This is a genomic window from Candidatus Pelagibacter sp. (assembly GCF_052049575.1).
Classification (GTDB): domain Bacteria; phylum Pseudomonadota; class Alphaproteobacteria; order Pelagibacterales; family Pelagibacteraceae; genus Pelagibacter.
The window spans coordinates 57,404-113,206 of the sequence record NZ_JBNGZQ010000002.1; the positions used below are offsets into that span (position 1 = coordinate 57,404).

Annotated in this window: 67 protein-coding genes and 5 tRNA genes (2 of these 72 only partly in view); 56 read left to right on the forward strand and 16 right to left on the reverse strand. The window is 30.3% G+C overall.

Features of this window, described 5'->3' with window-relative positions; all coding sequences use genetic code 11:
- The 8 genes in view from glmS to ACTT9C_RS03790 are tightly spaced (at most 51 nt apart) and all read left to right on the forward strand, a layout consistent with a single transcriptional unit that may run on beyond the window.
- A protein-coding gene (glmS, locus tag ACTT9C_RS03755) for a glutamine--fructose-6-phosphate transaminase (isomerizing) (RefSeq protein WP_440923176.1) crosses the window boundary here: on the forward strand, positions 1 to 364 show its 3' end. 1,457 nt of this gene lie to the left of the window's left edge; only the last 364 of its 1,821 coding nucleotides appear in the window; its start codon lies beyond the left edge, outside the window; the stop codon is at positions 362 to 364.
- 35 nt (positions 365 to 399) lie between these two features.
- Positions 400 to 1,779 (forward strand): class II 3-deoxy-7-phosphoheptulonate synthase, encoded by a 1,380-nt coding sequence (locus tag ACTT9C_RS03760; RefSeq protein ID WP_440923177.1) that lies wholly within the window; start codon positions 400 to 402, stop codon positions 1,777 to 1,779.
- Between the two features lie 38 nt (positions 1,780 to 1,817).
- Positions 1,818 to 2,555, forward strand: a complete 738-nt coding sequence (gene nadE / locus ACTT9C_RS03765; protein WP_440923178.1) for an NAD(+) synthase — start codon at positions 1,818 to 1,820, stop codon at positions 2,553 to 2,555.
- Positions 2,556 to 2,606: 51 nt separating this feature from the next.
- Positions 2,607 to 3,950, forward strand: a complete 1,344-nt coding sequence (gene cysS, locus ACTT9C_RS03770; RefSeq protein ID WP_440923179.1) for a cysteine--tRNA ligase — start codon at positions 2,607 to 2,609, stop codon at positions 3,948 to 3,950.
- Positions 3,947 to 5,548 carry a citramalate synthase gene (gene cimA, locus ACTT9C_RS03775; protein WP_440923180.1) on the forward strand — a complete coding sequence of 534 codons (1,602 nt, stop codon included), beginning with the start codon at positions 3,947 to 3,949 and terminating at the stop codon, positions 5,546 to 5,548. The genes cysS and cimA overlap by 4 nt, the downstream gene beginning before the upstream one ends.
- Positions 5,549 to 6,262, forward strand: coding sequence for an RNA methyltransferase (locus ACTT9C_RS03780; protein WP_440923181.1), 714 nt, complete (start codon positions 5,549 to 5,551; stop codon positions 6,260 to 6,262).
- A gap of 40 nt (positions 6,263 to 6,302) precedes the next feature.
- The gene (gene rpsD / locus ACTT9C_RS03785) at positions 6,303 to 6,920 is read left to right on the forward strand and encodes a 30S ribosomal protein S4 (protein ID WP_440923182.1); all 618 of its coding nucleotides are present in this window, start codon (positions 6,303 to 6,305) and stop codon (positions 6,918 to 6,920) included.
- Positions 6,901 to 7,533: a class I SAM-dependent methyltransferase gene (locus tag ACTT9C_RS03790; protein ID WP_440923183.1), complete on the forward strand. Its 633-nt coding sequence runs from the start codon at positions 6,901 to 6,903 to the stop codon at positions 7,531 to 7,533. The genes rpsD and ACTT9C_RS03790 overlap by 20 nt, the downstream gene beginning before the upstream one ends.
- Here ACTT9C_RS03790 and grxD read toward each other — a convergent pair.
- The 9 genes from grxD to sfsA are packed head-to-tail and all read right to left on the reverse strand — an operon-like array spanning position 7,530 to position 14,758.
- Positions 7,530 to 7,865, reverse strand: coding sequence for a Grx4 family monothiol glutaredoxin (grxD, locus tag ACTT9C_RS03795; protein WP_440923184.1), 336 nt, complete (start codon positions 7,863 to 7,865; stop codon positions 7,530 to 7,532). The genes ACTT9C_RS03790 and grxD overlap by 4 nt on opposite strands.
- Complete coding sequence (locus tag ACTT9C_RS03800; protein WP_440923185.1) at positions 7,865 to 8,095, reverse strand: BolA/IbaG family iron-sulfur metabolism protein; 231 nt, start codon at positions 8,093 to 8,095, stop codon at positions 7,865 to 7,867. Before ACTT9C_RS03800 ends, grxD begins: the two co-directional genes overlap by 1 nt.
- A gap of 2 nt (positions 8,096 to 8,097) precedes the next feature.
- Positions 8,098 to 10,287, reverse strand: a complete 2,190-nt coding sequence (purL, locus tag ACTT9C_RS03805) for a phosphoribosylformylglycinamidine synthase subunit PurL (RefSeq protein WP_440923186.1) — start codon at positions 10,285 to 10,287, stop codon at positions 8,098 to 8,100.
- Positions 10,287 to 10,970: a phosphoribosylformylglycinamidine synthase I gene (gene purQ, locus ACTT9C_RS03810; protein ID WP_440923187.1), complete on the reverse strand. Its 684-nt coding sequence runs from the start codon at positions 10,968 to 10,970 to the stop codon at positions 10,287 to 10,289. Before purQ ends, purL begins: the two co-directional genes overlap by 1 nt.
- A 3-nt stretch (positions 10,971 to 10,973) precedes the next feature.
- Positions 10,974 to 11,216, reverse strand: a complete 243-nt coding sequence (gene purS / locus ACTT9C_RS03815) for a phosphoribosylformylglycinamidine synthase subunit PurS (RefSeq protein WP_440923188.1) — start codon at positions 11,214 to 11,216, stop codon at positions 10,974 to 10,976.
- The gene (gene purC, locus ACTT9C_RS03820) at positions 11,213 to 11,998 is read right to left on the reverse strand and encodes a phosphoribosylaminoimidazolesuccinocarboxamide synthase (RefSeq protein ID WP_085148298.1); all 786 of its coding nucleotides are present in this window, start codon (positions 11,996 to 11,998) and stop codon (positions 11,213 to 11,215) included. Before purC ends, purS begins: the two co-directional genes overlap by 4 nt.
- The gene (purB, locus tag ACTT9C_RS03825; protein WP_440923189.1) at positions 11,998 to 13,290 is read right to left on the reverse strand and encodes an adenylosuccinate lyase; all 1,293 of its coding nucleotides are present in this window, start codon (positions 13,288 to 13,290) and stop codon (positions 11,998 to 12,000) included. The genes purC and purB overlap by 1 nt, the downstream gene beginning before the upstream one ends.
- 3 nt (positions 13,291 to 13,293) lie before the next feature.
- Positions 13,294 to 14,067 (reverse strand): type I methionyl aminopeptidase, encoded by a 774-nt coding sequence (map, locus tag ACTT9C_RS03830; protein ID WP_440923190.1) that lies wholly within the window; start codon positions 14,065 to 14,067, stop codon positions 13,294 to 13,296.
- Positions 14,060 to 14,758 (reverse strand): DNA/RNA nuclease SfsA, encoded by a 699-nt coding sequence (gene sfsA, locus ACTT9C_RS03835; RefSeq protein WP_440923191.1) that lies wholly within the window; start codon positions 14,756 to 14,758, stop codon positions 14,060 to 14,062. Before sfsA ends, map begins: the two co-directional genes overlap by 8 nt.
- A 20-nt stretch (positions 14,759 to 14,778) precedes the next feature.
- On the opposite strand from sfsA, the gene ACTT9C_RS03840 reads away from it, so the two are divergent.
- Entirely contained in the window at positions 14,779 to 15,528 is a 750-nt protein-coding gene (locus tag ACTT9C_RS03840; RefSeq protein ID WP_440923192.1) for a competence/damage-inducible protein A, read from the forward strand.
- A complete protein-coding gene (locus ACTT9C_RS03845) occupies positions 15,529 to 15,933 on the forward strand; it encodes a gamma-glutamylcyclotransferase family protein (protein ID WP_440923193.1) in 405 nt (134 codons plus the stop codon). It begins immediately after the preceding gene.
- Between the two features lie 5 nt (positions 15,934 to 15,938).
- Here the strand turns inward: ACTT9C_RS03845 and ACTT9C_RS03850 are convergent, their stop codons facing one another.
- Genes ACTT9C_RS03850 through ACTT9C_RS03860 form a run of 3 tightly spaced genes read right to left on the reverse strand, consistent with a single transcriptional unit; the run spans position 15,939 to position 19,695 of the window.
- A complete protein-coding gene (locus tag ACTT9C_RS03850) occupies positions 15,939 to 17,660 on the reverse strand; it encodes an alpha-amylase family glycosyl hydrolase (RefSeq protein ID WP_440923194.1) in 1,722 nt (573 codons plus the stop codon).
- The gene (locus ACTT9C_RS03855; RefSeq protein WP_440923195.1) at positions 17,660 to 18,880 is read right to left on the reverse strand and encodes a glycosyl transferase; all 1,221 of its coding nucleotides are present in this window, start codon (positions 18,878 to 18,880) and stop codon (positions 17,660 to 17,662) included. The genes ACTT9C_RS03850 and ACTT9C_RS03855 overlap by 1 nt, the downstream gene beginning before the upstream one ends.
- A 14-nt stretch (positions 18,881 to 18,894) precedes the next feature.
- Positions 18,895 to 19,695 (reverse strand): HAD-IIB family hydrolase, encoded by an 801-nt coding sequence (locus tag ACTT9C_RS03860; RefSeq protein WP_440923196.1) that lies wholly within the window; start codon positions 19,693 to 19,695, stop codon positions 18,895 to 18,897.
- Between the two features lie 99 nt (positions 19,696 to 19,794).
- Here ACTT9C_RS03860 and ACTT9C_RS03865 point away from each other — a divergent pair.
- From ACTT9C_RS03865 to ACTT9C_RS03875, 3 genes are all read left to right on the forward strand, one after another.
- Positions 19,795 to 19,880: transfer RNA gene (locus ACTT9C_RS03865), tRNA-Leu, on the forward strand.
- A 5-nt stretch (positions 19,881 to 19,885) separates the two neighbouring features.
- Complete coding sequence (locus tag ACTT9C_RS03870; RefSeq protein ID WP_440923197.1) at positions 19,886 to 20,656, forward strand: NAD kinase; 771 nt, start codon at positions 19,886 to 19,888, stop codon at positions 20,654 to 20,656.
- A gap of 18 nt (positions 20,657 to 20,674) precedes the next feature.
- Positions 20,675 to 22,819, forward strand: coding sequence for an autotransporter domain-containing protein (locus tag ACTT9C_RS03875; protein WP_440923198.1), 2,145 nt, complete (start codon positions 20,675 to 20,677; stop codon positions 22,817 to 22,819).
- 38 nt (positions 22,820 to 22,857) lie between these two features.
- On the opposite strand, the gene ACTT9C_RS03880 is transcribed toward ACTT9C_RS03875, so the two are convergent.
- Together ACTT9C_RS03880 and rlmB are read right to left on the reverse strand one after the other, a co-directional pair.
- Positions 22,858 to 22,933 (reverse strand) — tRNA-Thr (locus tag ACTT9C_RS03880).
- Positions 22,934 to 22,966: 33 nt separating this feature from the next.
- A complete protein-coding gene (gene rlmB, locus ACTT9C_RS03885) occupies positions 22,967 to 23,710 on the reverse strand; it encodes a 23S rRNA (guanosine(2251)-2'-O)-methyltransferase RlmB (RefSeq protein ID WP_440923199.1) in 744 nt (247 codons plus the stop codon).
- 130 nt (positions 23,711 to 23,840) lie between these two features.
- Here rlmB and ACTT9C_RS03890 point away from each other — a divergent pair.
- From ACTT9C_RS03890 to ACTT9C_RS04095, 42 genes are all read left to right on the forward strand, one after another.
- Positions 23,841 to 23,926 (forward strand) — tRNA-Tyr (locus ACTT9C_RS03890).
- A 45-nt stretch (positions 23,927 to 23,971) separates the two neighbouring features.
- A tRNA-Gly gene (locus ACTT9C_RS03895) sits at positions 23,972 to 24,045 on the forward strand.
- A 40-nt stretch (positions 24,046 to 24,085) separates the two neighbouring features.
- A complete protein-coding gene (gene tuf / locus ACTT9C_RS03900) occupies positions 24,086 to 25,276 on the forward strand; it encodes an elongation factor Tu (protein ID WP_085148250.1) in 1,191 nt (396 codons plus the stop codon).
- 9 nt (positions 25,277 to 25,285) lie between these two features.
- Positions 25,286 to 25,361, forward strand: a tRNA-Trp gene (locus ACTT9C_RS03905).
- Positions 25,362 to 25,383: 22 nt separating this feature from the next.
- Positions 25,384 to 25,575, forward strand: coding sequence for a preprotein translocase subunit SecE (secE, locus tag ACTT9C_RS03910; protein WP_440923200.1), 192 nt, complete (start codon positions 25,384 to 25,386; stop codon positions 25,573 to 25,575).
- Positions 25,575 to 26,105 (forward strand): transcription termination/antitermination protein NusG, encoded by a 531-nt coding sequence (gene nusG, locus ACTT9C_RS03915; protein ID WP_440923201.1) that lies wholly within the window; start codon positions 25,575 to 25,577, stop codon positions 26,103 to 26,105. The genes secE and nusG overlap by 1 nt, the downstream gene beginning before the upstream one ends.
- Entirely contained in the window at positions 26,105 to 26,536 is a 432-nt protein-coding gene (gene rplK / locus ACTT9C_RS03920) for a 50S ribosomal protein L11 (protein WP_440923202.1), read from the forward strand. The genes nusG and rplK overlap by 1 nt, the downstream gene beginning before the upstream one ends.
- Positions 26,536 to 27,225 (forward strand): 50S ribosomal protein L1, encoded by a 690-nt coding sequence (gene rplA / locus ACTT9C_RS03925; RefSeq protein ID WP_440923203.1) that lies wholly within the window; start codon positions 26,536 to 26,538, stop codon positions 27,223 to 27,225. The genes rplK and rplA overlap by 1 nt, the downstream gene beginning before the upstream one ends.
- Positions 27,226 to 27,233: 8 nt before the next feature.
- Positions 27,234 to 27,752, forward strand: coding sequence for a 50S ribosomal protein L10 (rplJ, locus tag ACTT9C_RS03930; protein ID WP_440923204.1), 519 nt, complete (start codon positions 27,234 to 27,236; stop codon positions 27,750 to 27,752).
- Between the two features lie 3 nt (positions 27,753 to 27,755).
- A complete protein-coding gene (gene rplL, locus ACTT9C_RS03935) occupies positions 27,756 to 28,121 on the forward strand; it encodes a 50S ribosomal protein L7/L12 (RefSeq protein ID WP_440923205.1) in 366 nt (121 codons plus the stop codon).
- A 54-nt stretch (positions 28,122 to 28,175) separates the two neighbouring features.
- Positions 28,176 to 32,264: a DNA-directed RNA polymerase subunit beta gene (gene rpoB / locus ACTT9C_RS03940; RefSeq protein WP_440923206.1), complete on the forward strand. Its 4,089-nt coding sequence runs from the start codon at positions 28,176 to 28,178 to the stop codon at positions 32,262 to 32,264.
- A gap of 2 nt (positions 32,265 to 32,266) precedes the next feature.
- Entirely contained in the window at positions 32,267 to 36,430 is a 4,164-nt protein-coding gene (gene rpoC / locus ACTT9C_RS03945; RefSeq protein ID WP_440923207.1) for a DNA-directed RNA polymerase subunit beta', read from the forward strand.
- 159 nt (positions 36,431 to 36,589) lie between these two features.
- Complete coding sequence (gene rpsL, locus ACTT9C_RS03950; RefSeq protein WP_440923208.1) at positions 36,590 to 36,961, forward strand: 30S ribosomal protein S12; 372 nt, start codon at positions 36,590 to 36,592, stop codon at positions 36,959 to 36,961.
- Positions 36,962 to 36,963: 2 nt separating this feature from the next.
- On the forward strand, positions 36,964 to 37,434 hold the full coding sequence (gene rpsG / locus ACTT9C_RS03955) for a 30S ribosomal protein S7 (RefSeq protein ID WP_440923209.1): 471 nt from the start codon (positions 36,964 to 36,966) through the stop codon (positions 37,432 to 37,434).
- A gap of 6 nt (positions 37,435 to 37,440) precedes the next feature.
- Positions 37,441 to 39,519, forward strand: coding sequence for an elongation factor G (fusA, locus tag ACTT9C_RS03960; protein WP_440923210.1), 2,079 nt, complete (start codon positions 37,441 to 37,443; stop codon positions 39,517 to 39,519).
- A gap of 1 nt (position 39,520) precedes the next feature.
- Positions 39,521 to 39,829 carry a 30S ribosomal protein S10 gene (gene rpsJ / locus ACTT9C_RS03965; RefSeq protein WP_085148191.1) on the forward strand — a complete coding sequence of 103 codons (309 nt, stop codon included), beginning with the start codon at positions 39,521 to 39,523 and terminating at the stop codon, positions 39,827 to 39,829.
- 2 nt (positions 39,830 to 39,831) lie between these two features.
- Entirely contained in the window at positions 39,832 to 40,542 is a 711-nt protein-coding gene (gene rplC / locus ACTT9C_RS03970; RefSeq protein WP_440923211.1) for a 50S ribosomal protein L3, read from the forward strand.
- Positions 40,542 to 41,165 carry a 50S ribosomal protein L4 gene (rplD, locus tag ACTT9C_RS03975; protein ID WP_440923212.1) on the forward strand — a complete coding sequence of 208 codons (624 nt, stop codon included), beginning with the start codon at positions 40,542 to 40,544 and terminating at the stop codon, positions 41,163 to 41,165. Before rplC ends, rplD begins: the two co-directional genes overlap by 1 nt.
- A gap of 1 nt (position 41,166) precedes the next feature.
- Positions 41,167 to 41,460, forward strand: coding sequence for a 50S ribosomal protein L23 (gene rplW / locus ACTT9C_RS03980; RefSeq protein WP_440923213.1), 294 nt, complete (start codon positions 41,167 to 41,169; stop codon positions 41,458 to 41,460).
- 1 nt (position 41,461) lies between these two features.
- Positions 41,462 to 42,301, forward strand: a complete 840-nt coding sequence (gene rplB, locus ACTT9C_RS03985; RefSeq protein ID WP_440923214.1) for a 50S ribosomal protein L2 — start codon at positions 41,462 to 41,464, stop codon at positions 42,299 to 42,301.
- The gene (gene rpsS, locus ACTT9C_RS03990; RefSeq protein ID WP_440923215.1) at positions 42,301 to 42,600 is read left to right on the forward strand and encodes a 30S ribosomal protein S19; all 300 of its coding nucleotides are present in this window, start codon (positions 42,301 to 42,303) and stop codon (positions 42,598 to 42,600) included. The genes rplB and rpsS overlap by 1 nt, the downstream gene beginning before the upstream one ends.
- A 2-nt stretch (positions 42,601 to 42,602) precedes the next feature.
- Positions 42,603 to 43,001 carry a 50S ribosomal protein L22 gene (gene rplV / locus ACTT9C_RS03995; protein WP_440923216.1) on the forward strand — a complete coding sequence of 133 codons (399 nt, stop codon included), beginning with the start codon at positions 42,603 to 42,605 and terminating at the stop codon, positions 42,999 to 43,001.
- Positions 42,985 to 43,665 carry a 30S ribosomal protein S3 gene (rpsC, locus tag ACTT9C_RS04000; RefSeq protein ID WP_440923217.1) on the forward strand — a complete coding sequence of 227 codons (681 nt, stop codon included), beginning with the start codon at positions 42,985 to 42,987 and terminating at the stop codon, positions 43,663 to 43,665. The genes rplV and rpsC overlap by 17 nt, the downstream gene beginning before the upstream one ends.
- Entirely contained in the window at positions 43,665 to 44,075 is a 411-nt protein-coding gene (gene rplP / locus ACTT9C_RS04005) for a 50S ribosomal protein L16 (RefSeq protein WP_440923218.1), read from the forward strand. The genes rpsC and rplP overlap by 1 nt, the downstream gene beginning before the upstream one ends.
- A 1-nt stretch (position 44,076) precedes the next feature.
- Positions 44,077 to 44,268 carry a 50S ribosomal protein L29 gene (gene rpmC / locus ACTT9C_RS04010; RefSeq protein WP_440923219.1) on the forward strand — a complete coding sequence of 64 codons (192 nt, stop codon included), beginning with the start codon at positions 44,077 to 44,079 and terminating at the stop codon, positions 44,266 to 44,268.
- Complete coding sequence (rpsQ, locus tag ACTT9C_RS04015; RefSeq protein ID WP_440923220.1) at positions 44,261 to 44,497, forward strand: 30S ribosomal protein S17; 237 nt, start codon at positions 44,261 to 44,263, stop codon at positions 44,495 to 44,497. The genes rpmC and rpsQ overlap by 8 nt, the downstream gene beginning before the upstream one ends.
- Positions 44,497 to 44,865 carry a 50S ribosomal protein L14 gene (gene rplN, locus ACTT9C_RS04020; protein ID WP_440923221.1) on the forward strand — a complete coding sequence of 123 codons (369 nt, stop codon included), beginning with the start codon at positions 44,497 to 44,499 and terminating at the stop codon, positions 44,863 to 44,865. Before rpsQ ends, rplN begins: the two co-directional genes overlap by 1 nt.
- Positions 44,865 to 45,113 carry a 50S ribosomal protein L24 gene (gene rplX / locus ACTT9C_RS04025; RefSeq protein ID WP_440923222.1) on the forward strand — a complete coding sequence of 83 codons (249 nt, stop codon included), beginning with the start codon at positions 44,865 to 44,867 and terminating at the stop codon, positions 45,111 to 45,113. The genes rplN and rplX overlap by 1 nt, the downstream gene beginning before the upstream one ends.
- Complete coding sequence (rplE, locus tag ACTT9C_RS04030) at positions 45,113 to 45,667, forward strand: 50S ribosomal protein L5 (RefSeq protein WP_440923223.1); 555 nt, start codon at positions 45,113 to 45,115, stop codon at positions 45,665 to 45,667. Before rplX ends, rplE begins: the two co-directional genes overlap by 1 nt.
- A gap of 1 nt (position 45,668) precedes the next feature.
- Entirely contained in the window at positions 45,669 to 45,974 is a 306-nt protein-coding gene (gene rpsN, locus ACTT9C_RS04035) for a 30S ribosomal protein S14 (RefSeq protein WP_440923224.1), read from the forward strand.
- A 12-nt stretch (positions 45,975 to 45,986) separates the two neighbouring features.
- On the forward strand, positions 45,987 to 46,382 hold the full coding sequence (gene rpsH, locus ACTT9C_RS04040) for a 30S ribosomal protein S8 (RefSeq protein ID WP_440923225.1): 396 nt from the start codon (positions 45,987 to 45,989) through the stop codon (positions 46,380 to 46,382).
- Between the two features lies 1 nt (position 46,383).
- Positions 46,384 to 46,923: a 50S ribosomal protein L6 gene (gene rplF, locus ACTT9C_RS04045; protein WP_440923226.1), complete on the forward strand. Its 540-nt coding sequence runs from the start codon at positions 46,384 to 46,386 to the stop codon at positions 46,921 to 46,923.
- Complete coding sequence (gene rplR / locus ACTT9C_RS04050; protein ID WP_440923227.1) at positions 46,923 to 47,279, forward strand: 50S ribosomal protein L18; 357 nt, start codon at positions 46,923 to 46,925, stop codon at positions 47,277 to 47,279. Before rplF ends, rplR begins: the two co-directional genes overlap by 1 nt.
- 2 nt (positions 47,280 to 47,281) lie before the next feature.
- A complete protein-coding gene (rpsE, locus tag ACTT9C_RS04055) occupies positions 47,282 to 47,797 on the forward strand; it encodes a 30S ribosomal protein S5 (protein WP_440923228.1) in 516 nt (171 codons plus the stop codon).
- Positions 47,797 to 48,249, forward strand: a complete 453-nt coding sequence (gene rplO, locus ACTT9C_RS04060; RefSeq protein WP_440923229.1) for a 50S ribosomal protein L15 — start codon at positions 47,797 to 47,799, stop codon at positions 48,247 to 48,249. The genes rpsE and rplO overlap by 1 nt, the downstream gene beginning before the upstream one ends.
- Positions 48,250 to 48,260: 11 nt before the next feature.
- Positions 48,261 to 49,541, forward strand: a complete 1,281-nt coding sequence (gene secY / locus ACTT9C_RS04065) for a preprotein translocase subunit SecY (protein WP_440923230.1) — start codon at positions 48,261 to 48,263, stop codon at positions 49,539 to 49,541.
- Positions 49,542 to 49,549: 8 nt separating this feature from the next.
- Positions 49,550 to 50,113 carry an adenylate kinase gene (locus tag ACTT9C_RS04070; RefSeq protein ID WP_440923231.1) on the forward strand — a complete coding sequence of 188 codons (564 nt, stop codon included), beginning with the start codon at positions 49,550 to 49,552 and terminating at the stop codon, positions 50,111 to 50,113.
- Between the two features lie 56 nt (positions 50,114 to 50,169).
- Positions 50,170 to 50,553, forward strand: coding sequence for a 30S ribosomal protein S13 (rpsM, locus tag ACTT9C_RS04075; RefSeq protein ID WP_440923232.1), 384 nt, complete (start codon positions 50,170 to 50,172; stop codon positions 50,551 to 50,553).
- A gap of 2 nt (positions 50,554 to 50,555) precedes the next feature.
- Positions 50,556 to 51,005, forward strand: a complete 450-nt coding sequence (gene rpsK, locus ACTT9C_RS04080) for a 30S ribosomal protein S11 (RefSeq protein ID WP_440923233.1) — start codon at positions 50,556 to 50,558, stop codon at positions 51,003 to 51,005.
- On the forward strand, positions 51,005 to 52,033 hold the full coding sequence (locus ACTT9C_RS04085) for a DNA-directed RNA polymerase subunit alpha (RefSeq protein WP_440923234.1): 1,029 nt from the start codon (positions 51,005 to 51,007) through the stop codon (positions 52,031 to 52,033). The genes rpsK and ACTT9C_RS04085 overlap by 1 nt, the downstream gene beginning before the upstream one ends.
- On the forward strand, positions 52,034 to 52,483 hold the full coding sequence (gene rplQ / locus ACTT9C_RS04090; RefSeq protein ID WP_440923235.1) for a 50S ribosomal protein L17: 450 nt from the start codon (positions 52,034 to 52,036) through the stop codon (positions 52,481 to 52,483). It begins immediately after the preceding gene.
- Positions 52,484 to 52,491: 8 nt separating this feature from the next.
- Entirely contained in the window at positions 52,492 to 53,409 is a 918-nt protein-coding gene (locus ACTT9C_RS04095; protein ID WP_440923236.1) for an RluA family pseudouridine synthase, read from the forward strand.
- Here ACTT9C_RS04095 and lipB read toward each other — a convergent pair.
- Entirely contained in the window at positions 53,387 to 54,007 is a 621-nt protein-coding gene (gene lipB / locus ACTT9C_RS04100) for a lipoyl(octanoyl) transferase LipB (protein ID WP_440923237.1), read from the reverse strand. The two genes, ACTT9C_RS04095 and lipB, sit on opposite strands and share 23 nt — an antisense overlap.
- A 61-nt stretch (positions 54,008 to 54,068) precedes the next feature.
- Between lipB and mgtE the strand changes: the two genes are divergently transcribed.
- Positions 54,069 to 55,442: a magnesium transporter gene (gene mgtE, locus ACTT9C_RS04105; protein ID WP_440923238.1), complete on the forward strand. Its 1,374-nt coding sequence runs from the start codon at positions 54,069 to 54,071 to the stop codon at positions 55,440 to 55,442.
- Positions 55,443 to 55,445: 3 nt separating this feature from the next.
- Here the strand turns inward: mgtE and panC are convergent, their stop codons facing one another.
- Positions 55,446 to 55,803: the 3' end of a pantoate--beta-alanine ligase gene (gene panC, locus ACTT9C_RS04110; protein ID WP_440923239.1), read on the reverse strand. The gene runs 485 nt beyond the window's last position; only the last 358 of its 843 coding nucleotides appear in the window; the start codon falls outside the window, past its right edge; the stop codon is at positions 55,446 to 55,448.

Sequence of the window (55,803 nt, forward strand, 5' to 3'; positions counted from 1 at the left end):
ATCTTATATTCATGCTGAAGGCTATCCAGCTGGTGAAATGAAACATGGGCCACTAGCACTTATTGAGGAAGGGATGCCTGTTGTTGTGTTAGCACCAAGAGACAATTATTATAAAAAAACTATTTCTAATATGCAGGAAGTTATTGCAAGAGGGGCAAAAGTTTTATTAGTAACAAATAAAAGTAGTGATGAGGTAGTTTCAGAAAATATTTGGGAAAAAATAGAAGTTGAAAGTGCTAATGATGACCTTTTACCCTTTCTTTTAACAATACCTTTACAAAAATTAGCTTATTATTCAGCTCTCAAAAAAGGATTTGATATAGATAAGCCTAGAAATTTAGCTAAATCAGTAACCGTTGAATAATAGAAAAACTCTGATACAACAATCTTGAGTTGAATATGAAAAATTGGAAAGTAAATAGCTGGAGAAAGTATCCTGTCAAACACATACCAACGTATGGTGATGAGAAGGAGCTTAATAATGTTTTAAACAAATTAAAAACATTTCCGCCACTTGTATTTGCAGGTGAGACAAGACATTTAAAAGATCAATTATCTAAAGTAGTTGATGGTAAAGCTTTTTTATTGCAAGGCGGTGACTGTGCCGAAAGTTTTGCAGAATTTCATCCTGACAATATAAGAGATACTTTTAAAGTAATTCTTCAAATGGCTTTGGTGATGACATACTCTGCGTCATTACCTATTGTAAAACTTGGAAGGATTGCTGGACAGTTTTCTAAACCAAGAAGTGCTCCAACAGAAAAACAAGGTGATGTAGAATTACCAAGTTATTTAGGTGATAATATTAATGCAATTGACTTTAACGAAAAGGCTAGAAGACCTGATCCGAAAAGAATGTACAAAGCGTATTCTCAATCAGCTTCAACGCTTAATTTACTTAGAGCATTTTCAAAAGGTGGTTTTGCAGATTTGAACAAAGTTCATTTATGGAATTTAGATTACATTAAAAAAAGTCCTCAAGCGAAAAAATTTAAAGACCTAGAGGACAAAATTGCTGATGCACTGGCTTTTATGGAAGCATGTGGAATAACTTCAGACTTTAATAATAGATTATACACTGTAAATTTCTGGACATCACATGAAGCGTTGCACTTACCCTTTGAGGAAAGTATGACTAGAGTAGACTCTACTACCGGTGAGTATCATGATACATCTGCTCATTTTGTCTGGATTGGTGATAGAACAAGACAGTTAGATGGTGGACATGTTGAATTTTGTAGAGGAATAGAAAATCCTATTGGAATAAAGTGTGGTCCTACATCTAAACCTGAGGAGATTGCAAAAATTTGTGAAGTATTAAATCCAAAAAATGAAAAAGGTAAAATAACTTTAATCTCAAGATTTGGTCATCAAAATGTAGAAAAGTTTTTACCAAAGTTAATAAGACGAATTAAAAAAGAAGGTCTAAATGTTATTTGGTCATGTGATCCAATGCATGGGAATACAATTGTATCAACTACTGGTTTTAAAACTAGACCATTTAACAATGTAGTTAATGAGGTCAAAAATGTTTTTGGTGTCCATCAGTCTGAGGGATCATACGCAGGTGGTTTACATGTTGAAATGACTGGCCAAGATGTGACAGAGTGTACAGGTGGAGCTAGAAAAATATCTGATGCTGATTTATCGAGTAGATATCACACTCATTGTGACCCAAGATTGAATTCAGATCAGGCTTTAGAATTAGCCTTTTTAATTTCTGATGAGATTAAAAAGAATAGCAGCTATTCTAAAAATGCTATTCAAGCGGCATCTTAAGCTATTGCATAAAATTTTAAGATAGTTAGAAATTCGTTATGTCACCATCAGAAAAAGTAAAATTTATCTCGAATTGGATCAAAACATACGTTGATCTAATGCCAAACAAGGCACAATCATTAGTTATTGGAATATCTGGTGGTATAGACTCATCTGTTTCAAGCACTCTGAGTGCGATGACAGGGATTAAAACTATTGTTTTAACAATGCCGATTAAACAAAAAGAAAATCAACATGATCTTAGTTTGAAGCACCAACAATGGCTGGTAAAAAATTTTAAAAATGTTGAAGCGCATACTTTAAGTTTAGATAAACTTTTTGAAACGTTTTCAACAACTCTAAATAAATTTGATAATGAGCATGGTTTTGCTAACTCTAGAGCTAGACTAAGAATGACTACTCTTTACCAAGTTGCAGCAGCAAATAAAGGTATTGTAGTTGGAACAGGAAATAAAGTAGAGGATTTTGGAGTAGGTTTTTATACAAAATATGGAGATGGTGGTGTTGATATATCTCCTATAGCAGATTGTAATAAAACCGAAGTATGGGAACTTGGTAAAGAATTAGGTATATTAAAAGAAATTATTGACGCTCAACCAACTGACGGATTATGGGATGATGGAAGAACAGATGAAGGTCAGTTAGGATTTAATTATTCAGAACTTGAAGACGCAATGGGCAACCCAAATTCGCCTCACAGAGAACAATACGAAAAAATTCGAAATCAAAACTTGCATAAAATGGAGCCAATTCCAGTTTGCAAGATTCCTAGTTAATCAATTAGATTAACAAATCATTAAATAAGGTATATTTCTTAATCAGCTAATATGGATATTTTTTTAACAAATAATTTGAGTAATAAAAAAGAATACTTTGTTCCAAAAGAAAAAAAAAATGTTGGAATGTACGTTTGCGGACCTACAGTTTATGATGATCCTCATATAGGAAATGCAAGACCCTTAGTAATTTTTGATATTTTATTTAAATTATTAAAAAACGAATTTCCCTCAGTAACATATGTGAGAAATATAACTGACATTGATGATAAAATAATTAAATCCTCACAAGAGCAAAAAATTTCTACTAAAGAACTCACAGAAAAAGTAACTTCAAGTTTTTTTAAAGATTGTGAGTTTTTAAATTGTGAAAATCCTACTCATCAGCCAAAAGCGACAGAACATATTGAGCTAATGATTGAAATGATAAATGATTTAATCAAAAAAGGATTTGCGTATGAAAATAAAAAGCATGTTTATTTTGAGGTCAAAAAATTTCCTGATTACGGAAAATTATCAAATAAAAATTTAGAGGATTTAATTGCTGGATCTAGAGTAGAAATCAGTGAAAATAAAAAAAATTCTGAAGATTTTGTTCTGTGGAAACCATCAAATAATGATGAACCTGCTTGGGATTCACCCTGGGGCAAAGGTAGACCAGGATGGCATTTAGAGTGTTCAGCTATGTCAAAAAAATTCTTAGGTAATGAATTTGATATTCATGGTGGAGGTATAGATCTTATTTTTCCTCATCATGAAAATGAAATAGCCCAATCCAGATGTGCTAATGATACAAAAGTTTTTGCAAATTACTGGGTGCATAATGCTTTTATCACTATGTCTAATGAAAAAATGGCTAAGTCACAAGGCAACATTCTAAAAATAAAAGATTTTAGAAATAAGATTAGTGGCCAAGTAATCAGATTGGCTTTAATGAGTGCACACTATAAGCAACCATTAGATTGGAACGACAAATTATTAAGTAATTGTGAAAGTACTTTAGATAAGTGGTATAAAGTATATTCATCCGATCTTAAATCTGTCAAAGTTTCAGATGAAATTCTAAAACCACTTTATGACGATTTGAACACACCTGGATACATAGCCAACCTTCACAAGTTATTCGAAAAAGCTAGCAAAGGTGAAAATACAGATTTATTTGTTTCGGCATGCAAATTTATTGGTTTGATGAATGAAACTGGCGAGCAATGGAATGAATTTAAAAAGAAAAGAGTATCTATAACCGAGTCTGAAATTGAAAATATGCTTAGTTTAAGAGACAAAGCTAGAGAAAATAAAAACTATAAAGAAGCTGATAGAATTAGAGATGAGCTCTTGGACAAAGGTGTTTTAATAGAAGATAAAGATGGTAAAACACTCTGGAAATTTAAATGAGCAAAGAAAGATTATTCATATTTGATACAACTTTAAGAGATGGAGCTCAAACGCAAGGAGTCGATTTTTCTTTGGAAGACAAAGAAAAAATTGCTTTAGCTTTGGACAATTTGGGTGTGGATTACATTGAAGCAGGTTGGCCTGGAGCTAACCCAACCGATACAGAATTTTTTCAAAAGAAACACGATTTTAAAAATTCAAAACTAACATCATTTGGAATGACAAAAAGGTCTGGACGAAGCGCAGAAAATGACACTGGTTTATCTGCACTTATGAACTCTAATACCTCTGCAGTATGTTTAGTTGGTAAGTCTTGGGATTTTCATGTCGATGTTGCCTTAGGAATAACAAATGAAGAAAATTTAGATAATATTTCTGAGAGCGCAAAACATTTTGTTAAAGCAAAAAAAGAATTCATGTTCGATGCAGAACATTTTTTTGATGGTTATAAAGCAAATCCAAAATATGCACTCTCATGTATTAAAGCCGCTTATGACCAAGGTGCAAGGTGGGTGATATTATGTGATACGAATGGAGGTACACTTCCACATGAAGTTACACAGATAGTTCGTGAGGTTACAAAAGTGGTACCAGGAAAAAACTTGGGAATTCACGCACATAATGATACCGGTAATGCGGTTGCTAATTCATTAGCAGCAGTATTGTCTGGTGTTCGACAAATTCAAGGTACAATAAATGGATTAGGTGAAAGATGTGGAAATGCAAATTTAATGTCATTAATACCAACATTTTTTTTAAAGAAAGATTTTTCATCTCAATTTGAAATTGGAATCAAATCAAAAAATATTAAAAATCTAACCGATTGTTCAAGACTTTTAGATGAAATTTTAAATAGAAAACCTAACCAACATTTACCATATGTGGGCGCAGCAGCTTTTTCACATAAAGGAGGATTGCATGTATCTGCTGTACAAAAAGATCCAAAAACTTATGAACATATCAATCCTGAAGAAGTTGGTAACACTAGAAATATTGTTGTCTCTGATCAATCAGGAAAATCAAATATTATCTCTAGATTAAAGAGTATCAAAATTGATATTCAAGAAAATGATCCAAAAATTAAAAAATTATTAGATGAAGTAAAAGACAGAGAATTCATTGGTTATAGTTATGATGGTGCCGATGCATCATTTGAATTATTAGCTAGAAGAATAATTGGAGAAATACCAAGATATATTTCTATTAATGAATATGACGTTTCAGTGAAAAAAAATAATTCTGGCGAAATAGTTTCTTCTGCAAAAGCTCAATTAGAAGTTGATGGAGAAAAGATTATGTGTGAAGGAGAAGGGAATGGTCCAGTAAATGCTTTAGATAATGCCATCAGACAAAACGTTGATAAACTATCAAAATACTCAAAATATTTAAAAGATTTAAAATTAGTAGACTATAAAGTAAGAATTTTAAATACAGGAACTGAAGCTGTTACAAGAGTTTCAATTGAAAGCACAGACTCCCAAGGAAAAAATTGGTTTACTATTGGTGTCTCAACAAACATTATCGAAGCTTCGTTCAAAGCATTAATTGATAGTTTGGATTATAAATTATTTAAAGATAATGCGCCTGCAAGTAAATAAATGATTAAAAATAACATCTCATTTATTCTTCATAAACCTCAATTATCAGAAAATATTGGTGCTTGCGCCAGAGCAATAAAAAACTTTGATTTTAATAAATTGATTTTGGTAAACCCAAAACCTACTTTTCCAAATGATAAAGTTCTTGCTACATCGGTTGGAGCTAAAGATATTGTCAAACAAAGTAAAAATTATGATAATTTAGAAGATGCAATAAGCAAAATTGATGTTGTTATTGCCACTTCTGCGAGATTTAGAAATAAAAATGTCAAACATATAAACTTAGATGATTTAAAAAAGATAAATTTTAAAAAGAAAATTGGTTTTTTGTTTGGTTCGGAGGCGTCAGGTTTATCAAATGATGAAATCAGTTATGCTAATTATACTTTACAAATACCTACTAACCCTGATTTTAAATCTTTGAATTTATCTCATAGTCTGATTATTATTGCTCAATACGTATCTAGCCTAATCAAACTAAAAAATACTCCATTTAAAAGATCAAAAAAAATCAAATCAGCTGATAAAAAAGAAATTCAATCAATGTTAAGTCTTTGCATCAAAAATTTAGATGAAATAAATTTTTTTAGACCCAAGGAAAAGAGACCCAAAATGCTTGAGAACCTCAGAAATATTTTTTATAAAATGGATTTATCAGATAAAGAAACACGTATATTATCAGGTGTATTTGCTAGTTTAGGTAAAAAACGTTGATTGACAAAAAATAGAGTAAGTTTATAAGACCCAATACCAAATGACAAAAAGAATTAACTCTAAACATAAAGTTGATAGAAGACTAAAGGTTAACCTGTGGGGTAGACCTAAAAGCCCATTCAACAAAAGAGCGTACGGACCAGGTCAGCATGGTCAAACTAAACAAGGTAAACCTTCAGACTATGGTATTCAATTACAAGCAAAACAAAAACTTAAAGCTTATTATGGAAACATTAATGAAAGACAGTTTAGAAATATTTATAAAAAGGCCTCTATGCTTAAAGGAGATACTAGTGAAAATTTGATAGGTCTTTTAGAAAGAAGACTAGATGCGGTAATTTATAGAGCAAAGTTTGCAACAACTATATTTTCTGCAAGACAACTTATTAATCATGGACACGTTAAAGTAAATGGTAAAAAAGTGAATATTTCTAGCTATTTAGTTAGAGAAGAAGATACTATAGAAATAAGAGATAAGTCTAAACAACTTGCAATCATTGATATCGCTTTAGCTAGTAAAGAAAGAGAAACGCCAGAATATATTCAATTAGATCAAAAAAATAAAAAATTTAAGTTTATTAGAGTTCCAAAATTTGAGGAAGTTCCATATCCAATAGTAATGGAACCCAATTTAGTAATTGAATATTACTCTAGATAACAAATTGATTAAAAGAACATCCAAAAGTCATATCCAATCAATTCTTTCAGAAAAAACAAATTGGAAGATTTTAGATATTGGTTGTGGATATTCTGCTAATCAGTTTGCTACAACAATTTGTGATGTTCAAGATTTATCAGAATTCTATAAAGAAAAAAATTTTATAAAACTTGAGAATAAAAGTTTACCATTTCAAGATAACGAATTTGATTTTGTAATTGCAAGTCATGTATTAGAACATGTAGAAGATTTTAAATTTTTCATAAAAGAATTAGAAAGAGTTTCTAATAAAGGTTACATAGAATTACCTACTAAGTTAGAAGATAATTTAGTATTTGAAAACAAAAAAGACCATTTATGGCACATGGATTTTAATGATGTTGATTCTAAATTGATTATTTCTGATAAATTACAGTTCGTAGAGCCTATATTAACTGTATCTGCAGCTCATAAATTTAGAAAAAATTTTAAAAGTAGCTTCATCATAGAACTTTATTGGGAAAATAAGATTGATTATGACTATAAAAATGATGAAGAAAGTTACGAAAAATTTAGCTTATTAACTTTATTAAGAAAATTTTTCTCAAAAAAAATAAGATCTATTTTTAGTTAATCTTTTTTTGAGCTAATACCTTTATCCTGGAGTATCTTTTTTAATTCTCCATTTTCGTACATTTCTTTAACAATATCACAGCCTCCAACAAATTCTTTTTTTATGTAAAGCTGAGGTATTGTTGGCCAATCACTAAAAACTTTTATTCCTTCCCTAATTGATTGATCTTCAAGAACATTCACACCTTTATAGTTTACCTCTAAAATTTTTAGGATATTAGATACTGCCATTGAAAATCCACACTGAGGGGCATCTGGAGTTCCTTTCATAAACAAACAAACATCATTATTTTCAATATGTTTTTCAATTACATTTTTTATTTTTTCTTCCATTATTGTTCCTTCGTTTTAATAGCTAGGGCATGTAACTCATTACCCATTCTGCCTTTTAATGAATTATAGACCATTTTGTGTTGTTCAATTTTACTTTTTCCAACAAATTGAGATGATGTAACAGTAGCAGAATAATGATTACCATCACCAGCTAAATCCTGTATTTCAATTGAAGCATCTGGCATCGCTTCTTTAATAAACTTTTCAATCTCTTTTAAATCCATTGCCATAATTATTCCATATAACTCTCAAGCCAATTAGTATTATATGATTTTAATTCGTCAATTGTTAGTTTCGTCTTTTGATCAATTATCATATCTTTGTCAATGATTTTACCTATTTCATCATAATGCACAGAATTTTTGTCTAAAATTTTGGAAACTTCGTTGAAATCTTTTGGATTAATTTCAATTAAATATCTTCCTTGATCTTCAGCAAAAAAGTATTCAATTTCATTAATCAAAAATTTTGGTTTTTTGATTTGTATACCTTTTTTACCTTTTAAACACATTTTGCTTATCGCTGTGATTATTCCACCAAGAGACACATCATGGGCACTTTTAATGAAATTTTTCTCAATTAAATTTAGTAAAGTCAGACCATTATTTTTTTCATTAAATAAATTTACTTCTGGTGGGGGTCCATTATTTTCATTTAAAATTATTCTTGATAATAAACTTTGATCTATATGACCCTCTGTTTTACCAATCACTAATACGATATTGTCGATTTCCTTAAAATCCATTGTGATCATTTTTTTGTAATCTTTAATTAAACCCACGCCTCCTATCGTAGGAGTTGGTTTAATTCCGATGTCTTTAGTTTCGTTGTAAAAAGATACATTTCCTGAGACAACGGGATAATCTAAATACTTACATGATTCACTGATACCTTGAACACATTCGACAAACTCACCCATATTTTCTTCTTTTTCTGGGCTTCCAAAATTTAAACAATTCGTAACTGCTATAGGTTTAGCACCTACTGAGATTAAATTTCTCCAAGTTTCACAAACGACTTGCTTCCCCCCTGTGAGTGGATGTGCCCAACAATAAGTTGCAGATGAGTCAACTGTAGCAGCTATAGCTTTATCTGATTTATGAACTCTTACTACACCAGAGTCTCCACCAGGTTTTTGTATAGTATCACCCATTACGGTGTGATCATATTGTTGCCAAATCCATTCTTTGCTACAAACATTTGGGCTGGATAAGATTTTTTTTAACGTATCTTTGATTTTTAGATTTTTAAATATTGTTTTATTTATTTTATTTTTTTTTGGTAATTTTGATTTTTTCCATTTTCGATCATACATCGGTGAGTTTTCAACCAATGTATTTATTGGAATATTAGCTACTTGTTTGTTATCAAAAAATAATTCGATATTCTTTGTGTTGGTTGTTTTTCCAATTACCGCGAAATCTAAATTCCATTTATCAAATATTTTTTTTGCTATTTCCTCTTTACCACTTTCAAGAACTATAAGCATTCGTTCTTGGCTTTCTGATAACATAATTTCGTAAGGGGTCATTTTGGTTTCTCTACATGGAACTTTGTTTAAGTTAATTTCAATACCTAAATTTCCCTTTGATGCCATTTCAATACTTGAAGAGGTTAGTCCTGCAGCTCCCATATCTTGAATCGCAATAATTGAGTCTCCTGACATTAATTCTAAACATGCCTCTAATAAAAGTTTTTCAGTAAAAGGATCTCCAACTTGTACAGTTGGTTTTTTTTCTTCGATTTTTTCATCAAAACTTGCAGAGGCCATACTTGCACCGTGAATTCCATCTCTACCGGTTTTTGATCCAACATATATAACTGGTTTATTCAAACCAGCTGCCTTTGAGTAAAATATCTTATCTTTTTTAACTAATCCTAAAGTCATCGCGTTTACTAAAATATTTCCATTGTATGATCTATCAAATGATGTTTGTCCTGCTATTGTAGGTACTCCCATGCAGTTTCCATAACCACCAATTCCATGAACAACTCCTCTTAATAAATTTTTTGTTTTTTTGTGTTGAGTTGAACCAAAATGTATTGAATTTAAGTTAGCAATGGGTCTTGCACCCATTGTAAAAACATCTCGCATAATTCCACCAACTCCTGTAGCGGCTCCCTGATAAGGCTCAATAAATGATGGATGATTGTGACTTTCAATTTTAAAAACTATTGCATCTCCATCTTCAATATCAATAACTCCAGCATTTTCCCCTGGTCCTTGAATTACTTTTTTTCCTTTAGTATGTAATTTTTTTAAATGAATTCGCGAAGATTTATAGGAGCAATGTTCATTCCACATTGCAGAAAATATACCTAACTCAGTAATATTAGGTGTTCTTTTTAATAATTTACAAATCTTTTTATATTCATCTGATTTTAAACCATGTTCAATTGCAATTTTCTCGTTAACAAGCATTATTTAATATTATTTAAAAGATTTTTAAAAAAGATTGATCCATCTTCCCCAGATAAACTTTCATCTATCATTCTCTCAGGATGAGGCATCATACCTAAAACGTTTTTTTCTTTATTAAAAATACCTGCAATATTTTTTATTGAACCATTAGGATTTATTTGATCATTTGTATTGCCATTTTGATCACAATAATAAATGGCTACTTGATTGTTATCTTCAATCTCTTTTAGTTGATCGTTGGTACAAAAATAATTTCCCTCATTATGGGCTATGTGAAACTCCAAAACCTTTTTATCAAGATTTTTGAAAAAGGTGTTTTCTTTATTATCTACTTTTACGTGAACATTTTTACAAATAAACTGAAGGTACTTATTTCTCAATAAAACTCCTGGCACCAATCCAGCCTCAACCAAAATTTGAAAACCATTACAAATTCCCATTACCAGTCCACCAGATTTTGCAAAATTAATTACTGAATTCATTATTTTTGACTTTGAGGCCATGCTGCCACAACGTAAATAGTCACCATAAGAGAAACCACCAGGCAAAACAATTAAATCACTTTTGGGCAATTCTTGATCATTATGCCAAACCATTTTGTTTTTAAATCCAAATTTTGTAAGAGCCACATCCATGTCTCGATCACAATTTGAACCAGGGAAGGTTATAACCGATGATTTCATTAATTATTGTGTCTCAATAATTTTGTAGTTTTCAATAACAAGATTAGCTAAAAGTTTTTTACACATATCTTCCACAAGGTCTTTAGCTTTTTTGGGATCATTTTCTTTAACATCAATTTCAAAATATTTTCCTTGTCTAACTTCATTGACAGAATTAAAACCCATACCATCTAATGTTTCATGGATTACTTTTCCTTGTGGATCTAAAACATCCTTTTTTAAAGTTATTACTGCAGAAACTTTCATTTTCGCTTCTTTTTAATTGAGGATAGTTTAGTTACATTCACTGCAGAAACATTCGATTGCTCATGTAGAATTCCAAGTCTTTTGGCAACTTCGGTATACGCAGGTAATAAATCTCCTAAATCTTTTCTAAATCTATCTTTATCAAGTTTTTTGTCAGTTGCAGAGTCCCACAATCTACAAGTATCAGGGCTTATTTCATCAGCTAAAATTATTTCTTTTCTTCCATCAATTTTAGTTCTTCCAAATTCTAATTTAAAATCAATTAATTTTATTCCTACACCTCTAAACATTCCAATCATAAAATCATTTATTCTAAAAATTGTTTTTTTTATCTTTTCAATTTCTTTTTTATTTGCCCAATCAAATGCGTAAATATGATCCTCTGAAATTAAAGGATCACCAAGTTTGTCATCTTTTAAACAGTATTCAATTAAAGGTTCTTTCAGTACAGTTCCATCTTCTATTCCAAGTCTTTTAGTTAAAGATCCTGTTGCCACATTACGAATAACAAATTCAATTGGAATTATTTCTACAAATTTAATTAATTGTTCTCTCATATTTAGTCGTTTGACTAAATGATTTTCAATACCAATTTGAGATAAATTTGTAAGTATATGTTCAGAAATTCTATTATTTAAAACTCCTTTACCCTCAATAGTAGTTCTTTTTTCATTATTAAATGCTGTAGCGTCATCTTTAAAGTATTGGATTACTAAATTTTTATCTGAGGTTGAATAAATTATCTTGGCTTTTCCCTCGTAAAGTTTTTTACCTTTTTTCATTATTTGAAAACTCGCCTAAAAATTAAGTTTACATTTTTAAAGTGTTTTGAATAACTAAAGATAGACTTTAATTTTTTGATTGAAATTTTACTCATTATTAACCTGTCAGACTGAATAACATTAAACAAATCTAAATTTTCAGCAAAACATTTTTTTGCATATCCTTGAACTAACTTATAGGATTTTTCTCTTGAGATACCAGTTTTTGTTAGTTCTAGCATCACTTCTTGTGAAAAAATTAGCCCTTTAGTAAGATTTAGATTTTCTAACATTTTTTTTGGATAAACAATCATATTATCTAAAACACCCGCTAATCTTGCAAGCGCAAAATCTAAAGTGATATTTGCATCAGGACCAATATTTCTCTCTACACTCGAATGTGAAATATCTCTCTCATGCCAAAGTGCAATATTTTCAAGCGCAGGTACAACAGAACTTCTTATCATTCTTGCTAGTCCTGTTAAATTTTCACTCAAAATTGGATTTTTTTTATGGGGCATTGCAGATGAACCCTTTTGACTTTTAGAAAAGTATTCTTGCAATTCATAAACTTCTGATTTTTGTAAATGTCTTATTTCTATAGCAACTCTCTCTATACTTCCTGCAATGATGCCTAGAACTGAAAAATAAAATGCATGTCGATCTCTTGGGATTATTTGAGTAGAGATTGGTTCAACTTTTAATCCAAGTTTTTTTGCAACATGTTTTTCAACATTAGGGTTGACATTTGCAAATGTTCCAACTGCTCCAGAAATTGCACAAGTTGATATTTGATCTATAGCATAAACTAATCTTTCTCTATTTCTTTTAAACTCCTCATAAAAAGAAGCTAATTTTAATCCAAATGTAATTGGCTCAGCATGAATTCCATGACTTCGACCTATACAAGGAGTAAATTTATATTTTCTAGCTTGTTTTTTTAATACTTTTAAAATTTGATCTATGTCTTTTAAGATAATTTTACCTGACTGAACTAATTGGATATTAAAACTTGTATCTACTACATCAGATGAAGTCATGCCAAGATGGAGGTATCTAGCTTTAATTCCTGCCTTTTCAGTTACGGAGGTTAAAAAAGCAATTACATCATGTTTAACTTTACTTTCAATTTGATGAATTCTTTTTACGTTTATTCTAGCTTTTTTCCTAACTATTGACGAGACACCTTTTGGAATTTGACCAAGTTTTTCCATTGCTTGAGCTGCAGCAATTTCAACATCCAACCATATTTTGTATTTATTTTCCTCAGACCAAATATCTGTTAATTCTTTTCGAGAGTATCTTTTAATCATTAATTATAAGTATGGGGGCTTTGAATAACCTTTAGCAGATTCTGTAAATATTTCATAACCATTTTCAGTAATTCCAACAGTATGCTCAAATTGTGCAGATAAAGATTTGTCTTTTGTAACTGCAGTCCATCCATCATTAAGCATTTTTACATTAAATTTTCCTGCATTTATCATGGGCTCAATTGTGAATGTCATCCCTGGTTTTATTACGCTGCCAGTGTTTTTTTCACCGTAATGTAAAATGTTTGGTGGTTCGTGAAATAATGTACCAACGCCATGGCCACAAAAATCTTTTACAACTGAAAAACCTTTGCTCTCAATATATGATTGAATTTCATACCCTATATCTCCTAGTTTTATGCCTGGTTTTAAAATCTTAATTGCTTTCATCATAGATTCATATGTTGCATCAATTAAATTATTAAGTTTGACTGGTGTTTTTCCTATACAAAACATACGACTAGTATCTCCATGATGATTATCTACAATTGCGGTTACGTCAACATTGAGCGCATCACCTTCAACTAAAATTCTATCTTCTGATGGAACACCATGACACACAACATGATTTAAAGATGTACATAAAGACTTTGTGAAACCCCGATAATATAATGGAGCAGAATGACCACCATTATCTTTTATAAACTCATAGCCAAGCTTATCAATATAAGCTGTTGAAACACCTTCTTTAATATTTTCAGTCAGCATATCTAAAGTTTGTGCAGCTAATTTTCCTGCAATCCTCATTTTTTCAAATTTTTCAGTGTAATTAATCATCAATAATTTTTATTTTTTTTTCGATATAAATTTTTTTTGAACTAATTTTACATCTATAAGCCAAAAAGTTTACTCCTGCTTTTTTAGCTATTAAATAATTTTCATAGTACTTACTATCAATATCTTTTGCTATTTTAAAGTACTCCATATTTTGTATTTGTACTAAAAATATTAAGTAAGATTTATAGCCTTTCTTTATGGCATCAATAAGGGTAAGTAAATGTTTTGATCCCCTAGTAGTAATCGCATCAGGAAACTCAGCAATTTTTTTGTCCCTAAATAGAGTTACATTTTTTACTTCTAGGAAACTTTTTTGACCTTTTTTTTCAATTAAAAAGTCAAATCTAGTTTCTTTGTCAAAAAAGACCTCTGAATTTATTTTGTCATTATTTTTTAGCTCTTTAATGAGATTATTATTTAATCCGTGGTAAACAATTTTATTTGCTCTATGAGTATTTACCCCAACTAAATTTTTTTTTACCTTGATAATTTCTAGACCATATTTTAATTTTCTTTTAGGATCATCATGTTTGAATAAATGCACTTCATTTCCCTCGTCTAGCAAACCTTTCATAGATCCAGTATTTGGACAATGTGCAGTTACAATTTCTTTATTTAGATTTACATCAACAAAAAAACGCTTATATCTTTTGATTAATTTGCCTTTTAATAAAGACTTGGTAAATTCCATATTCAAATTATACATATAAAATGAGCAAAAACATAAAAGTAAATGCTGCAATATTAATTATCGGTAACGAAATTCTTTCTGGAAGAACTCAGGACACTAATACAAGTACGTTAGCAACTTGGTTAAACTCTATTGGTGTAAAAGTAAATGAGGTAAGAATAATTCCAGATCAAGAAGATATAATCGTAGAGACACTAAATGTTTTAAGAAAATCTAATAATTATGTTTTTACAACTGGTGGTATTGGCCCAACTCACGACGACATAACTGCTCAATCAGTAGCAAAAGCTTTTGGTCTTAAATATGAGCTTCATAAAGAAGGATATAAGATATTAGAAGCTTATTACCAGCCAGGTGAGTTTAATGAAGGAAGACAAAAAATGATTTGGATGCCAGAAAATGCAAATTTAATTCTTAATCCAACAAGCGGAGCTCCTGGTTTTAGTGTGGAAAATGTTTTTTGTTTACCAGGGGTACCATCAATTATGAAATCAATGTTGGGTGGATTAAAAAACAAGATTGTTGGGGGTGACCCTATTTTAAGTCACACTATAAGTTTAAAAACAGTAGAAAGTGAAATTGCAAACTCATTAACAAAAGTTCAAGATCAAAATAAAGATGTTGAAATTGGTAGTTATCCTTTTTTTCATGCTGGTAAACTTGGTGTCTCAATAGTTATGCGATGTGAAGATCAGTCAAAAATAGATCTATGTAATTCACAAATTCTTGATTTTGTAAAAGAAAAAAAAATTGAAATCGTAGAACGATAAATGCTTTATTTTGCTTACGGAAGTAATCTTCATCATTTTCAAATGAAGAGAAGATGTAAAGATAGTACTTTTATTAAAAAGATTAATCTTAAGGATTTTAGATTAACTTTTAGAAGCAAGTATAGAGCTGCTGATATTGAACCAAAAAAAAATTCCATAGTACCGGGTGGCTTATTTAAAATTTCTAAGAGTGATGAAAAAAAACTTGATGTTTATGAAGATTATCCAATTTTATATAAAAAGTATTATTTCTCATATTACGGAAAGAGAGTTATGACTTATACTATGCTTCAAAAAACCAGTTTTAGATTTCCAACTGAAAGATATTTAAACATTGTAAAACGTGGTTACAAAGATTGCAAACTTGATCAAAAATATTTGGAACAAGCATTATCAAATAAATAAATTTTTTACATATTTGATAACCACATGGTCTCAAAAGGTTTAAGTTTAAGAGACTCATTTAAAGAGTTTATTTTAGGATTAATTATATTTTTCCATTTACTATACTTTTTATTTAATTTTGGATATTGATCTACTGATGAACAATTTGTAATTGATATAATTGTTTGTTTTTTATCTAGACTGATCCTTTTAAAACAAAATAATTTTGATCCTAGATTTATGTTTAATCTTTTAGCATTTGGGTGAAATGCTTTTTGTTTTCTCTTAATTTCTAACAATTTACCAAGATTTTGATAAAAAATACTTTGTTTAGACGTTTTATCACTTAATTTTTTTGTAATATTTTTGTGACTCCATTTATATCTATTAACATCTCTATTATTACCAGTTATCACATACTTGGCTTCATCGTTAGCCTTTCCAAATAAAGAATTGAAATAAACAGCTGGAATACCCTCAAAAGAAATCATTATTGCATGAGCTGCAATATATCGTTCTAAAAAAAATTTCCCATTAGGGTCAGTATCTGATTTTTTTAATGCATCATAAACTGTGATATTTGCTTCATAAACTTTTTTAGATTTATTTTGAACTTTTCTATAAGAAAATTTTGATCCATTTTTTTTTAGTCTTTTAAGAAAATCATTTAATGATTCTTTATTTAATATTCCTTCAGTAGGCCTCATGCCAATACCATCATGTGATGCAATGAAATTTAAATAACTATTCTGGAATTTAGCATTAGGAAGTTTTTTACTCCATTTATTGAGATAAGAACTATTTTCAAATAAAAAAGCATGGATTAATAAGGGTGGAAGAGAAAAATTATAAATCCAGTTAGCTTCATCATTTTTACCAAAATAACTTAAATTTTCTTTTTCTGGCAAATTTGTTTCTGTAATGATTATAGTTTCTACATTTAAGAGATTACTGATAAGTCTCAATAGTTTTACTATTTCATGAGTTTGTTTTAAATTTATACAGTTGGTGCCATTTTTTTTCCAAAGATAAGCAATCGCATCTAATCTAAAAATTGTGACTCCTTTGCTCATGAGGTGAACCATGATTTTAATAAATCTAAGAAGTACTGATGGGTTTTTAAAATCTAAGTCTATTTGATCAGCACTAAAAGTTCGCCATAAATAATCAGATTTATTGAAGATATCTATTTTTTTTAGTAGTTTATGATCTCTTGGTCTTACCACTTTAGATGTATTAAATTTAGAATTAACAGTTAAAAAATAATCCTTACCAGGTCTTTTTTTTTTTAGAAAATTTTTAAACCACAAACCTCTAGCTGATGAGTGATTAATTACAATATCGGCCATCACATGACTAGATTTTGAAATCTTTTTTATATCAGACCAATTACCTATTTTTTTTTCAATTTTGTAATGATCTTTTACAGCAAAACCACTATCACTGCTGGAAGGATAGAAAGGTAAAAAATGAATAGCATTAAAGTATTTATTTAAATTTTTCTTAAAAAAATTTTGAAAAACTTGAATAGAACTTTTTTGATTTGAATTAATGTTATCTCCATAACATATTACTAGTGAAGTTTTTTCTGAAATAGTAAGTTTTTTTTTTAAATTATTTTGATTAAATTTTTTGATTATTTGTAATATTTGATTTTTTAAATAATCAATATCTCTTTCATTCAAAGAGGGTTTGTAAATAGTACTTAGTATAGAACTAATTTTTTTTTGGTTTTTTTGAAATAGCATTAAGAATGTTTTTTATTATCATCATTAACTACTTTTTCAAGCCTTCCAAGAAAATCTGGTATAGCACTTTTTACTCTGCTCCATGTAGGTATAAAAGGAGTATCCATTGGATTTTGGATAAATGCTTCTCCAGCTTTCATTATGTTTATTGCAAATAACTCAACAGCTTTTTCTTCTGTATGCGAGTCTAACTCTAGACCATTCATTGCTGCATCACTTCTATAAATATCAATCAGATCTAAAGCAGATCTATAATATGTTGCTTTCAATGATCTAAATTTTTCTCTACTAAAGGTATTACCTTGAGTAGCTAATTTCTTAATGAATGTTTTAATTATATCTATAGACATTCTGGATAGTCCTTTAGTTTCGTCATCTAAAGATAAAACTTGATGTTTATGATCGTAGGTATCAGCTAAATCAACCTGGCAAATATTTTGTGGCGAGAAACTTCTTTGCATTTCCGATAAAATTCCTACTTCAATTCCCCAATCTGATGAAATTCTTAATTCTGGTAAAACATTTCTTCTAAATGAAAACTCTCCAGCCAAAGGGTATTTAAATGATTTCATAAAGTTTAAGTAATCACTTTTACCAATCGTTTTCTCTAAAGCTGTTAATAACGGAAAAACAAGTAATCTTGCAACTCTACCATTCATTTTGTTATTGGCCACCCTTGGGTAGTACCCCTTACAAAACTCAAAGTTAAAAAGAGGATTTACAACTGGGTAAAAAAGTTTTGCAAGCATTCTCCTATCATAAGTCTTGATATCACAATCATGCAACGCAACCGAACGAGCACTATCCCTTGCAATACACATACCAATGCAATACCAAACATTCCGTCCTTTTCCTAGCTCACTAGGAGCAAGATTATTTTTCTTTAATTCTTGATCAAGTTTTTTTAATCCTGGACCATCATTCCAAAGGATAGAAAAGGGGGTTTTTAATTTTTTAAAAAATTTCCAAGCTTTTTTTGCTTGAGCTTCACTTGCTTTATCTAATCCAATAATTATGTGATCTAAATATTTAGTTTTACTTATTTCATCAATAATTTTTGGTAAAGCTTCTCCCTCCAATTCAGAATAAAGACATGGTAAAATTAATTCCATTTTTCTTTGTTCAGAAAATTTTGATAATTCACTTTCTATGACTGATGTAGACTTAGTCCCAAAGTCATGTAAAGTTGAAATTATTCCATTTTGCGAAAAGTCACCCATGGCGGTTTTTTATCCTAATAGTTCAATTTAAGTAGTGCCGTTTTGATCACATCAGCCCAGCCTTCAGGTGATGGCTTGTTTGAAAATATAAGATTATCAATGTTTATTTGATCTTGAATAAATTGATCATTGAATACTAAACAAGGGATGTCACAACTTTTTAACATATCTAGATCATTATAATTGTCGCCAACTGCAATTGTCTTAATTTTATCCTCAGTTTTTTTTAAAATTTTTATAACTCTATTCATAGATTTAACCTTATTAATATTATCACAAAGGTTTAAAACTCGCCCACCTTCTTGAAGAGTTAATGAATTAGAATTTAAAACTTTTAATAATTCATTTTTTTCATTTTTGTCTCCTTTAAATAAAAAGGGTAAAGTATATTTTCTATTTAAAGCATCTTTGAGTTTTACATCTTTTTGCCCTAATATATTTTCTTGTTCTTTTTTACTCATTTTTGAAATTTGAAAACATTTTTCTTTTAATTTTTCAGGAACTTTATTTTCAAAAATCTTAATTAGTTCTTCTTTCTCTCTGCTAAGAACAAGTTTATCTGGAAAATTAGAGGTAATTAAATTTAATCCATGAATAGATGATCCATTTTCTGATATAAAAGGAAGATTTACTCCAAGCTCTTCATTGAATTTTTCAATTTCTTTTTCTGTTTTGCTAGAATTTGGAATAATAATCACACCTTTATTTACAAGACTTTTTATATAATCTTTAATGCTGTCGAATTGGAAAGTATCTCTATGCAAAAGAGATCCATCTAAATCAGTAAAAATTACAACTGTAAATTTTTTTTTCATTTATTCTATTACTATATATATAGTAGAAAATTTAAAAATTTACTTATTAGACTTGTTCAATTATAAATATTAGCATAAACACTCATGAAATTCATTAATGCCCTCGTGGTGAAATTGGTAGACACAAAGGACTTAAAATCCTTGCCGCTTGCGGAGTGCCAGTTCGAGTCTGGCCGAGGGCACCACTAAAATGAGTAAGATACAAATTATCTCAGATAAGAATAGTAAATCATTAAATATCAAGAAATCATTTATTAAAACGTTAAAAAAAAGTAAATTAAAAAAACCAAATCTTATAATTGTTATTGGTGGCGATGGTTTTATGCTTCAAACTTTAAAAAAGAATAGAAATTCAAAAAAATTTTTTTATGGAATAAATTCTGGAAATTACGGTTTTTTAATGAATAAATATTCATCAAAAAATTTAATCAAAAATTTGTCAAAAGCTAAAATGATTTCAATTTCACCATTAGAAATGACAGTTAGCAATAGAAATAATCAAATTAAAAAACACATAGCAATTAATGAGGTATCAATTTTACGACAAAGCCGTCAAGCAGCATCATTATCAATAAATTATGGATCTAAAAAACTAATTAAAAATTTAGTTTCAGATGGTGTTTTAGTTTCCACGCCTGCTGGAAGCACAGCTTATAATTTATCTGTTCACGGACCTATTTTGGGTCTAAATTCAAAAAAGTTGTCGATCTCACCTATAAGTGCTTTTAGGCCAAGAAGATGGAAAGGCAAAATAGTGAGTGATAGGTTAAAAATTACGATTAAAAATTTTAATCCTAAAAAAAGACCTGTTAGTGCAGTAGCTGATAATATTGAAGTAAGAAATGCTAAAAAAATAATTATTAGAACAAATAAGAATATTAAATTCAATCTTTTGTATGATAAAAATAGAAGTTTACAAAAGAAAATAAAAATAGAACAAATAAGACGAGAGACGTCTTGATTTATAGTAAATTTCAAAATGAAAAAGACTTTTTTATTTATTTTATTTTTCTTAATCTTATTTACCTCAAAATCATTTCCTGATTTACAATTTAAACAATCACTAGATATTTCTGATGATACTGATCATTTAAGAGGAATTTTTATAAAACCAGATGGTACAAAATTATATGTAACTTCTGACACAGCTAGTGATCAATCAGTTTTTGAATATTCTTTAACAACACCTTTTGATATTAGCACTGCAGTAGGTCCTATTGAAACGCAGCTTACAATTCAAGAAGGTGGTAGTTCAGAGATTATGGACAATCCTCATGCTATTGAATTTAAGCCTGATGGAACTAAAATGTTTGTTATTCGAAGTGATGGCACAGAAGATAATACAGTTGCCATAGAACAATTTAATTTAAGTACGCCTTGGGATTCTACTACTATAACATGGAGTGGTAGAACTGACTTGCAGACTGGATGTACTACAAGTATTCAAGCAAGAGGTTTAGACTTTAAACCTGATGGTACCAGAGTATTTATTGGAAATGAAGGTAACGACATAATTGCTCAATACGATTTAACTACACCATGGGATGTAACAAGTATGACCAATCAATTTTGTTCACCCAGTATATCAGGTGATGAGACTAAAATGAGAAATATACAACTTAGTTCAGATGGAAATTTTTTATATGTGGGTGGTAATACGGGAGATGATATAAATAAGTATTCTTTAACAACACCTTATAATATCACCTCCATAAGTCTAGAAACATCTTATTCAATATCTGCTCAAACAGGAGAAATGAGAGGATTTATTTTTTCATCAAATTTTACGAAACTATATGTTACAGGAGATGACGGAAGCAGTTCTGGTGATAATGTAATTTATGAATATGATATTAATTGTGTTGGAACTATAGCTTGTCTTGATGCATCAACAAATACTGATGTAAAGGCTATCATTGAAGCTAATGTAGAGTCTGCTAAACGTATAATTAGAAACAATACACTTCCAATATTTCACAGAACTGAATGGCTTAGAAGACATAAAAATAAAGATAATCTCTCAAACTTTAATACAGAGATAAATTTTACAAATGAAAAAATTGCAAGATTAGTTAGTGCTTTAAAAACGTTTAAAAAAGAAAAAGATAGAACTTATAGTAGTGATGATTGGTTTCAATGGAGTGAAGGCAGAGTGAGCATAGGTGAGAGAAACGCGATAGACTCCTCATCAAGAGATATTCATACTTATGGTATTTCAATTGGTGCTGATAGAATTAAGAATAAAGATAGAGATACAATGTATGGTTATGTTTTCCAATACGGGAATGATAATATTGATATTGGTGGGCAAGGCACAAAATTAGATACTGACTCTTACAGTTTAGCTCTTTATGGAACAAAAATTGGAGAAGATGATTTTTTTACAGATGCGATTATAGGTTTAAGTTTGTTAGATACTGCCCATACAAGAATTACTCATGGAAATATTCTTGAGGGAGACAGGGAAGGACAACAAATATTTGGCTCAATTAACTTTGGTAAAAGATTACATAATGAAAAACTGAATATCAGCCCAGGTATTAAATTAGATTTAGGTTACACAAAATTAAGAGAATTTAGAGAAAAAACCACACTGGGTAATAGTTTGGCTGACGCATTAATTTACAAAGATCAAAATATCAAAACAGCTTTAGCTACAATTGGTTTACTTTTTGATACAGAAAATCAACAAGATGAAAAAACAACCAATCATCATGGAAGACTTGAATATGTTGGAGATTTTAGTCCATCCTCAGATGCAGAATTTTATTATTTGAATAATCAAAGCACGGTCTATAATCATAAAGCAAATAAAAAATCTAAGCATAATTACAGAGTGGGTTATGGTATTGATATAACATCAATAACAGGATGGTCAGTTGTAACTAGTTTTGAGAGATTTGGAGCAAGAGGAAAAGGCTTTTATAATGAGCTTTATCTAATGATAGGATATGTTCCAATTGATGATATGAAATTAACATTTGAGATTGACAATTTAAATGCAACAAGCCTAGGATTTGCTAACAAAATAAATAAATATAATTTTGAAATCAATTCGAATTTTGATCTTTTAAGTGATGAAAAAAATCATCATACCAAGATATTAGTAAGTAATAACTTTTAGTTATTAATTAATATTTTAATGTGAGTATTGTAGAGTGATGGTGCCCCCGCACGGATTCGAACCGCGGACCTATTGATTACAAATCAATTGCTCTACCAGCTGAGCTACAAGGGCATGCGCAATAATTATTAACTATTTATAAATTAATCAACTCTTTTTTTTTAAATAACTTAAGTGATGAAACACAATGGCAGCGCTATTTGAGATATTCAAGCTTTCAACTTTAATATCAATGTCTATCTTTACTAAAAAATCAGCATATTTTGATGTGTGTTGGTGCATACCAGATCCCTCAGAACCAAATAATAGAATATTGTTTCCTTTCCATTCTATTTTTGTGAAATCTTTATCACCATTACCATCAAAACCATAAACCCAAAAATTTTCATCTTTGAGGTTTTTTAAAGTCGAATTAATGTTGGATACCTCAAAAATATTTACATACTCAATTGCTCCACTTGAAGCTTTATACATAAGTTTACTTTCATTTGGATAGTGTCTCTTCTTAATAATAATTCCATCAATATTAAATGATGCTGCACTTCTTATTAAAGCACCAATATTTCTAGGATCAGTTACCCCGTCTAAACAAACTAAAGTGATATTATTTTTATTTTTTATAAATTCTTTAAGAATTGGTTTTTCTAAGTGTTCTATTTCTGCAACATATCCTTGATGTAACAAATTCTCTTTGGTGCTATATTTGTCTAGTTCTTTTTTAGTTTTAAAATAAACCTTTACTTCATTTAAAAGGTCTTTATTCGGGCTTTTTCTGTGTATAATTTTTTTACTTTCCTCTGTTAAAAAAACTCTCAGCACCTTTCTTTTTGGATTTTTGAGAGCCTCGATTACAGCGTGTTGGCCAACTATGAAAAATGATGATTTATTCATAAATAATCCTATGTTTTACACGTTTTTTTGAATATTTTCCCATTAAATCACGTGTTGCATTTGGGTAAATAAAATATATAAAACGCATGTTGTTTGAAGCTTTATTGAACAAGGGGACACTTCCCCTAAGGGAGGGGTTCCAGAGCGGTCAAATGGGGCGGGCTGTAAACCCGTTGACTTCGGTCTTCGAAAGTTCGAATCTTTCCCCCTCCACCATTCAATATATTTTGAACAATACTGGAGTGTTACTCTTGGGGTTGTGCGGGTGTAGTTCAATGGTAGAACGCTAGCCTTCCAAGCTGGATGTAAGGGTTCGATTCCCTTTACCCGCTCCAAGAAAATAAATTTAAATTTGAAAAGTGAGGAAAAAAAGTAATGTCGAAAGAAAAATTTGTAAGAAATAAACCACATTGTAACATCGGTACAATTGGTCATGTCGATCATGGAAAAACAACTTTAACCGCAGCTATTACTAAAGTTTTATCTGAAACTGGTGGTGCGCAAGCTATTGCATATGATCAAATTGATAAAGCTCCAGAGGAAAAGGAGAGGGGTATTACTATATCTACTGCTCACGTAGAATATGAAACTGAAAAAAGACATTATGCTCACGTAGATTGCCCAGGTCACGCTGACTATGTAAAAAATATGATTACAGGTGCAGCACAAATGGATGGTGCAATCCTAGTAGTAAATGCTGCAGATGGACCAATGCCTCAAACAAGAGAACACATTCTTTTAGCAAGACAAGTTGGTGTTCCCGCGATTTGTGTTTACTTAAATAAAGTAGATCAAGTTGATGATAAAGAAATGATAGATCTTGTTGAAGAGGAAATAAGAGAATTATTAACTTCATATAAGTTTCCAGGTGATAAAACTCCTATAGCAAAAGGTTCTGCACTTGCTGCTGTTGAAGGAAGAGATGAAGAAATTGGTAAAAAATCAATTTTAGAATTAATGAAAAATGTTGATGAATTTATTCCTCAACCAGACAGACCAAAAGATAAGGATTTCTTAATGCCGGTAGAAGATGTATTTTCTATCTCTGGAAGAGGTACAGTTGCAACAGGGAGAGTTGAGTCTGGTGTGTTAAAGACTGGTGACGAACTTGAAATAGTTGGTATCAGGGAGACAAAAAAATCAGTTTGCACAGGTGTAGAAATGTTTAGAAAACTTCTAGACTCAGGTGAAGCAGGTGATAACGTTGGTGTGCTTTTAAGAGGAGTAGAAAGAACTGATATTGAGAGAGGACAAGTTCTTTGTAAACCAGGTTCAGTTACGCCACACACAAAGTTTGAAGCTCAGGCTTACGTATTAAAAAAAGAAGAGGGCGGCAGACATACTCCGTTCTTTACTAAGTACAGACCACAATTTTATTTTAGAACTACAGATGTAACAGGTGAAGTTGAATTACCAGCAGGAACAGAAATGGTTATGCCAGGTGATGACGCTAAATTTACAGTTAAATTAATAACTCCTATTGCAATGTCAGAAAAACTTAATTTTGCAATTAGAGAGGGTGGAAGAACTGTAGGTGCTGGAGTTGTAACTAAAATTATAGAGTAAACTCTATATAGGAGTGTAGCTCAATTGGTAGAGCGCCGGTCTCCAAAACCGGAGGCTGAGGGTTCGAGTCCCTCCGCTCCTGCCAATTGATTAAACTGAATTATATTATGAAAAACCCAATTAAATTTATTCAAGAGGTAAAACAAGAAGCTTTCAAAGTTACTTGGCCGACTGGTAAGGAAACAATTCAAGGTGCCTTAATGGTATTTGCTATGGCAGTAGTAATGTCATTATTTTTTCTTTTATTAGATCAAGTTTTAAAGTTTTTCTTAGAGCTTCTACTTAAAGTGAGTTTATAATGAAAAATTGGTACATAGTTCAATCACATTCAAGCTTTGAAAATAAAGTGGCTGGTTTAATTAAGGAAGAAGCAGAAAAAGCCAAAATTTCAGATAAATTTGATGAAATAATTGTTCCAACTCATGATGTAACTGAAGTTAAAAGAGGCAAAAGAGTACAAAGAAAAAAGAAATATTTTCCAGGATATGTGTTAATTAAAAGTGAAATGGATAATAGTATTTATCATATGATTAAAAATATAAAGAGAGTTAGTGGTTTTTTAGGCACTAAAGGAATTCCTGTTCCTGTTTCAGATAAGGAAATAGAGAAGATTTTAGGACAAATAAAAGATGGTGTGGCTCAGCCAAAATCTGGTATAGAGTACAGCGTTGGAGAAAAAGTTCAAGTAGTAGACGGACCATTTGCATCATTCAATGGAATGGTTGAGGATATAGATGAAGAAAAATCTAGACTTAAAGTTTCCGTATCTATTTTTGGACGTCCAACACCAGTTGAATTAGAATATAATCAAGTGGAGAAAATTAGTTAATGGCTGCAAAAAAAGAAATTAGTGGGTTTATAAAATTACAAATCAAAGGTGGTCAAGCAAATCCAGCTCCACCAGTTGGACCTGCATTAGGTCAACGTGGTGTAAATATAATGGAATTTTGTAAAGCTTTTAATGATAAAACTAAATCACTTGCTGGCAAACCTGTTCCAGTTGAAATTACAGTTTATAAGGATAAAAAATTTGACTTTAAAATAAAATCACCACCAGCTTCTTTTTTTATTAGAGAGGCAGCAAAATTAAAAAGTGGTTCAAGCGAACCTGGCAGAAATATTGTTGCATCTATAACAAAAAAACAAGCAGAGGAAATTGCAAAACAAAAAATGAATGACTTAAATGCTATTGATCTGGAACAAGCTACAAAAATAATTGCAGGTTCAGCTAGATCTATGGGAATAGAGGTAAAAGAATAATGTCTTCAAAAAGATTTAAAAAATTACCTGAAAAAACATCTGAATTACAAGCTAATGTGATTGAAAAATTAATCTCAGAAATTAAAAAAAACTGCACTACAAAATTTGATGAGTCAGTTGATTTAAGTTTTCAAATAAACAACAAACAAAAAAAAAATGAGATCAATATTAGGACAGTTGTCAATTTACCAGGCGGCACAGGTAAAAAAGTTAAAGTCGCGGTAGTATGTGAAGATTCGAAAGTCGCAGAAGCAAAAAATGCTGGTGCAGATATAGTTGGTGGTGATGATTTTATTGAAAAAATAAAAGGTGGTGAACTTAATTTTGAAAAATTAATTTGTACACCTTCAATGATGATTAAACTCTCGAAATTAGGTAAAGTATTGGGTCCTAAAGGATTGATGCCAAATCCAAAATTAGGATCTGTAACTGAAAATTTAAAATCAGCAATTTCAGATGCAAAATCTGGTCAAGCAGAAATTAGAAATGACAAAGATGGAAACATTGGTGTAAGTATAGGAAAAAAATCATTTAACGATGATCAATTGATTAAAAATTATAATGCAATAATAGATACTTTAGAAAAAGAGAAAAATAACAATACAGTGAAAGGAGACTTAATAAAATCTGCTTTTATAACTTCAACAATGGGTGTTTCATACAAATTGAAACTAGGAAAAAATATATAATTGTTATGATGAATAAAGAACAAAAAAAGAATTATATTTCTGAAATGGCGAATAAATTTGAAAATAGTAAAGCTGTTATGGTAACTCATTATCAGGGTCTTACTATGACTCAATTAGATGAGTTAAGATCAAAAATGAGAGAACATGGAATTATCTTTAAAATTACGAAAAATAGAATTACAAAATTAGCTTTAGAAAAAACTAAATGTAAAGATTTATCAAATTTATTTACTGGTCCTACAGCAGTAGCATTTAGTGAAGATGCTATTATGTCAGCAAGAATATTATCTAAATTTGCTAAAGATAACGAGAATCTAAAATTAATTGGTGGATTGATGGATAATGAGATTCTAGACCAAGCAGGTGTGTTAAATGTAGCAAATTTACCAACATTAGACGAGGCAAGAGCAAATATTGTTGGTATTTTGAATGCTTCTGCCTCAAAATTAGTAAGTATTTTGCTTGCACGATCAGAAAAAATGAGTAGTTTACCCCCAGAAAATTCTGAAACACAACCTAAAGAGTAGATTATGCCCGACCTAAATAAAATTATTGAAGATTTATCAAGTTTAACTGTTGCGGAAGCAGCAGACCTCTCTAAACAATTGGAGGAAAAATGGGGAGTAACCCCTATGGCAGCAGCAGCTCCAGCAGCAGCAGGTGCAGCAGCAGCAGCTGAGGACAAAGATGATTTTACAATCATGCTTGTTTCTGCAGGCGATAAAAAAATTAATGTTATCAAAGAAGTAAGAGCCGCAACATCTCTAGGTCTTAAAGAAGCTAAAGACTTAGTAGAGGGTGCACCAAAAGAAGTTAAAGCAGGTGTTCCCAAAAAAGAGGCTGAGGAAATTAAAACTAAGTTAGAAGCTGCAGGCGCTAAAGTAGAACTTAAATAAATTAATAAGGATTTTTAGATGCTGGTTGATTTTATTAATCAGCATTATTTATAAATGCAAATATCTTTTACTGAAAAGAAAAATATTAGAAAAAGTTTCGGTAAGCTCAAAGAGAGTTTATCTATACCTAATCTAATTGAAGTTCAAAAAAATTCATATAAAGAATTAACTGATTTTGAAACTGTTGAAAAAGAGTTAACTAAAGGATTTGATAGAGTTTTCAAAAGTATTTTCCCAATTGAGGATTTGAATGATAAAGCAACATTAGAATATGTTTCTTATAGATTAGAAAAACCAAAATTTGATGTTGAAGAATGTATTGCTAGAGGATTAACTTATTCTTCTGCATTAAAATGCACATTGAGATTAGTTGTTTACGAAATTGATCAGGAAAACAACACCAAAGATATTCTTTCAGCAAAAGAGCAAGAAGTTTACATGGGAGAAGTTCCAATGATGACTAATAGTGGAACATTTATAACTAATGGAGTTCAGAGAGTTGTAGTTAATCAAATGCATCGGAGTCCAGGGGTATTTTTTGATCATGATAAAGGTAAGACTCATGCAAGTGGTAAGCTATTATTTAATTGCAGGGTGATACCTAACAGGGGGTCATGGTTAGATTTTGAATATGATGTAAAAGATTTTTTATACTTTAAAATAGATAGAAAAAAGAAAATCTTGGCATCAACTCTATTGCTTGCATTGGGTTATTCAAAATCTGACATAGTAAATGAGTTTTATGAGAAAGAAAAATTCACCTTTGATAATGAAAAGCAAAAATGGAAGACTAGATTTAATCCTGAAAATTATAAAGCAAAAAATTTTTCTGAGGAAGTTGTAGATGCAAATACTGGAAAAGTTGTAATTAAATTGGGTGATAAAATAAATTATCTTAATGCTAAAAAATTAGCAAACGACGGATTAAAAAATATTTTAGTTTCTAAAGAGTCTTTATTTGGTAAATTTTTACATAGTGATGTAAAAATTAGCGATGAGGAAAATGGAACTTTTAAAATAGGTACAGAGTTAAATAATACAATTATTAATCAAATTTTAGAAGCCAAGATTTATTCTTTAGAAATTTCAGTTACAAATTCTATCAATAAAGGTGGATATCTCTTAACTACAATTTTTAATGATAAAAATAATACAAAAGATGAAGCAATTACTGAAATTTATAAAATGTTGCGGCCAGGAGAACCACCAACGATTGAAATTGCTACACAAATTTTTAATAATTTGTTTTTTAGTTCAGATAGATATGACCTATCTGATGTAGGAAGAGTTAAAATGAACTCAAGATTAAATCTTGAGTGTTCTGATAAGATCACAATTTTAAGAAATGACGATATTTTGTCCATAATCCATAAAATGTTAGATCTCAGAGATGGTAAAGATGATGTTGACGATATTGATCATTTAGGAAATAGAAGAGTCCGATCTGTTGGAGAATTGGTTGAAAATCAAGCACGAATTGGTGTGTATAGAATGGAAAGAGCTATCAAAGAAAAAATGACAACTCTAGATATAGAGTCTGCAATGCCTCAAGATTTAATTAATGCAAAACCATTAACAGTTTCTTTAAAAGATTTTTTTGCAAGCTCTCAATTATCTCAATTTATGGATCAGACAAATCCACTATCAGAAATTACTCACAAGAGAAGAGTTTCAGCTCTTGGACCAGGTGGCTTGACTAGAGAAAGAGCTGGATTTGAAGTTAGAGACGTCCACCCAACGCATTATGGTAGGATCTGTCCAATTGAAACACCCGAAGGTCCGAACATAGGTCTAATAAATAGTCTATCAACTTATGCAAAAATTAATAAGTATGGATTTATAGAAAGCCCTTACAAAAGAGTTAAAGACGGAGTTGTCCAAGAAAAAGTAGAATATTTATCTGCAATGGAAGAAACAAAGTACACTATAGCACAAGCAAATACTAAGTTAGATAAAAATAATAAGATTGTTGAAGAGTTGGTTTCATGTCGACAAAATTTAAACTTTTTATTGTCAAAACCTGAAACGATAGATTTTATTGATGTTTCACCTAAACAATTAGTTTCTGTAGCAGCATCGTTAATACCTTTTTTAGAAAATGATGACGCTAACAGAGCTTTAATGGGTTCAAACATGATGAGACAAGCAGTTCCGTTATTGAAGCCTGAAGCACCTTTAGTTGGAACAGGAATTGAGAGCGATGTAGCATTAGACTCAGGCGTAACTATTGTAGCAAAGAGAGATGGTATTGTTGATAAGATTGATGGTAAAAGGATTGTTGTTAAAGTCACGGAGGAAACTGATTTTACAAAATCAAGTGTAGATATTTATAATCTACAAAAATTTAAAAGATCAAACCAAAATACTTGTATAAATCAAAGACCATTAGTTCGAGTAGGTGATAAAGTTAAAATTGGAGATATTATTGCAGATGGCCCATCTACAAGATTAGGTGAGCTTGCGTTAGGTAAAAATGTTACTGTCGCTTTTATGCCTTGGCAAGGATACAATTTTGAAGACTCAATTTTAATCTCAGAAAGATGTGTTACCGATGATGTTTTTACCTCTGTTCATATAGTTGAGTATGAAATAATGGCAAGAGACACAAAATTAGGAGAGGAAGAGATAACCAGAGATATACCTAATGTAAATGAAGAGGCTTTAAAAAATTTAGATGAGTCTGGAATTGTTTATATCGGTGCAGAGGTGAATGCTGGTGATATTTTAGTCGGAAAAGTTACACCTAAAGGTGACTCAGCATCTGGACCTGAGGAAAAATTATTACGATCTATATTTGGTGAAAAAGCTATCGATGTTACAGATACATCATTAAGAATGTCCAGGGGTAGCAGTGGTACTGTTGTAGATGTTAAAGTGTTCAATAGACATGGTATAGAAAAAGATGAAAGATCAATCACAATTGAGCGTGCTGAAATTGATCAAGTTCAACAAGACAAGATAGTTGAAGAAGAAATTTTAGAGAGAAGTATAAAACAAAGAGCATCACAAATATTAACTGGTTCTTCTTTGACTAAAAAAATTAAAAATTTAGATGTTGGAACAAAACTTGATTTTCAAATAATTAATAATTTATCAATTAATGAAGTTTTTAAAATTACAGATGGGAACTCAAAAAACGATTTATTAATTGATCAACTTAAAGACCAATATAATAAAGCAAAACAAGATATAACTGAAAGATTTGAGGATAAAGTTTTAAAAATTAGAAGTGGAGATGATCTTTTACCGAGCGTGATGAAAATGGTCAAAGTTTTTGTTGCAATTAAAAGAAGACTAAGACCAGGTGATAAAATGTCTGGGAGACATGGAAACAAAGGCGTTGTGAGTAAGATTGTACCTGTTGAGGATATGCCTTATCGAGAAGATGGAAGACCGGTTGATATAGTATTGAATCCACTTGGAGTTCCGAGTCGTATGAACGTTGGTCAAATTTTGGAGACCCATTTAGGCTGGGCTTGCAAAGAATTTGGAGAACAAGTTAAAAATTTAATTAACGAAAATAATAAGAAAATTGAGAAAACAGAAAAAATTTCTAAGTTTTTAAGGTCAGTTTATGGTGAGGATATTTTTAATCAAAAAGTTGAAAAATTAAATAAGACTGAATTCGAAGATTTATGTGAAAATCTTCAAAATGGAATAGCTATTTCAACACCAGTATTTGACGGTGCAAAAGAAAAAGATGTAACTGAAATGCTGGAGTTAGCAAAATTACCAGGGTCTGGGCAAACCTTTTTATGGGATGGTAGAACAGGAGAAAAATTTGATAGACCAGTGACAGTTGGTATCATTTATATGTTAAAACTACATCACTTAGTTGAAGATAAAATTCATGCAAGATCTACTGGTCCTTATTCTCTAGTAACCCAACAACCTTTAGGCGGAAAAGCTCAACTAGGTGGACAAAGATTTGGAGAAATGGAAGTTTGGGCATTAGAAGCTTATGGTGCATCCTACACGCTTCAGGAAATTTTAACGGTAAAATCTGATGATGTTGCCGGACGGGTTAAAGTCTATGAAACAATAGTTAAAGGTGAAGAAAACTTCGAATCAGGTATACCAGAGTCTTTCAATGTATTAGTAAAAGAAATCAAATCTTTAGCATTAAATGTAGAGCTTAATTAATTATGAAAAAAGAACTAACAGATTTATTCAAAAACTCAGAAATTTCAGAAGCTCAAAATTTTAATAGCATAAAGATTTCGTTAGCAAGTCCAGAAAAAATAAAATCATGGACTTATGGTGAAATTAAAAAACCAGAAACAATAAATTATAGAACATTCAGACCAGAAAAAGACGGTTTGTTTTGTGCAAGAATATTTGGCCCTATAAAAGATTATGAATGTTTGTGTGGAAAATATAAAAGAATGAAATTTAGAGGAATAATTTGTGAGAAATGTGGCGTTGAGGTGACAAAATCAAATGTTCGTAGAGAAAGAATGGGTCATATTAATTTAGCAACACCAGTGGCACATATATGGTTCTTAAAATCCTTACCAAGTAGAATTGCTTTAGCAGTTGATATGAAATTAAAAGAAATAGAAAGAGTTTTATATTTTGAAAATTTCATTGTAATCGAGCCTGGTCTGACAGGTCTTCAAAAAAACCAGATTTTAAATGAGGAAGAATTGGCAAAATATCAAGATGAATTTGGGGAAGAGGCATTTTCTGCAGGGATAGGAGCTGAAGCTGTTCTTGAAATGTTAAAAAATCTAGACCTTGAGTTAGAGAGGAAAAATTTAATAAGTTATATTAAAGAGACTAAATCGAAAGTAAATGAAGAAAGAGCCATCAAAAGACTGAAACTAATTGAGTCATTCATAGAAACAGGACAAAAACCTGAATGGATGATAATGACAGTTGTTCCTGTAATTCCACCTGAACTTAGACCTCTAGTTCCACTTGATGGAGGAAGATTTGCGACCTCAGATTTAAATGATTTATATAGAAGAGTTATTAATCGAAATAACCGTCTAAAAAGATTAATGGATCTAAAAGCTCCAGATATTATTGTTAGAAATGAAAAAAGAATGCTTCAAGAGTCAGTTGATGCTTTATTTGATAATGGAAGACGAGGTCGAGTAATTACAGGAACTGGTAAGAGACCATTAAAATCTTTAGCAGAAATGTTGAAAGGAAAACAAGGAAGATTTAGACAAAATCTACTTGGAAAACGTGTGGATTATTCAGGAAGATCTGTAATTGTGGTCGGACCAGATCTTAAGTTACATGAATGCGGATTACCAAAAAAGATGGCTTTAGAGTTATTTAAACCATTTTTATATGCACGATTAAATAAACTTGGCTTAGCATCAACAATTAAGCAAGCAAAAAAACTAGTCGAAAAAGAAACAAATGCAGTATGGGACGCTTTAGAACTTATAGTAAGAGAGCATCCTGTCTTATTAAACAGAGCACCAACTTTACATAGATTAGGTGTACAAGCTTTTGAACCGAAATTAATAGAGGGGGATGCGATTGAACTTCATCCGTTAACTTGTGCAGCTTTCAACGCTGATTTTGATGGAGATCAAATGGCTGTACACGTCCCGTTGAGTTTAGAGGCTCAATTAGAAGCAAGAATATTAATGCTATCAACTAACAATATATTATCACCGTCAAATGGAAAACCCATAATTGTTCCAAGTCAGGATATGATATTAGGAATTTATTATTTATCACAAGAGCCTTTGACCGATAAACCGATGGGATATTTTTTAAATGCAGATCAGATAGAGTATGCTTTATCCTTAGGTCAATTGAAGGTTCATAGCACAATTATTTCAAGATTTGAAACTGTTGACGAAAAAGGTAATAAAAAATACGAAAAATATACATCTACAGCTGGGCGTTTCTTATTAGCAAACTTATTGCCAAAAAATAAAGATGTAAAATTTTCTTTAGTAGATAGATTATTACCAAAAAAAGTTGTCTCAGAAATTATTGACATTGTATTCAGATTTTGTGGGCAAAAATCAACTGTAATATTCTGTGATAAACTTAAAGACTTGGGTTTCAAACATGCATTTAAAGCCGGAATTTCTTTCGGAAAGGATGATCTAGTAATTCCAGAAAATAAAACTCAATTAATAGAGGATACTAAAAAACTTATTTCGGATTATGAGACTCAGTATGCCGAAGGTTTAATCACTAGAGGTGAAAAGTATAATAAAGTTGTAGATGCTTGGTCAAAATGTACAGATAGAGTAGCTGGTGAAATGATGAAAGGTATTTCTGCTACGGAAAAAACATCCGAAGGTTTAAAGATTAACTCTGTATTCATGATGGCAGATAGTGGTGCAAGAGGTTCGGCAGCGCAAATGAAACAATTAGCAGGAATGAGAGGTTTAATTGCAAAACCATCTGGAGAAATTATTGAAAGTCCAATTACATCTAATTTTAAAGAGGGTTTAACAGCGCTTGAATATTTCAACTCCACCCATGGAGCAAGAAAAGGATTAGCTGATACAGCTTTAAAAACTGCTAGCTCTGGATATTTAACTAGAAGACTTTGTGACGTAGCTCAAGATTTAACTATTACAAAATTAAATTGTGATAATCCAGGATTTATAGAACTATCTGAAATATTAGAGGGAGGAAATGTTGTTGTTAGTTTATCTGAGAGAGCTTTAGGTAGAGTTACTGCATCGGATATAAAACATCCTTTGACAGGTGAAGTGATTATTAAAAAATCAACAATGATCGATGAGTTTGGTTGCGATAAGATAGATGCAGCAGGAATAAAATCTTTAAACGTTTATTCAGTAATGACTTGTAGTTCAAAAGAAGGTGTCTGTGCCACATGTTATGGAAGGGATTTATCAAGAGGAAAGATGGTCCATGTAGGTGAGGCAATTGGAATGATTTCAGCTCAATCAATTGGAGAACCAGGAACTCAATTAACTATGAGGACTTTTCACGTTGGAGGAACTGCATCAGTAAAACAGGACTCACAAATAATTACAAAAAATGAGGGAACTTTAAAAATAATTAATTCTAATATTTTAGAGGACTCAAAAAAGAATTTAATAGTCATGGGAAGAAACACTCAGTTATCTATTGAAGATGATAATGGAGTTCAAGTGGCAGTTTACAAAGTAGCTTATGGATCAAAATTATTTTTTAAAAATGGTGATAAAATTAAGGCTAATACAAAAATTTGCGAATGGGATCCTTATACCACACCTGTAATAGCGGAAAAAAGTGGTATTGCCAGTTATGTAGACTTAATTGATGGCGTTTCTATTCAAGAAACAATCGACGATGCTACAGGCATATCATCTAAATCAGTTGTTGATTGGAGGTCTCAATCAAAGAGCACTGATCTTAAACCAAGAATTACACTAAGAGATGAAAAAGGAAATGTTATTAAAAAAGCTGACGATAATGAAGCTAGGTATTATTTGGTTCCAGATTCAATTTTATCTGTAAAAGATGGGCAAAAAGTTTCTGCTGGTGATGTTGTAGCGAGACTTCCTAAAGAAACAACTAAAACAAAAGATATTACAGGAGGTCTTCCAAGAGTAGCTGAGTTATTTGAAGCTAGAAAAGCAAAAGACAGCGCTATAATTGCTGAAAATGATGGTCAAGTTATATTTGGAAAAGAAGTGAGGGGTAAGCAAAGGGTCTCTATAGTTCCAGAGGATGGTAACGAACCTTCAAATTATTTAATTCCAAAGGGGAAACATATTAATTTTAATCAAGGTGAAAAAATTAAAAAAGGAGAATATCTGCTTGATGGTCAACCATTACCACATGATATTTTAAGAATATTGGGAATAAAAGAATTGACTGAATATTTTGTAAACCAGGTCCAGGAAGTTTATAGACTTCAAGGAGTTATAATCAATGATAAGCATATTGAAACTATTTTAAGACAGATGCTTAAAAAAGTTGAGGTTAAATCATCAGGAGACTCTTCATACTTACCTGGTGAAATTGTGGATCGAATTAAATTTGAAAATATGAACGATAAACTAAAAAAAGAGAACAAGACACCAGCGACGGGCGAAAGAGTTCTCATGGGAATTACAAAAGCATCATTACAGACAGAGTCGTTTATTTCTGCAGCATCATTCCAAGAAACAACAAGAGTATTAACTGATGCAGCTATTAAAGGTAAAATTGATCCTTTAAATGGACTAAAAGAAAATGTGATTGTTGGAAGATTAGTACCAGCTGGTACAGGTAATATTAAAAACAGATGGAACAAAAAAGCGCTCGAAGACGATAATAAATTTTTATCTGAGCAAGAGCAAATCGAAGGCTCAGAAAACCAGGCAAATCAATAAAAATTACCACTTTAGATCATTGGTTTTAGTTTGACAAAGTTAGATTATTAAGTATTTTGTCGATATTTTTGGTTGGAATGTAGTACTAACTGAATGTACTAAACGCTGCCATGAATAACCTGTCAGTTATTTCATCAAAAATATTTTAATTAAAATTTTATGCCAACGATAAACCAATTGTTAAAAAAAAAGAGAGTTAAGCAGATAAAGCGTAACAAAGTTCCTGCTTTACAGAAACAACCTTTAAAAAGGGGAGTTTGTGTAAAAGTTTACACCACTACTCCAAAAAAACCAAATTCTGCTCTAAGAAAAGTTGCACGTGTCCGTTTATCTAATGGTTTTGAGGTGACGGCATATATTCCAGGCGAGGGACATAATTTACAAGAACACTCTGTAGTTTTAATTAGAGGAGGAAGAGTAAAAGATTTGCCGGGTGTAAGATATCATATTCTAAGAGGAAACCTTGATACCCAAGGTGTTGCAAATAGAAAAAAAAGAAGATCTTTATATGGAACAAAAAAAGGTAAATAATAATGTCTCGTAAAAAATCACAACCAAAAAAAGAAATCGTTCCTGATCCAAAGTTTAACTCAACGATAATTCCAAAACTCATAAATAACATTATGTATGATGGAAAAAGAGGCATAGCTGCTAAAATTGTTTACGATGCAATAGAAAAAATTAAAACTAAATCAAAAGATGAGCCAATAAACGTATTTAACGAAGCAATTAATAATATTAAACCAACTGTTGAAGTTAGATCTAGACGTGTTGGTGGAGCAACATATCAAGTTCCTGTAGAAGTAAAAAATAAAAGAGCACAAGCATTGGCTATTAGATGGTTGATAGACTCTGCTAGAAAAAGAAAAGATAAACATATGTCAGATAAAATTTTCAATGAACTTTATGATGCTTATGAAAAAAAAGGAGCAGCTGTTAAAAAAAAAGAAGATGTGCATAAAATGGCAGAGTCAAATAAAGCCTTCGCACATTTTAGATGGTAAAAAATTATGCCTAGGACTCATAAATTAGATAAATATAGAAATATTGGTATTATGGCTCACATCGATGCGGGTAAAACAACAACAACAGAAAGAATTTTATATTATACAGGCAAAAGCCATAAAATTGGTGAAGTTCATGATGGTGCTGCAACTATGGACTGGATGGAACAAGAGCAAGAAAGAGGAATTACAATTACATCTGCAGCAACTACATGTTTCTGGCAGGATCATAGAATAAATATTATTGATACCCCTGGTCATGTTGATTTTACAATTGAAGTAGAAAGATCCTTAAAAGTTCTTGATGGTGCTGTGGCTGTATTTGATGGTGTTGCAGGAGTGGAGCCTCAATCTGAAACAGTATGGCGACAAGCAGATAAATATAAAGTTCCAAGAATTTGTTTTGTCAATAAACTTGATAGAACAGGTGCTGATTTTTTTAGATGTGTTGATATGATTAAAGATAGATTGGGCGCTAAACCATTAGTAATTCAAGTTCCAATTGGTATAGAAGCTTCCTTAACAGGTGTTGTTGATCTAGTTAAAATGAAAGCTCAAGTTTGGAAAAATGAGGCTTTAGGTGCAGAATGGGAGTACAAAGATATCCCTGATGATTTAAAGGAAATATCACAAAAATATAGAACTGAGTTAGTAGAGGCAGCTGTTGAACAAGATGAGAAACTAATGGAGTCGTATTTAAATGGTGATGAGATCAAGGAACAGGATTTAGTCAAATGTATCAGAAAAGGAACTTTAGATTTTAGCTTTGTACCAGTTATGACTGGTTCAGCCTTTAAAAATAAAGGAGTTCAACCTTTATTAGATGCTGTTGTTAACTATTTACCAAGTCCAGTCGATATTGGATCAATAAAAGGAACTAAATTAGGTAGTGATGATGAAATGGAAATGAAATTTGAGGATAATGCTCCATTTTCAGCACTTGCATTTAAAGTTGCTAATGACCCATTTGTAGGATCTCTAACTTTTATAAGAATTTATTCAGGCACAATTAAAACTGGTACGGCTGTTTATAACTCATCTAAAGAAAAAGAAGAAAGAGTTGGAAGAATGTTATTAATGCATGCAAACTCAAGAGAGGATATTAAAGAGGCAAACGCTGGGGATATTGTTGCATTGGCAGGTTTAAAAAATACAATTACTGGGCACACATTATGTGACAAAGAAAATGCGGTTTTGTTAGAACCAATGGAGTTCCCGGACCCTGTAATTGAAATTGCAGTAGAACCAAAAACAAAAGCAGACCAAGAAAAAATGGGAGAAGCGTTGGGTAGATTAGCAAAAGAAGACCCATCATTTAGAGTGACTTCAGATGAAGAGTCTGGTCAAACAATTATAAAGGGAATGGGTGAATTGCATTTAGATATTATCGTTGATAGAATGAAAAGAGAATTTAAAGTTGAAGCTAATGTTGGAGCTCCACAGGTTGCTTACCGAGAAACAATAGAAAATTCATCAGAAGTTGAATATACTCATAAAAAACAAAGTGGTGGTGCTGGACAATTTGCAAAGGTTAAATTGTTAGTAGAGCCACAAGAACCTGGAAAAGGAAGAGAAGTTGAAAGTAAGATTAAAGGTGGAGCAATTCCAAAAGAATTTATTCCAGGTGTAGAAAAAGGAATAGAAACTGTGTCTGACGGTGGAATTTTAGCGGGATTTCCAATGATTGATTATAAAGTTACAATTATTGATGGATTACATCATGATGTTGACTCAAGTGTGTTGGCTTTTGAATTAGCAAGTAGAGCTTGCTTTAAAGAAGCGTGCACAAAAGGTGGTTTAAAACTGTTAGAGCCCGTTATGAGAGTAGAGGTAGTAACTCCAGAGGATTATATGGGCGATGTTATTGGTGACTTAAATAGTAGAAGAGGTCAAATAAGCACCCAAGAACAAAGAGGTAACGCTACAGTTATAACTGCGATGGTTCCGTTAGCAAATATGTTTGGATATATAAATAGTTTGAGATCAATGTCTCAAGGTAGAGCTCAATATTCAATGTTCTTTGACCATTACTCAAAAGTTCCTCAGAATGTTCAAGATGAGGTAACTAAAAAGATTGCAGGATAATATGGAAAAACAAAATATCAGAATTAAATTAAGAGCCTACGATAATAAAGTTTTAGATGCATCTACAGAGGAAATAGTAAATACAGTCAAAAGAACTGGTGCAACTATAAAAGGACCAATACCTTTACCAACAAAAATAGAAAGATATACAGTTTTGAGATCACCTCACATTGATAAAAAAAGTAGAGAACAATTTGAATCGCGAACTCATAAAAGATTAATCGACATTGTAGAACCAACACCTCAAACTGTTGAAGCTTTGATGAAATTAGATTTAGCTTCAGGTGTTGATGTGGAGATAAAAATTTAGATATGAATAAGATTGCTTTAATTGGAAAAAAAATAGGTATGACTCGAGAGTTTTATAAAACGGGTCAATTGGTTCCTGTGACTGTCTTAAGGATGGAAAAAGCAAGGGTAATTCAGGTAATTGATACAGATAAAAGAGGATATAAGGCTGTCCAATTAGGATATGGCAAAATAAAAAGCTCTAAATTATCGAAGGCTATGAAAGGGTACTTTTCAAAAAAAAATACTGAAGCAAAGAAGAAACTAAAAGAATTTAGAGTTGAGAGTCTAGAAAACTTTAAAGAGGGTAATGAATTTGGTTTAGAAATTTTTAAAGATATTAAATTTGTAGACACAAAATCAAAGACTATTGGAAAAGGTTTTGCAGGTGCAATGAAAAGACATAATTTTGGAGGTTTAAGAGCAACACATGGTGTATCAATATCCCACAGATCACATGGTTCAACAGGTCAAAGACAAGATCCGGGAAAAGTATTTAAAGGAAAAAAAATGGCAGGTCATATGGGTGGTAAATTACGAACTATGCAAAATATTGAGATTATCAAAACAGATTTAGATAATGAGTTACTTTACCTTAAAGGATCAATACCAGGCTCAAAAAACTCAGAAGTACTAGTCAAAGGTTCAGTTAAGAATATAAGAAAATTAACAATGGATGAAAAAATTAAAGCTGCAGAACAAGCTAAAAAAACTCCAGATAAAAAGAAAAAATAATGAAAATTGATAAATTAAATTTAGATGGAAAGAAAAGCTCAATAGAAGTTCTTGATAAGATCTTTTCAGCAAAAATAAACCATAAACTAATTAGCAGTGTTTTATATAAAACAAATGCAAATTACAAAGGCAGACATGCTAAGACTAAACAGCAAAATGAGGTTTCTGGACCAACATCTAAAATTTACGCTCAAAAAGGAACTGGTAATGCAAGGCATGCTAGTAAAAAAGCACCTATATTTGTTGGTGGTGGAGTAGCTCATGGACCAAAAGGTCAATCATCATACAAAAAAAGAAAATTAAATAAAAGTGAGAAAAAACAGAGTATCGCATCGCTAATAAGTGAAAAAATTAAAAACAAGAGATTACTAATTTTCAGTGACTTTTCTAATGAAATCAAAAAAACTAAAGAAATGAACTTAATTTTAAAAAAATTTGAAATTTTAAATTGTTTAATTATTCTAGATAAATCCTCTAAGGAAAAGGTTGAAAAATCATTAAGAAATATTCCAAATGTTAAAGTAACAGATATTAATCACTTTAGTGCGTTTGACATAATTAAATATAAAAAAATTGTTTTTACAGAAACTTCTATAAAAGAATTAGAAAAGAGATTTGCTTAATATGGAAAAGATACATTTATACGATAAAATAATTTCACCACTATTGACTGAAAAGTCCACAAATTTATCAGGATTAAATAAAATAGTTTTTAAGGTTCACAAGAATGCGAATAAAAAGAATATCAAATCTAATATAGAAAAAATTTTCAAAGTGAATGTAACAAAAGTGAATATTATCAATAAACAAAATCGAACTAAACTAACAAGAGGAAGAAAAGTAAAAATTTCAGGTTTTAAAAAAGCAATTATAACATTAAAGAAAGGTCAAAGTATTGATCTAACTACAGGAATTTAATATGGCACTAAAAACTTTTAAACCCTATACAAAGTCAACCAGAGGTACTATTTTAATTAATAGAGATGGTCTCTGGAAAGGTAAACCTTTTAAAGGATTGGTTTCCCCTAAAAATTCTATGAAAGGGAGAAATAATAATGGCCATATAACTTCTATAAACCGTGCAGGAGGACATAAAAAGATGTACAGGCATGTTGATTTTTATAGAAAAAAATTTGATGCTCCAGCGAAAGTTGAGAGGATAGAATATGACCCGAATAGATCTTGTTACATAATGTTAGTGAAATTTGATGACAATACACATTCATATTATTTAGCTCCACAAAAAATTAAAGTTGGAGATTTTGTTGAAAATGGATCTAAAAAAGAAATTAAGATTGGTAATTGCATGCCGTTACAGGATATACCTGTTGGAATAGATATTCATAATGTTGAAATTCAACCAGGTGGTGGTGGTAAAATAGCTAGATCAGCAGGAACTTCAGTCACTATAAGTGGATTAGATGGCAACTATAGCCTGATAAAGTTAGCCTCTGGAGAAGTAAGAAAAATAGATTCAAGATCATTAGCTACAATTGGCGTTTTAAGTAATCCGGATCAAAAAAATATAAAAATTGGTAAAGCAGGTAGATCCAGGTGGCTTGGAAGAAGACCACATACAAGAGGAGTTGTTAAAAATCCAGTAGATCACCCTCATGGCGGTGGAGAAGGAAAAAGTGCAGGTGGAAGACATCCAGTTTCTCCTAAAGGGCAATCAGCAAAAGGTCTTAAAACTCGAGACAATAAACGAACAGATAAATTTATTGTTAAAAGAAGAAATAAACGAAAGGATACTAAATAATGGCTAGAGCAGTTTGGAAAGGTCCTTTTGTAGAAGAAAGCTTAATGAAAAAAGTTGATAAGTACAAAACAGATCCAAAAAAGATACCTATTAAAACATGGTCAAGAAAATCGACTATTTTACCAGATTTTGTTGGTGTGAGTTTTTTAATTTATAATGGTAAAAAATTTGTACCAATAACTGTATCTGAAGACATGGTAGGCCACAAATTAGGGGAGTTTGCACCAACAAGAACTTTTTTTGGTCATACTCCAGCGGATAAAAAAGCTAAACCGGCTGAGGCAGAGGTTAAAAAATAATTATGACCAAAAAGATTAAAAAGGAAATAAAAAAAGAAAAAACAGTTAAATCTGTAAATAATAATATTAGGTCAAGTGTTAGAAAATTAAATCCAATATTAAGAGAAATTGTAGGAAAAAAAGTTGATTTAGCTATAAGAGATTTGGAATTTTCAGAAAAAAGAATTACTAAAGATATTAGAAAGACAATTAGCTCGGCAGTAGCAAATGCAGAGAATAACTTCCAATATGATATTGATAAATTAGTTATCAAAGAAGCTTATTGTGGAAAAAAAATTACCATGAAAAGATTTAGACCTAGAGCAAAAGGTAGAGCTGCACCTATATTAAAACCTTATTCTAGTGTAACTATAATATTATCTGAGGCAAATAAGATGGAGGGTCATGGGACAAAAAGTTAATCCAGTAGGTTTTAGATTAGGAGTTAATAGAGGTTGGGACTCTGTTTGGTACGCTAAAAAGAAAGATTTTGGAAACTATCTAATAGAAGATTTTAAAATCAGAGAATACATAAAAAAAAATGTTATTAATTCTGGTGTCTCAAAAGTGATGATAGAGAGAACTTCTAATAAATGTTATGTTACTATATATACATCTAGACCAGGTTTTGTTATTGGAAAAAAGGGAAGTGATATTGACAAGATTAAGAATAATTTGTCAAAATTCACAAAAAATGAAATCACATTAAATATTAAAGAGGTAAAAAAACCTGAGACTAATGCATATTTAGTTGCAGAAAATATAGCACAACAATTAGTTAAAAGAATTTCTTATAGACGTGCAATGAAAAGAGCTATGCAATCTTGCTTAAGACTAGGAGCTAAAGGGATTAAGGTTTCTGTTAGTGGCAGACTTGGTGGAAATGAAATTGCTAGGACAGAATGGTTAAGAGACGGATCTATACCTTCTCATACGCTAAGAGCAGATATAGATTATGCTGAAGCAGAGGCATTAACAACATATGGCATAATTGGTATCAAAGTTTGGATCTACAAAGGTGAAGTCTTCGCAAAAGAATTTAGCCAAGAAACAAACAAAATAATTTTAACTGAAGGTAAAGAATAATGCTTCAACCTGTAAGAACAAAGTGGAGAAAAGCTCACAAAGGAAGAATACATGGAAATGCTTCACGAGCTAATTTAATTAATTATGGTGCATACGCACTTAAAGCACTTACCCCAGAAAGAGTAACTGGTAAACAAATAGAAGCTGCCAGAGTAGCATTAACCCGACATATGAAAAGACAAGGTAGGGTATGGACGAGAATATTTCCAAACATTCCAGTCTCCAAAAAACCAATTGAAGTACGTATGGGTAAAGGAAAAGGTTCGCCCGAATATTATGCTTGCAGAGTTAAGCCCGGAAGAATTTTATTTGAGGTCGATGGTGTTTCTGAGGAAATTGCAAAAGAGGCATTGTATAAGGCTTCAGCAAAACTACCTATTAAAACTAAAACAATAAAAAGATTTTTATAAAATGAAAAAACAAGAAATAAAAAAACTTTCAAAAGATGAAATTTTAAAGAATATCGACAAATCAAAAAAAGATTTGTTTAACTTTAGATTTCAAAAGATTAATTCTCAGGTTACGAATCCTTCAAAAATTAATGAAACTAAAAAAACAATTGCAAGATTAAAGACAATATTAAAAGGAAAAATAAATGCCTAAGAAAATTTTAACAGGAATAGTAGTTAGTGATAAACCAAATAAAACAATCACTGTAATGATTGAAAGAAAATATTCCCATCCAGTATTAAAAAAAGTTGTGAAAGTAAGAAAAAAATATAATGCACACGATGAAAATAATAAATATAAAGAAGGCGACAAAGTTACAATTATTGAGAGTAAGCCTTTTTCTAAAAACAAAAAATTTAAGGTGATGGAGAATTCAAAATAATGATACAGGTACAAACAGAATTACAAGTTGCTGATAATACAGGAGCAAAAAAAATAGAATGTATTAAAGTGCTTGGTGGCTCGAAAAGAAGATACGCTAGTATTGGAGACACAATAGTAATTGCTGTAAAAGAGGCTATACCTAAGGGAAAAGTCAAAAAAGGTTCTGTTCATAAAGCTGTAGTAGTAAGAGTAAAAAAAGGCATTCACAGAGATGATGGATCAAAAGTAAGATTTGATAATAATGCAGCTGTATTAGTTGATGATAAAGGTGAACCAGTTGGAACTAGAATTTTTGGTCCTGTGACGAGAGAATTGAGAACAAGAGGACAAATGAAAATAATTTCACTAGCACCAGAGGTAATATAATGATTAAAAAAGGCTTAAAAGTTAAAATTCTTGCTGGAAAAGATAAAGCTAAAGAGGGTGAAGTAATTGAAATAGATAGATCAAATAATAGAGCAAAAGTAAAAGATCTTAATATGATTAAAAAACACATTAAAACTACAAAAGAAAAAAAAGGTGGAATTTTTTCAAAAGAAAATTTTATACATTTATCTAACCTAAAATTGGTTGATAATCAAAAGAAAGCTAAAAAATCTGCAGGTAAAAAATAATGACACCAAGATTAAAAGAAATTTATTTTAAGGAAATTCAGCCAGCTTTGAAAGCTGAATTTAAATTGAAAAACTTAAATATGGGACCAAAAATTAAAAAAATTGTTTTAAATATGGGTTTAGGACTGGATGGAAACGACTCCAAAACGCTGAAGTCATGCGAGGAAGATTTAGCTAAAATTACTGGCCAAAAACCAGTTGTTACAAAATTTAAAAAATCAGTTGCAAACTTTAAAACAAGAAAAGGAGCTAGCGCAGGCTTAAAGGTAACTTTAAGAAAAAACAGAATGTATGAATTTCTTGATAGATTAGTAAATATTGCTTTGCCTAGAGTAAAAGATTTTAGAGGATTATCTCCAAATGGATTTGATAAATTTGGTAATTACACTTTTGGTATTAAAGAACATATTATATTTCCAGAAGTAAGTTTTGATAGAGCGGATAAAGTTAGAGGTTTAGATATTGTAATTGTAATATCATCTAAAAATAAAGATCAAAGTTTGGCTTTATTAAACAAATTAAATTTTCCATTCATAAAAAAAGGAGAAAATTAAAATGGCAAAATTGAGTTCAATAAATAAAAATAATAGAAGAATAAAACTTTCAGACAGATTATTTAATAAAAGAGCAAAATTAAAAAAGATAGTAATGGATAAAAAGATTTCTCTAGAGGAAAGATTTAAAGCACAACAAAAGCTATCAAAATTACCAAGAAATTCTGCAAAAATAAGAGTTATGAATAGATGTCAAATTACTGGAAGACCTCACGGAGTATACAGAAAATTAAAAATATCAAGAATTGCATTAAGACAACTCGGATTACAGGGAAAAATCCCAGGTTTAGTTAAATCGAGTTGGTAGAAAGGAAAAATTATGAGTTTAAGTGACCCAATCGGAGATATGATAGCAAGAGTTAAGAATGCTCAAGCTAGAAATCACAAAAAAGTAGATTTACCATCCTCAAACTTTAAAAGTAAAATTGCTGACATATTAAAAAATGAGGGGTTTATAAAAGATTTTAAAGTTTCAAGTGAAGAAAAAAAGAATATTTTATCATTAGAATTAAAATACCATTCAGGAAACCCAGTTATAAATAATTTTGAAAGAGTCTCTAAGCCAGGAAGAAGAATATTTTCAAGTGCAGATAGTCTTCCAAAAATAAATAATGGTTTAGGTATTGCGATATTATCTACACCAAAAGGTGTCATGACTGATATTGATGCAAGAAAACACAAAGTTGGTGGTGAAATAATTTGTAAGGTTTTTTAAAATGTCTAAAATAGGAAAAATAAATATTTCAATACCAGAAAAAGTTAAAGTTGCTATTGCTGGTAATATGTTAAATATTGAGGGACCACTTGGTAAAAAATCTCTAAGTATTGATCTAGATATGTTTAATTTAGATATCAAAGAGGGTAAAGAAATATCAATTAAACCTAAAAAAATAGATCAAAATACAAAAAGATTATGGGGTATGAATAGAAGTTTGATCAATAATGCAGTTATTGGGTCAATTAAAGGATATGAAAAAATTTTAGAGTTAGTAGGTGTAGGTTATAGAGCAGCGTTAAAAGGTAATCAATTAAATCTACAACTTGGTTATAGTCATGATATTAATTTTAACATTCCTGAGGGTATTAAAATTGCTGTTGAAAAACAAACTACGCTTAAAATATCAGGTTTTGATAAACAATTAGTTGGATCCGTCGCATCAAAAATTAAGACTTTAAGAAAAATTGAGCCATACAAAGGAAAAGGTATTAGAGAAAAGGGTCAATATATTTTGAAAAAAGAAGGTAAGAAAAAATAATGAAATTAAATACGAGTAAAAGAAAAAAATTTAGAGTAACAAATAAACTTAAAAAGATAGCTAAAGCTGGAAGATTCAGATTAAGCATTTTTAGATCAACTAAAAATATTTCAGCGCAAATCATTGATGACACGAAAAATATTACTCTTCTTTCGGCTTCTTCTGTCGAGAAAGATATAAAAGAGAGCAAAACAAAAAATAAATCCGAATTATCAGTAATAGTTGCTGAAAAATTAGCTAAAAAAGCACAAGAAAAAAAAATAAGCAAAATATATTTTGATAGGGGAATTTACAAATATCACGGAAGAGTAAAGATTTTTGCTGAAACATTAAGAAAAAATGGAATGGATTTTTAAAAATGGAAAAATTTAAAGAAAAAAAGTCAGATGACATTTTGGAAAAATTAGTTCATATAAATAGAATAACAAAAGTTGTTAAAGGTGGTAGAAGATTTGGTTTTTCAGCTTTAGTCGTTGTAGGTAATCAAGCAGGAAAAATAGGTATAGCTCATGCAAAGGCTAAACAAGTTCCTGATGCAATCAAAAAAGCGAATGAAATTGCTAGAAGAAAACTAATTCACATACCTTTGAGAGAAGGAAGAACAATTCATCATGATGTGAAGGCAAAAGATGGATCAGGTCGTATTATCTTAAGATCTGCCTCTAAAGGAACCGGAATAATTGCAGGTGGTCCTGTAAGAGCAGTATGTGAAGTCTTGGGAGTTAAAGATATTGTTGCAAAATCTATGGGTACTTCAAATGCTCACAATGTTATAAGAGCAACCCTAAAAGCACTTATGAAACAAAATTCTCCAAAACAAATTTCATCAATTAGAAACAAAAAAATCTCAGAAATAATTGAAAAAAGAGGATAATGATAGAATTAAATAATAGATCAAAGATTAATAAATTAAAAACTAGAGTTGGGAGAGGAATTGGCTCTGGTAAAGGAAAAACATCTGGAAGAGGTGTAAAAGGTCAAAAATCTAGGTCTGGTGTTGCTATTAAAAGTTTTGAGGGCGGTCAAATGCCTCTTTATAGAAGACTACCAAAAAGAGGTTTTAATCCTATTAAAAGAGATAATATTGCAGTTTTAAATTTAGAAAAAATTCAATCTTTTATAAATAAAAAAACTATAGATACAAAAAGTGTTATAAATACTGCTTCGTTAAAAAAACTAAAATTAATTAACAAAAATTCAAATAAACTTAAAATTTTAGGCACCGGTGAAATAAAGGATAAAATTAACATTGAAGCAGATTTGGCATCAAAATCGGCTTTAGAAAAACTTGAAAAAGTTGGTGGATCTATACAACTAAAAAAATAATTTCATATTAAATGAGTTCTTTATCTTCAAGTAGCGATTTAAGAAACAGAATAATATTTACTATCGCAATTTTAGCAGTCTATAGATTTGGCACATTTGTTCCATTGCCTGGTATCGATCCTGAGCAACTTAAAATTTTGATGGAAGGAAATCAAAAAGGATTGCTTGGAATGTTCAACGTTTTTGCTGGCGGAGCTGTGAGCAGAATGGCGATTTTTGCATTAGGAATAATGCCATATATATCTTCCTCAATTATTATTCAATTGCTAACAGGTGTATCAGATTATTTTAAAAATCTTAAAGCTCAAGGAGAAACTGGTAGAGCTAAAATTACTCAAATAACAAGATACGGAACAGTGTTACTTGCAACAGTTCAAGGTTACGGATTATCTGTTGGTTTAGAGTCATCTGCAAATTTGGTTATCAACCCTGGTGTTTTCTTTAAAATTTCTACTGTTACCACTATTGTTGCGGGAACAATTTTTTTAATGTGGTTAGGGGAACAAATAACACAAAGGGGTATAGGTAATGGAATTTCTTTAATAATTTTTGCTGGCATCGTTGCAGAAATACCAAGAGCTTTAGTTACGACTTTTGAATTAGGAAGAACTGGAGCTATATCAACTTTAATGATCATAGGAATATTTGTTTTATTAATAATTACTATTTTATTCATTGTATTTATGGAAAGAGCATTAAGAAAAATTTTGATTAATTATCCAAAAAGACAAATGGGTAATAAAATGTATGGTGGTGAGTCTTCACATTTACCGCTAAAAATCAACCAAGCAGGAGTTATTCCAGCTATTTTTGCTTCTGCTTTACTTTTATTGCCAGTAACGTTTTCAAATTTTAATATTTCTGAAAATGAAACATTTTTAAATTTAAGCTCTTATTTTACACAAGGACAACCACTTTATATGTTGTTGTTTGCATCAGGGATAATATTTTTTACTTTTTTTTACACCTCTATAACATTTAACCCTAATGAAACAGCTGATAATTTAAGAAAATATGGAGGATTTGTACCTGGTATTAGACCTGGAGAAAGTACAGCAATTTATATTGAAAATATTCTAACTAGATTAACTACAATTGGGGCATTATATCTAACTTTGGTTTGTTTGATGCCTGAATTCTTAATTGCAAATTATCCAATTCCATTTTATTTAGGTGGTACATCAGTCTTAATTGTAGTTGTTGTTGCTATTGATACTGTAACACAGATCCAAACTAGACTTATGAGCTCACAATATGAACAATTAATTAAGAAAACTAAATTTAGTAAATAGATAAAAAAGTGAACTTAATTTTATTTGGACCTCCGGGAGCTGGCAAAGGTACTCAAGCGAAATACTTAGTTAAAAAGCTAAACAATTTTCAAATATCAACTGGAGATATGCTCAGAGATGAGATCCAAAAGAATAGTGAAATAGGAAAAAAAATTGTAAACGATATGGACGATGGAAAATTTGTAAGTGATCAAATAGTAAATACACTTATTGAAAATGTATTACTTGATCCACAAAAGAAAAATAGATTAATCTTTGATGGATATCCTAGATCTTTATCTCAAGCTCAAAACTTAGATATTTTATTAAAAAAGACTGATCAAAAAATAGATTTTGTTTTTTTTCTTAATGTAAATAAAGAGACTATTATTAAAAGAATTGAACAAAGGAAAATTTTAGAAAAAAGATCAGATGATGATTTAAATACTACAATTAAAAGATTTGATAAATATATGGAAACTACTAAGCCAGTTTTAGATTTCTACTCTACAAATCCAAATTTTTATGAAATAGACGGTGCTTCTAAAATTGAGGAAATTACTGCTAAAATAGACAATTTTATAAGGGTTTAAGACGTTGACTTTGAAAGATCTTCTTATATAAAAGGCTGAAAATTATCTCTAAATATATGGCTCGTATTGCAGGTATAAATATCCCACAGAATAAACTTGTTCATGTAGGTTTAACTTATATTTATGGGATTGGTGATAAATTTTCCTCTCAAATTTGTACTTCTCTAAAAATTCCTAAAGGAAAACGTGTCAATCAATTAACTGATGAAGAAATATTAAAAATCAGGGAATATATTGATCAGAATTTTAAAGTTGAAGGTGATTTAAGAAGAGATTATTCATTGAGTATAAAAAGATTAATCGATCTCGCATGCTATAGAGGATCAAGACATAGAAAAAAATTACCTGTAAGAGGTCAGAGAACTAGATGTAATGCAAGAACCAGAAAAGGGAAGGCAATTGCTATTGCGGGTAAAAAATTAACTCCACTTAAGAAATAATTATGGCTAAAGTTGATAAGGTTGAAAAACAAGATTCAAAAAATGATAAATCAATTAGTAAAATAAAAAAAAGTTCTTACTCAAAAAAGAAAAAAACAAAAAAAAATATACTAAATGGTATTGCATATGTACAATCAACATTCAACAATACTATTATTTCTATAGCAGATACAAACGGGAATGTTATTTCGTGGGCTTCTGCTGGCCAAAAAGGTTTTAAAGGATCAAGAAAATCTACACCCTACGCTGCACAAATAGCTGCTGATGCAGCAGCATCAAAAGCGCTTGAGTATGGAATGAAAACACTATCCGTTGAAGTAAAGGGCCCAGGCTCTGGAAGGGAAACAGCCCTAAGAGCATTACAAGCTAGAGGATTCAAAATTTTATCAATTAAAGATACAACACCTATGCCACACAATGGTACTAGACCACCAAAAAAAAGGAGAGTTTAATGGAAACTGAAAACGTTAACATAAAAAATTGGAAATCACTTATTAAACCATCGAAAATCGATGTACAAATGAGTGATGACTTATCTAAAGCTAAAATTATAGCTGAACCTCTCGAAAAGGGTTATGGCCTAACATTAGGTAATTCATTAAGAAGAATTTTATTGTCATCCATTAGAGGTGCGGCAGTAACATCAATACAAATTGATGGTGTACTTCATGAGTTCACATCAATTAAGGGTGTAAGAGAAGATGTAACTGATATAGTATTGAATGTTAAATCTTTAGCTTTAAAATCTTCATCTGAGGGAACTAAGAAACTTGTCTTAGATGCTAAAGGACCAGGAGAAATAAAAGCTTCCGATATCACACAAGTTGCTGATGTAGAAATTTTAAACCCAGATTTAGTTATTTGTAATTTAGACGAAAATACCACTTTTCATATGGAAATGAATGTTAATACAGGTAAGGGTTATGTTCCAGCTGAACTTAATAAACCAGAAGAACCACCGTTAGGATTAATAGCAATAGACTCTCTTTATAGTCCAGTTAAAAAGGTATCTTATTCAGTAAGTACTGCTAGGGAAGGTAAAGCACTTGATTATGATAAACTTACAATGGAAGTTGAGACAGATGGCTCTATATCTGCAGAGGATGCTGTAGCTTATTCAGCTAGAATTTTTCAAGATCAATTAAAAATGTTCATTAATTTTGATGAACCTGTGGAAGCACCTGTTAAAGAAGTATCAACTGAACCAGAGTTTAACAAAAATCTATTAAGAAAAGTGGATGAACTTGAATTATCAGTTCGATCAATGAATTGTTTAAAAAATGATAATATTATTTACATTGGTGATCTTGTCCAAAAATCAGAGGGAGAAATGTTAAGAACTCCTAATTTTGGTAGAAAATCACTTAATGAAATCAAAGAAGTACTAACTGGAATGTCATTATATTTAGGTATGGAGATACCAAACTGGCCACCAGACAACATAGCTGAAATGTCCAAAAAATTAGAGGAAGCTATATAAATGAGACATGGATTTGCTAATAAAAAGCTCAACAGAACATCTGAGCATAGAAAAGCACTGTTAAAAAATATGCTTAATTCTTTAATAAAGTATGAGCAAATTAAAACAACATTACCAAAGGCAAAGTTTTTAAAACCCCAGGCTGATAAGATTATTACATTGGGTAAGAAAGATACTCTTCATAACACTAAAGCTTTAGTTTCACAGTTACAAGATATTAAATCTGCAAATAAAGTTAAAAAAACATTATCAAAAAGATACGAGAAAAGACCAGGTGGTTATACAAGAATAATTAAAGCAGGTTTTAGATATGGTGATAATGCACCAATGGCAATCATTGAGTTTGTAGACAGGGATGTTGAAGCAAAAAAAGTAGATAAAAAGAAAAAATCCACTTCAAAAGAGCCTGAAAAAAAAGAAGATAAAAAACAAGTAGCTTCATCAAAATAATATTTTTTATGTTAAAAAGTTACATCGTTGACTCAACGTGTAATAATATGCGGGTTGATAGATGGATACGCAATACAATAGGAAAGATACCTCAAGGACTAATTGAAAAATCTCTAAGATCAGGCAAAATTAAAGTTAATAAAAAAAAGATAAAAAGTTCATATAAGATTCAATTAAATGACAAAATTGATTTACATGATTTTAAATTTGAAGAGAGAATTTTTCAAAAAAAAATAAGTTTTAAACCTTCTAATCAAATAATTAAATCAAATGAAAAATCAATAATAGATAATAATGAAAATTTTATTGTTTTAAATAAGAGCGCTGGTATTTCTGTTCAGGGTGGAACAAAATCCAGAAAAAACTTAATTGATATATTCAAAAAAAGTGAAATTTTTTCAGGCTCAAAGCCTTTTTCCGTTCATAGATTAGACAAAGATACATCTGGTGTTATTTTAATGGCTAAAAATAGAGAAACTGCACAATTATTAACATCATTATTTAGGTTGAGAAAAGTTCACAAAACCTATTTAGCTATATGTCATGGTGAGCTTGAAAAAAACTCAGGAGAATGGAATGATGATTTAGTACGTTATGATAACGGAAAAAAAATTATTGAAAAAGCAAAAACAATTTACAAAGTTATTGATAAAAATTCAAATTCTAGTCTTGTTGAGATGAAACCTATTACTGGTAGGAAACATCAATTAAGAAAACAACTTTTTAATATTGGTCATTCAATTTATGGGGATAATAAATATAAATCTTTCACTAAAACTATTGGTATTAACAAAGAATTAATGCTTCATGCATACGAAATAAAATTCATGATTAAAGATAAAAAATATACTTATAAAGCTTTATTACCAGATTATTTTAGAAAATTACTAAAAATTAAAAGACTTACTCATTCAAATTTGAAATAAAAATTTCAACTAGTTTTTTGTCTAATTTTTTATAATCTTGATCTTTAATTTGTTTTAGATTTGTGACACCTTTATCTTTAATGCCACATGGAATTATCGCTCTATATTTATCCAAGTTATTATTAATATTAATTGAAAAACCATGATAAGCTATCCATTTACTAATTCTTACTCCAATCGCAGCTACCTTTTTTGTTTGCTCGTTATCTTTGTACCATATTCCAATATTTTCTTTATCTGAAAAAGTTTTTATATTAAAAAATTGTAACGTATCTATTATTGTTTTTTCTATAATTGTAATAAAATTTCTTATATCTTTTTTTCTTTTTTTTAGGTCTATCACAAAATAACAAATTAGTTGGCCTGGTCCATGATAAGTAATTTTACCTCCTCTATTCGTCTCTAAAATCTTAATTGATTTATCTAAAATATCGCTCTGATTATAACTTGTTCCCGCTGTATAAATATCTGGATGTTCTAAAGTCCAAATTAATTCATTTGATTTATTTAGATCGACATTTAATAATCTTTCCTCCATCATTTTTTTAGCATCTTCATAAATGACAGGTTTTTCGGACTTTTTAATTTCTATACTCATTTAAAAATTGTAATCTCTTGATTATGTATTAAAAGATCGACCTAAATAATAGGAAAAATTTATGGTTTTAATTAAAAAAATCAAAGATAAAAAAGTCAATTTTGAATTCAATAAAGAGTACATAAAAGTAGTCACTGATAAAATTTCAAATAATGATGCGACTTTTATCACAAATTCTTTTAAAGAAATGCATCCTGCTGATGCAGCAGATATCATAGAACACTTAGGGCAAAATGATAGAGAAAATTTAATCAAACTTAATAATTTTAAAATAGATCCCGAAGTTTTTGTTGAGTTAAATGAGTCAGTTCAAACTGAAATTATAAAATATCTTTCCTCTGATGCGATAGTTAGAATATTGAAAAACCTAGAATCTGATGATGCTATAGCTATTCTTGAAAATGTAGATGAAAAAAATAAAAATTCTATTTTAAGTTTACTACCACCTAAAGATCGTTTTGCTTTATTGGAGGGCCTTAGTTATCCTGAGGATAGTGCAGCCAGAATAATGCAGAGGGAATTTACTGCAATACCAAGCAACTGGTCTGTTGGTCAAACTATTGATTATTTAAGAGAAAATAAAGATTTACCGGAGCAATTTTTAGAAATTTACATTGTAGATGAAAATTTTAAACCTATTGGTGCTGTACCATCATCTAAAGTTCTAAGAACAGCTAGGGAAACTAAGATGTCATCAATTATGGATGACTCTATTTTTTTAGTTCCTGTAGATATGGATAGAGAGGAAGTTGGTAACTCATTTGAAAATTATAACTTAAATTCAGCATGTGTTATTGATAAAAATAATAAATTAGTTGGAATGATCACTTCAGATGACGTTCTAACAGTTTTAAAAGAAGAGGCAGAGGAAGATGCATTAAGGTTAGCAGGTGTTGGTGATGAGGAAATTACAGATGGAGTAATAACAAAAACAAAAAGAAGATTTAATTGGTTGCTATTAAATCTTTTCACTGCATTTTTAGCTACATATTGTATTAGTTTATTTGGAGCAACTATCGAACAAATGGTTGTTCTAGCTTTCTTGATGCCAATAGTTGCATCAATGGGTGGAAATGCTGGAATGCAAACATTAGCTGTAACAGTTAGAACTCTTGCCACTAATGATTTAACAAAAAATAATTTTAATCAGAATATTTTTAAAGAATTTAATATTGGTATTTTAAATGGAATTATTTTTGCAATTATAAGTTCTGTTATCGTTCAGTTATGGTTTCAGGATATTATACTCTCTTTAATAATTTCAATTTCAATGATTTTGACAATGATCGTTGCAGGTTTGTTTGGGATATTGGTGCCTGTCACACTAAAAAAAATGAATATAGATCCAGCTATAGCATCAAGTGTTTTTGTAACAACTATAACAGATGTTATCGGGTTCGTATCATTTTTAGGTGTTGGAGCTTACTTTTTATAAAAATTAAAAGTTATCTATTAGTCTTACCTTATTAATAAAATAAGCAACAAAAATTTTAGCATTTTTAATTTTATTTGTTAATCTAAGATTTTTTGTATTTCTCAATTCAAGATAATCTATCTTAATATCATATTTTTTTTTAAGTTCGTTTTTTTTCATAAAAATTAAATCTTTTAAATTTTGCTTATTTAATAATCTTTTTTTAAAAACAATAAGATTCTTTGCTATCTCACCTGCTTTTTTTAAATCATCTTTTTTTAAAAGAGTATTCCTAGACGATAAAGCTAGTTTATTTTTATCCCTTATTGTTTCACAAAAAATAATTTTACATTTGAAATTTTTTTCAATATATCTCTTTACT

Excerpts from the sequence above, each read along its gene's own strand:
- ACTT9C_RS03760 (WP_440923177.1), top strand. The coding sequence starts at position 400 with ATGAAAAATTGGAAAGTAAATAGCTGGAGAAAGTATCCTGTCAAACAC.
- nadE (WP_440923178.1), top strand. The coding sequence starts at position 1,818 with ATGTCACCATCAGAAAAAGTAAAATTTATCTCGAATTGGATCAAAACA.
- cysS (WP_440923179.1), top strand. The coding sequence starts at position 2,607 with ATGGATATTTTTTTAACAAATAATTTGAGTAATAAAAAAGAATACTTT.
- cimA (WP_440923180.1), top strand. The coding sequence starts at position 3,947 with ATGAGCAAAGAAAGATTATTCATATTTGATACAACTTTAAGAGATGGA.
- ACTT9C_RS03780 (WP_440923181.1), top strand. The coding sequence starts at position 5,549 with ATGATTAAAAATAACATCTCATTTATTCTTCATAAACCTCAATTATCA.
- rpsD (WP_440923182.1), top strand. The coding sequence starts at position 6,303 with ATGACAAAAAGAATTAACTCTAAACATAAAGTTGATAGAAGACTAAAG.
- grxD (WP_440923184.1), bottom strand. The coding sequence starts at position 7,865 with ATGGAAGAAAAAATAAAAAATGTAATTGAAAAACATATTGAAAATAAT.
- ACTT9C_RS03800 (WP_440923185.1), bottom strand. The coding sequence starts at position 8,095 with ATGGCAATGGATTTAAAAGAGATTGAAAAGTTTATTAAAGAAGCGATG.
- purL (WP_440923186.1), bottom strand. The coding sequence starts at position 10,287 with ATGCTTGTTAACGAGAAAATTGCAATTGAACATGGTTTAAAATCAGAT.
- purQ (WP_440923187.1), bottom strand. The coding sequence starts at position 10,970 with ATGAAATCATCGGTTATAACCTTCCCTGGTTCAAATTGTGATCGAGAC.
- purS (WP_440923188.1), bottom strand. The coding sequence starts at position 11,216 with ATGAAAGTTTCTGCAGTAATAACTTTAAAAAAGGATGTTTTAGATCCA.
- purC (WP_085148298.1), bottom strand. The coding sequence starts at position 11,998 with ATGAAAAAAGGTAAAAAACTTTACGAGGGAAAAGCCAAGATAATTTAT.
- purB (WP_440923189.1), bottom strand. The coding sequence starts at position 13,290 with ATGATTAAAAGATACTCTCGAAAAGAATTAACAGATATTTGGTCTGAG.
- map (WP_440923190.1), bottom strand. The coding sequence starts at position 14,067 with ATGATTAATTACACTGAAAAATTTGAAAAAATGAGGATTGCAGGAAAA.
- sfsA (WP_440923191.1), bottom strand. The coding sequence starts at position 14,758 with ATGGAATTTACCAAGTCTTTATTAAAAGGCAAATTAATCAAAAGATAT.
- ACTT9C_RS03840 (WP_440923192.1), top strand. The coding sequence starts at position 14,779 with ATGAGCAAAAACATAAAAGTAAATGCTGCAATATTAATTATCGGTAAC.
- ACTT9C_RS03845 (WP_440923193.1), top strand. The coding sequence starts at position 15,529 with ATGCTTTATTTTGCTTACGGAAGTAATCTTCATCATTTTCAAATGAAG.
- ACTT9C_RS03850 (WP_440923194.1), bottom strand. The coding sequence starts at position 17,660 with ATGCTATTTCAAAAAAACCAAAAAAAAATTAGTTCTATACTAAGTACT.
- ACTT9C_RS03855 (WP_440923195.1), bottom strand. The coding sequence starts at position 18,880 with ATGGGTGACTTTTCGCAAAATGGAATAATTTCAACTTTACATGACTTT.
- ACTT9C_RS03860 (WP_440923196.1), bottom strand. The coding sequence starts at position 19,695 with ATGAAAAAAAAATTTACAGTTGTAATTTTTACTGATTTAGATGGATCT.
- ACTT9C_RS03870 (WP_440923197.1), top strand. The coding sequence starts at position 19,886 with ATGAGTAAGATACAAATTATCTCAGATAAGAATAGTAAATCATTAAAT.
- ACTT9C_RS03875 (WP_440923198.1), top strand. The coding sequence starts at position 20,675 with ATGAAAAAGACTTTTTTATTTATTTTATTTTTCTTAATCTTATTTACC.
- rlmB (WP_440923199.1), bottom strand. The coding sequence starts at position 23,710 with ATGAATAAATCATCATTTTTCATAGTTGGCCAACACGCTGTAATCGAG.
- tuf (WP_085148250.1), top strand. The coding sequence starts at position 24,086 with ATGTCGAAAGAAAAATTTGTAAGAAATAAACCACATTGTAACATCGGT.
- secE (WP_440923200.1), top strand. The coding sequence starts at position 25,384 with ATGAAAAACCCAATTAAATTTATTCAAGAGGTAAAACAAGAAGCTTTC.
- nusG (WP_440923201.1), top strand. The coding sequence starts at position 25,575 with ATGAAAAATTGGTACATAGTTCAATCACATTCAAGCTTTGAAAATAAA.
- rplK (WP_440923202.1), top strand. The coding sequence starts at position 26,105 with ATGGCTGCAAAAAAAGAAATTAGTGGGTTTATAAAATTACAAATCAAA.
- rplA (WP_440923203.1), top strand. The coding sequence starts at position 26,536 with ATGTCTTCAAAAAGATTTAAAAAATTACCTGAAAAAACATCTGAATTA.
- rplJ (WP_440923204.1), top strand. The coding sequence starts at position 27,234 with ATGAATAAAGAACAAAAAAAGAATTATATTTCTGAAATGGCGAATAAA.
- rplL (WP_440923205.1), top strand. The coding sequence starts at position 27,756 with ATGCCCGACCTAAATAAAATTATTGAAGATTTATCAAGTTTAACTGTT.
- rpoB (WP_440923206.1), top strand. The coding sequence starts at position 28,176 with ATGCAAATATCTTTTACTGAAAAGAAAAATATTAGAAAAAGTTTCGGT.
- rpoC (WP_440923207.1), top strand. The coding sequence starts at position 32,267 with ATGAAAAAAGAACTAACAGATTTATTCAAAAACTCAGAAATTTCAGAA.
- rpsL (WP_440923208.1), top strand. The coding sequence starts at position 36,590 with ATGCCAACGATAAACCAATTGTTAAAAAAAAAGAGAGTTAAGCAGATA.
- rpsG (WP_440923209.1), top strand. The coding sequence starts at position 36,964 with ATGTCTCGTAAAAAATCACAACCAAAAAAAGAAATCGTTCCTGATCCA.
- fusA (WP_440923210.1), top strand. The coding sequence starts at position 37,441 with ATGCCTAGGACTCATAAATTAGATAAATATAGAAATATTGGTATTATG.
- rpsJ (WP_085148191.1), top strand. The coding sequence starts at position 39,521 with ATGGAAAAACAAAATATCAGAATTAAATTAAGAGCCTACGATAATAAA.
- rplC (WP_440923211.1), top strand. The coding sequence starts at position 39,832 with ATGAATAAGATTGCTTTAATTGGAAAAAAAATAGGTATGACTCGAGAG.
- rplD (WP_440923212.1), top strand. The coding sequence starts at position 40,542 with ATGAAAATTGATAAATTAAATTTAGATGGAAAGAAAAGCTCAATAGAA.
- rplW (WP_440923213.1), top strand. The coding sequence starts at position 41,167 with ATGGAAAAGATACATTTATACGATAAAATAATTTCACCACTATTGACT.
- rplB (WP_440923214.1), top strand. The coding sequence starts at position 41,462 with ATGGCACTAAAAACTTTTAAACCCTATACAAAGTCAACCAGAGGTACT.
- rpsS (WP_440923215.1), top strand. The coding sequence starts at position 42,301 with ATGGCTAGAGCAGTTTGGAAAGGTCCTTTTGTAGAAGAAAGCTTAATG.
- rplV (WP_440923216.1), top strand. The coding sequence starts at position 42,603 with ATGACCAAAAAGATTAAAAAGGAAATAAAAAAAGAAAAAACAGTTAAA.
- rpsC (WP_440923217.1), top strand. The coding sequence starts at position 42,985 with ATGGGACAAAAAGTTAATCCAGTAGGTTTTAGATTAGGAGTTAATAGA.
- rplP (WP_440923218.1), top strand. The coding sequence starts at position 43,665 with ATGCTTCAACCTGTAAGAACAAAGTGGAGAAAAGCTCACAAAGGAAGA.
- rpmC (WP_440923219.1), top strand. The coding sequence starts at position 44,077 with ATGAAAAAACAAGAAATAAAAAAACTTTCAAAAGATGAAATTTTAAAG.
- rpsQ (WP_440923220.1), top strand. The coding sequence starts at position 44,261 with ATGCCTAAGAAAATTTTAACAGGAATAGTAGTTAGTGATAAACCAAAT.
- rplN (WP_440923221.1), top strand. The coding sequence starts at position 44,497 with ATGATACAGGTACAAACAGAATTACAAGTTGCTGATAATACAGGAGCA.
- rplX (WP_440923222.1), top strand. The coding sequence starts at position 44,865 with ATGATTAAAAAAGGCTTAAAAGTTAAAATTCTTGCTGGAAAAGATAAA.
- rplE (WP_440923223.1), top strand. The coding sequence starts at position 45,113 with ATGACACCAAGATTAAAAGAAATTTATTTTAAGGAAATTCAGCCAGCT.
- rpsN (WP_440923224.1), top strand. The coding sequence starts at position 45,669 with ATGGCAAAATTGAGTTCAATAAATAAAAATAATAGAAGAATAAAACTT.
- rpsH (WP_440923225.1), top strand. The coding sequence starts at position 45,987 with ATGAGTTTAAGTGACCCAATCGGAGATATGATAGCAAGAGTTAAGAAT.
- rplF (WP_440923226.1), top strand. The coding sequence starts at position 46,384 with ATGTCTAAAATAGGAAAAATAAATATTTCAATACCAGAAAAAGTTAAA.
- rplR (WP_440923227.1), top strand. The coding sequence starts at position 46,923 with ATGAAATTAAATACGAGTAAAAGAAAAAAATTTAGAGTAACAAATAAA.
- rpsE (WP_440923228.1), top strand. The coding sequence starts at position 47,282 with ATGGAAAAATTTAAAGAAAAAAAGTCAGATGACATTTTGGAAAAATTA.
- rplO (WP_440923229.1), top strand. The coding sequence starts at position 47,797 with ATGATAGAATTAAATAATAGATCAAAGATTAATAAATTAAAAACTAGA.
- secY (WP_440923230.1), top strand. The coding sequence starts at position 48,261 with ATGAGTTCTTTATCTTCAAGTAGCGATTTAAGAAACAGAATAATATTT.
- rpsM (WP_440923232.1), top strand. The coding sequence starts at position 50,170 with ATGGCTCGTATTGCAGGTATAAATATCCCACAGAATAAACTTGTTCAT.
- rpsK (WP_440923233.1), top strand. The coding sequence starts at position 50,556 with ATGGCTAAAGTTGATAAGGTTGAAAAACAAGATTCAAAAAATGATAAA.
- ACTT9C_RS04085 (WP_440923234.1), top strand. The coding sequence starts at position 51,005 with ATGGAAACTGAAAACGTTAACATAAAAAATTGGAAATCACTTATTAAA.
- rplQ (WP_440923235.1), top strand. The coding sequence starts at position 52,034 with ATGAGACATGGATTTGCTAATAAAAAGCTCAACAGAACATCTGAGCAT.
- ACTT9C_RS04095 (WP_440923236.1), top strand. The coding sequence starts at position 52,492 with ATGTTAAAAAGTTACATCGTTGACTCAACGTGTAATAATATGCGGGTT.
- lipB (WP_440923237.1), bottom strand. The coding sequence starts at position 54,007 with ATGAGTATAGAAATTAAAAAGTCCGAAAAACCTGTCATTTATGAAGAT.
- mgtE (WP_440923238.1), top strand. The coding sequence starts at position 54,069 with ATGGTTTTAATTAAAAAAATCAAAGATAAAAAAGTCAATTTTGAATTC.